The organism is Mammaliicoccus sp. G-M28 (assembly GCF_022386595.1).
GTDB classification, from domain to species: Bacteria; Bacillota; Bacilli; order Staphylococcales; family Staphylococcaceae; genus Mammaliicoccus; species Mammaliicoccus fleurettii.
This window is the reverse complement of the sequence record NZ_JAJNIF010000002.1, coordinates 230685-288355: the sequence shown is the minus strand read 5'-3', so window position 1 is coordinate 288355 and position 57671 is coordinate 230685. Positions and strand designations below refer to the sequence as shown.

The 57671-nt window shown below is 31.8% G+C and carries 56 protein-coding genes and 1 other RNA gene; 51 read left to right on the top strand and 6 right to left on the bottom strand.

What is annotated here, in order from left to right; all coding sequences use genetic code 11:
• Window positions 1-221: 221 nt before the first annotated feature.
• On the top strand, window positions 222-1277 hold the full coding sequence (locus tag LQ609_RS03280; protein WP_078357384.1) for a glycosyltransferase family 4 protein: 1056 nt from the start codon (window positions 222-224) through the stop codon (window positions 1275-1277).
• 113 nt (window positions 1278-1390) lie between these two features.
• On the opposite strand, the gene LQ609_RS03275 is transcribed toward LQ609_RS03280, so the two are convergent.
• Complete coding sequence (locus LQ609_RS03275; protein ID WP_078357385.1) at window positions 1391-2041, bottom strand: YigZ family protein; 651 nt, start codon at window positions 2039-2041, stop codon at window positions 1391-1393.
• A gap of 81 nt (window positions 2042-2122) precedes the next feature.
• Here LQ609_RS03275 and LQ609_RS03270 point away from each other — a divergent pair, with 81 nt between their 5' ends.
• From LQ609_RS03270 to whiA, 24 genes are all read left to right on the top strand, one after another.
• Window positions 2123-2638 carry a hypothetical protein gene (locus tag LQ609_RS03270; protein ID WP_078357386.1) on the top strand — a complete coding sequence of 172 codons (516 nt, stop codon included), beginning with the start codon at window positions 2123-2125 and terminating at the stop codon, window positions 2636-2638.
• Between the two features lie 73 nt (window positions 2639-2711).
• Entirely contained in the window at window positions 2712-3578 is an 867-nt protein-coding gene (fakB1, locus tag LQ609_RS03265) for a fatty acid kinase binding subunit FakB1 (RefSeq protein WP_078357387.1), read from the top strand.
• A gap of 55 nt (window positions 3579-3633) precedes the next feature.
• A complete protein-coding gene (locus LQ609_RS03260; protein ID WP_239734312.1) occupies window positions 3634-4920 on the top strand; it encodes a DEAD/DEAH box helicase family protein in 1287 nt (428 codons plus the stop codon).
• A gap of 143 nt (window positions 4921-5063) precedes the next feature.
• The gene (locus tag LQ609_RS03255) at window positions 5064-5600 is read left to right on the top strand and encodes a ComF family protein (protein ID WP_142918477.1); all 537 of its coding nucleotides are present in this window, start codon (window positions 5064-5066) and stop codon (window positions 5598-5600) included.
• A gap of 48 nt (window positions 5601-5648) precedes the next feature.
• A complete protein-coding gene (hpf, locus tag LQ609_RS03250; RefSeq protein ID WP_107508983.1) occupies window positions 5649-6221 on the top strand; it encodes a ribosome hibernation-promoting factor, HPF/YfiA family in 573 nt (190 codons plus the stop codon).
• A 166-nt stretch (window positions 6222-6387) separates the two neighbouring features.
• Entirely contained in the window at window positions 6388-8919 is a 2532-nt protein-coding gene (gene secA, locus LQ609_RS03245; protein ID WP_078357390.1) for a preprotein translocase subunit SecA, read from the top strand.
• A 12-nt stretch (window positions 8920-8931) separates the two neighbouring features.
• Window positions 8932-10042 (top strand): peptide chain release factor 2 gene (gene prfB / locus LQ609_RS03240; protein ID WP_107508982.1). Its coding sequence is split into 2 segments (ribosomal slippage): window positions 8932-9003 and window positions 9005-10042, totalling 1110 coding nucleotides; the frame shifts between segments, so codons are not numbered across the junction.
• Between the two features lie 193 nt (window positions 10043-10235).
• Window positions 10236-10556: a cytochrome c551 gene (cccB, locus tag LQ609_RS03235; RefSeq protein ID WP_078357392.1), complete on the top strand. Its 321-nt coding sequence runs from the start codon at window positions 10236-10238 to the stop codon at window positions 10554-10556.
• Window positions 10557-10903: 347 nt separating this feature from the next.
• Window positions 10904-11842 (top strand): LysM peptidoglycan-binding domain-containing protein, encoded by a 939-nt coding sequence (locus LQ609_RS03230; RefSeq protein WP_239734311.1) that lies wholly within the window; start codon window positions 10904-10906, stop codon window positions 11840-11842.
• 124 nt (window positions 11843-11966) lie between these two features.
• Window positions 11967-12542, top strand: a complete 576-nt coding sequence (locus LQ609_RS03225; protein WP_078357394.1) for a TlpA family protein disulfide reductase — start codon at window positions 11967-11969, stop codon at window positions 12540-12542.
• Window positions 12542-13192, top strand: coding sequence for an HD domain-containing protein (locus LQ609_RS03220; protein ID WP_016912676.1), 651 nt, complete (start codon window positions 12542-12544; stop codon window positions 13190-13192). The genes LQ609_RS03225 and LQ609_RS03220 overlap by 1 nt, the downstream gene beginning before the upstream one ends.
• Window positions 13193-13200: 8 nt before the next feature.
• Window positions 13201-13431 carry a DUF2198 family protein gene (locus tag LQ609_RS03215; protein ID WP_078357395.1) on the top strand — a complete coding sequence of 77 codons (231 nt, stop codon included), beginning with the start codon at window positions 13201-13203 and terminating at the stop codon, window positions 13429-13431.
• A gap of 132 nt (window positions 13432-13563) precedes the next feature.
• Window positions 13564-15546, top strand: coding sequence for an excinuclease ABC subunit UvrB (uvrB, locus tag LQ609_RS03210; protein WP_107508979.1), 1983 nt, complete (start codon window positions 13564-13566; stop codon window positions 15544-15546).
• A gap of 5 nt (window positions 15547-15551) precedes the next feature.
• Window positions 15552-18386 carry an excinuclease ABC subunit UvrA gene (gene uvrA, locus LQ609_RS03205; protein ID WP_078357397.1) on the top strand — a complete coding sequence of 945 codons (2835 nt, stop codon included), beginning with the start codon at window positions 15552-15554 and terminating at the stop codon, window positions 18384-18386.
• Between the two features lie 16 nt (window positions 18387-18402).
• Window positions 18403-18729, top strand: a complete 327-nt coding sequence (locus LQ609_RS03200) for an SHOCT-like domain-containing protein (RefSeq protein WP_107508977.1) — start codon at window positions 18403-18405, stop codon at window positions 18727-18729.
• 473 nt (window positions 18730-19202) lie between these two features.
• A complete protein-coding gene (hprK, locus tag LQ609_RS03195; protein WP_078357399.1) occupies window positions 19203-20135 on the top strand; it encodes an HPr(Ser) kinase/phosphatase in 933 nt (310 codons plus the stop codon).
• Window positions 20135-20953, top strand: coding sequence for a prolipoprotein diacylglyceryl transferase (lgt, locus tag LQ609_RS03190; protein ID WP_078357400.1), 819 nt, complete (start codon window positions 20135-20137; stop codon window positions 20951-20953). The genes hprK and lgt overlap by 1 nt, the downstream gene beginning before the upstream one ends.
• Window positions 20954-20971: 18 nt before the next feature.
• Window positions 20972-21454 (top strand): acyltransferase, encoded by a 483-nt coding sequence (locus tag LQ609_RS03185; RefSeq protein ID WP_107508976.1) that lies wholly within the window; start codon window positions 20972-20974, stop codon window positions 21452-21454.
• Window positions 21455-21525: 71 nt separating this feature from the next.
• On the top strand, window positions 21526-22899 hold the full coding sequence (locus LQ609_RS03180; RefSeq protein WP_239719922.1) for a tetratricopeptide repeat protein: 1374 nt from the start codon (window positions 21526-21528) through the stop codon (window positions 22897-22899).
• 63 nt (window positions 22900-22962) lie between these two features.
• Window positions 22963-23910 carry a thioredoxin-disulfide reductase gene (gene trxB / locus LQ609_RS03175; protein WP_078357403.1) on the top strand — a complete coding sequence of 316 codons (948 nt, stop codon included), beginning with the start codon at window positions 22963-22965 and terminating at the stop codon, window positions 23908-23910.
• 684 nt (window positions 23911-24594) lie between these two features.
• On the top strand, window positions 24595-25500 hold the full coding sequence (gene rapZ / locus LQ609_RS03170) for an RNase adapter RapZ (protein ID WP_078357404.1): 906 nt from the start codon (window positions 24595-24597) through the stop codon (window positions 25498-25500).
• Window positions 25497-26483, top strand: a complete 987-nt coding sequence (locus LQ609_RS03165; RefSeq protein ID WP_078357405.1) for a gluconeogenesis factor YvcK family protein — start codon at window positions 25497-25499, stop codon at window positions 26481-26483. Before rapZ ends, LQ609_RS03165 begins: the two co-directional genes overlap by 4 nt.
• Before the next feature lie 127 nt (window positions 26484-26610).
• Window positions 26611-26760 (top strand): hypothetical protein, encoded by a 150-nt coding sequence (locus tag LQ609_RS03160; RefSeq protein ID WP_170167672.1) that lies wholly within the window; start codon window positions 26611-26613, stop codon window positions 26758-26760.
• Window positions 26761-26893: 133 nt separating this feature from the next.
• Entirely contained in the window at window positions 26894-27835 is a 942-nt protein-coding gene (gene whiA / locus LQ609_RS03155; protein ID WP_078357406.1) for a DNA-binding protein WhiA, read from the top strand.
• Between the two features lie 187 nt (window positions 27836-28022).
• Here the strand turns inward: whiA and clpP are convergent, their stop codons facing one another.
• Complete coding sequence (gene clpP, locus LQ609_RS03150) at window positions 28023-28613, bottom strand: ATP-dependent Clp endopeptidase proteolytic subunit ClpP (RefSeq protein ID WP_078357407.1); 591 nt, start codon at window positions 28611-28613, stop codon at window positions 28023-28025.
• 442 nt (window positions 28614-29055) lie between these two features.
• On the opposite strand from clpP, the gene LQ609_RS03145 reads away from it, so the two are divergent.
• The 16 genes from LQ609_RS03145 to fosB all read left to right on the top strand — a co-directional run bounded on the left by LQ609_RS03145 (window position 29056) and on the right by fosB (window position 44205).
• Complete coding sequence (locus tag LQ609_RS03145) at window positions 29056-29301, top strand: glutaredoxin family protein (protein WP_078357408.1); 246 nt, start codon at window positions 29056-29058, stop codon at window positions 29299-29301.
• 150 nt (window positions 29302-29451) lie between these two features.
• Entirely contained in the window at window positions 29452-30468 is a 1017-nt protein-coding gene (locus LQ609_RS03140; protein WP_078357409.1) for a sugar-binding transcriptional regulator, read from the top strand.
• Window positions 30469-30518: 50 nt separating this feature from the next.
• Window positions 30519-31529 (top strand): type I glyceraldehyde-3-phosphate dehydrogenase, encoded by a 1011-nt coding sequence (gene gap, locus LQ609_RS03135; RefSeq protein WP_078357410.1) that lies wholly within the window; start codon window positions 30519-30521, stop codon window positions 31527-31529.
• A 114-nt stretch (window positions 31530-31643) separates the two neighbouring features.
• Complete coding sequence (locus tag LQ609_RS03130; RefSeq protein WP_107508974.1) at window positions 31644-32834, top strand: phosphoglycerate kinase; 1191 nt, start codon at window positions 31644-31646, stop codon at window positions 32832-32834.
• Between the two features lie 22 nt (window positions 32835-32856).
• Window positions 32857-33618 (top strand): triose-phosphate isomerase, encoded by a 762-nt coding sequence (tpiA, locus tag LQ609_RS03125; protein ID WP_208144071.1) that lies wholly within the window; start codon window positions 32857-32859, stop codon window positions 33616-33618.
• Window positions 33618-35150 (top strand): 2,3-bisphosphoglycerate-independent phosphoglycerate mutase, encoded by a 1533-nt coding sequence (gene gpmI / locus LQ609_RS03120; protein WP_078357413.1) that lies wholly within the window; start codon window positions 33618-33620, stop codon window positions 35148-35150. The genes tpiA and gpmI overlap by 1 nt, the downstream gene beginning before the upstream one ends.
• A 32-nt stretch (window positions 35151-35182) precedes the next feature.
• Window positions 35183-36487 carry a phosphopyruvate hydratase gene (gene eno, locus LQ609_RS03115; RefSeq protein ID WP_078357414.1) on the top strand — a complete coding sequence of 435 codons (1305 nt, stop codon included), beginning with the start codon at window positions 35183-35185 and terminating at the stop codon, window positions 36485-36487.
• Window positions 36488-36955: 468 nt separating this feature from the next.
• On the top strand, window positions 36956-38299 hold the full coding sequence (aroA, locus tag LQ609_RS03110) for a 3-phosphoshikimate 1-carboxyvinyltransferase (protein WP_239734310.1): 1344 nt from the start codon (window positions 36956-36958) through the stop codon (window positions 38297-38299).
• A gap of 69 nt (window positions 38300-38368) precedes the next feature.
• Complete coding sequence (secG, locus tag LQ609_RS03105; RefSeq protein WP_078357416.1) at window positions 38369-38602, top strand: preprotein translocase subunit SecG; 234 nt, start codon at window positions 38369-38371, stop codon at window positions 38600-38602.
• Between the two features lie 89 nt (window positions 38603-38691).
• The gene (locus tag LQ609_RS03100; protein WP_078357417.1) at window positions 38692-39432 is read left to right on the top strand and encodes an alpha/beta hydrolase; all 741 of its coding nucleotides are present in this window, start codon (window positions 38692-38694) and stop codon (window positions 39430-39432) included.
• A 34-nt stretch (window positions 39433-39466) separates the two neighbouring features.
• On the top strand, window positions 39467-41806 hold the full coding sequence (gene rnr / locus LQ609_RS03095; RefSeq protein WP_119634271.1) for a ribonuclease R: 2340 nt from the start codon (window positions 39467-39469) through the stop codon (window positions 41804-41806).
• 10 nt (window positions 41807-41816) lie between these two features.
• Complete coding sequence (gene smpB / locus LQ609_RS03090) at window positions 41817-42284, top strand: SsrA-binding protein SmpB (RefSeq protein ID WP_078358599.1); 468 nt, start codon at window positions 41817-41819, stop codon at window positions 42282-42284.
• A gap of 78 nt (window positions 42285-42362) precedes the next feature.
• Window positions 42363-42720, top strand: a transfer-messenger RNA (tmRNA) gene (ssrA, locus tag LQ609_RS03085).
• Between the two features lie 247 nt (window positions 42721-42967).
• The gene (locus LQ609_RS03080) at window positions 42968-43261 is read left to right on the top strand and encodes an antibiotic biosynthesis monooxygenase family protein (protein WP_239734309.1); all 294 of its coding nucleotides are present in this window, start codon (window positions 42968-42970) and stop codon (window positions 43259-43261) included.
• Between the two features lie 121 nt (window positions 43262-43382).
• Window positions 43383-43778: a VOC family protein gene (locus tag LQ609_RS03075; protein ID WP_239734308.1), complete on the top strand. Its 396-nt coding sequence runs from the start codon at window positions 43383-43385 to the stop codon at window positions 43776-43778.
• 7 nt (window positions 43779-43785) lie between these two features.
• A complete protein-coding gene (fosB, locus tag LQ609_RS03070; protein ID WP_239734307.1) occupies window positions 43786-44205 on the top strand; it encodes a FosB/FosD family fosfomycin resistance bacillithiol transferase in 420 nt (139 codons plus the stop codon).
• Window positions 44206-44210: 5 nt separating this feature from the next.
• Here the strand turns inward: fosB and LQ609_RS03065 are convergent, their stop codons facing one another.
• Complete coding sequence (locus LQ609_RS03065; RefSeq protein ID WP_239734306.1) at window positions 44211-44741, bottom strand: GrpB family protein; 531 nt, start codon at window positions 44739-44741, stop codon at window positions 44211-44213.
• Between the two features lie 455 nt (window positions 44742-45196).
• Here LQ609_RS03065 and LQ609_RS03060 point away from each other — a divergent pair, with 455 nt between their 5' ends.
• Window positions 45197-46312 (top strand): DUF4352 domain-containing protein, encoded by a 1116-nt coding sequence (locus LQ609_RS03060; RefSeq protein WP_239734305.1) that lies wholly within the window; start codon window positions 45197-45199, stop codon window positions 46310-46312.
• 191 nt (window positions 46313-46503) lie between these two features.
• Here the strand turns inward: LQ609_RS03060 and LQ609_RS03055 are convergent, their stop codons facing one another.
• A complete protein-coding gene (locus tag LQ609_RS03055; RefSeq protein ID WP_338125662.1) occupies window positions 46504-46926 on the bottom strand; it encodes a GNAT family N-acetyltransferase in 423 nt (140 codons plus the stop codon).
• 1374 nt (window positions 46927-48300) lie between these two features.
• Here LQ609_RS03055 and LQ609_RS03050 point away from each other — a divergent pair.
• Window positions 48301-48951, top strand: a complete 651-nt coding sequence (locus tag LQ609_RS03050) for a hypothetical protein (RefSeq protein WP_239734303.1) — start codon at window positions 48301-48303, stop codon at window positions 48949-48951.
• A 197-nt stretch (window positions 48952-49148) separates the two neighbouring features.
• A complete protein-coding gene (locus LQ609_RS03045) occupies window positions 49149-49829 on the top strand; it encodes a hypothetical protein (protein ID WP_239734302.1) in 681 nt (226 codons plus the stop codon).
• A 74-nt stretch (window positions 49830-49903) separates the two neighbouring features.
• Here the strand turns inward: LQ609_RS03045 and LQ609_RS03040 are convergent, their stop codons facing one another.
• Window positions 49904-51208, bottom strand: a complete 1305-nt coding sequence (locus LQ609_RS03040; protein ID WP_239734301.1) for a TrkH family potassium uptake protein — start codon at window positions 51206-51208, stop codon at window positions 49904-49906.
• 491 nt (window positions 51209-51699) lie between these two features.
• On the opposite strand from LQ609_RS03040, the gene LQ609_RS03035 reads away from it, so the two are divergent.
• The 7 genes from LQ609_RS03035 to LQ609_RS03005 all read left to right on the top strand — a co-directional run bounded on the left by LQ609_RS03035 (window position 51700) and on the right by LQ609_RS03005 (window position 55635).
• Window positions 51700-51954, top strand: coding sequence for an autorepressor SdpR family transcription factor (locus LQ609_RS03035; RefSeq protein ID WP_239734300.1), 255 nt, complete (start codon window positions 51700-51702; stop codon window positions 51952-51954).
• A 17-nt stretch (window positions 51955-51971) separates the two neighbouring features.
• Window positions 51972-52619 (top strand): SdpI family protein, encoded by a 648-nt coding sequence (locus LQ609_RS03030; RefSeq protein WP_239734299.1) that lies wholly within the window; start codon window positions 51972-51974, stop codon window positions 52617-52619.
• An 87-nt stretch (window positions 52620-52706) separates the two neighbouring features.
• Entirely contained in the window at window positions 52707-53099 is a 393-nt protein-coding gene (locus tag LQ609_RS03025) for a hypothetical protein (RefSeq protein ID WP_239734298.1), read from the top strand.
• 15 nt (window positions 53100-53114) lie between these two features.
• On the top strand, window positions 53115-53273 hold the full coding sequence (locus tag LQ609_RS03020) for a hypothetical protein (RefSeq protein ID WP_157946484.1): 159 nt from the start codon (window positions 53115-53117) through the stop codon (window positions 53271-53273).
• A 152-nt stretch (window positions 53274-53425) separates the two neighbouring features.
• The gene (locus tag LQ609_RS03015) at window positions 53426-54397 is read left to right on the top strand and encodes a thermonuclease family protein (protein ID WP_238418528.1); all 972 of its coding nucleotides are present in this window, start codon (window positions 53426-53428) and stop codon (window positions 54395-54397) included.
• A 164-nt stretch (window positions 54398-54561) separates the two neighbouring features.
• Window positions 54562-55155, top strand: coding sequence for a histidine phosphatase family protein (locus tag LQ609_RS03010; protein ID WP_078357741.1), 594 nt, complete (start codon window positions 54562-54564; stop codon window positions 55153-55155).
• Between the two features lie 12 nt (window positions 55156-55167).
• Window positions 55168-55635: a GNAT family N-acetyltransferase gene (locus tag LQ609_RS03005; protein ID WP_078357740.1), complete on the top strand. Its 468-nt coding sequence runs from the start codon at window positions 55168-55170 to the stop codon at window positions 55633-55635.
• Window positions 55636-55726: 91 nt separating this feature from the next.
• Here the strand turns inward: LQ609_RS03005 and LQ609_RS03000 are convergent, their stop codons facing one another.
• Complete coding sequence (locus LQ609_RS03000; protein WP_078357739.1) at window positions 55727-56707, bottom strand: ketoacyl-ACP synthase III; 981 nt, start codon at window positions 56705-56707, stop codon at window positions 55727-55729.
• Window positions 56708-57671 lie beyond the last annotated feature (964 nt).

The window sequence follows — 57671 nt, the reverse complement described above, 5'->3', positions numbered from 1 at the left end:
GTAATCTATTAGGTGGCTTTTGTCACGATATAATAGGATATTTTGTTAAAAAAGTTTCTTTTTTCACATGAACGATATAATGTTCTGTTATGCTTTAAAATTCTTCCTACTAAAAAATGTGGTATACTATTGTTTTTATAGCATGTAGAATAAAACTTTGATATTCTAAAAGTAATATATAAATTAAAATAATGCTTCAATTTAAAAATGAAGGTGAATCCATGTTTACTTTGCAACTAATATTACTAACCATGATTGTAAGTTTAATACTAACACCTTTAGTCATTGTTCTTTCAAAAAAAATTGGTGCAGTTGATATGCCAAATGTTAGAAAAGTTCATACTAAACCAGTATCTGTATTAGGCGGATCAGTCATTTTATTATCTTTTCTTATCGGATTATGGTGGGGAAAACCTGTTGAACATGAAACAATTCCTATTATATTAGGTGCAATTGTTATATATTTAATTGGTTTAGTTGATGATCTTTATGATATGAAACCACTTGTTAAACTTGCTGGACAGATTGCAGTTTCTTTAATTGTAGTCTTAAACCATGTAACGCTTGATTTTATTACACTACCTTTTGGTATAGTAATAGAATTTGGTATATTCAGTATTCCAATGACAATATTTTGGGTAGTTGCAGTTATGAATGCAATTAACTTAATTGATGGGTTAGACGGATTAGCGTCAGGAATATCTTGTATAGCTTTAATAACGATAGGATTTATCGCAATACTACAACAAAATATATTTATAATGATGATATGTGGTGTATTAATAGGTTCTTTATTAGGATTCCTAGTATTTAATTCACACCCTGCAAAAATATTCTTAGGAGATAGTGGGGCATTACTTCTAGGGTATATCATTGGTGTCTTATCGTTATTAGGTTTTAAAAATATTACATTAATATCGTTATTCTTCCCAATGGTTATTCTTGCAGTTCCATTTATTGATATGTTATTCGCTGTGATTCGTAGATTACATAATCGACAATCCATCGTACAAGCAGATAAATCACATTTACATCATAAGTTATTAGATTTAGGTTATACACATAGACAAACTGTCGTCTTAATATATATGATAGCTATTCTATTTAGTATATCGAGTGTGATACTTTATTTATCACCACCATATGGCGTCTTAATGATGTTTATTATGATTTTAATTACAATAGAGTTAATCGTAGAATTCACAGGTCTCATAAATGCAAATTACAGACCAATTCTTAACTTTTTAACAAGAACAAAATATAAAAAAGAACGCTAATAGAAATTAGCGTTCTTTTTTATGCGCATGCTTTTCGCGGGAAAAATAAGTATATAGGTTTTTAACGGCAAGTTTTGTGAGTATTGCTTGTTAGACTATATAAACAACCTTGATTAGCGTTCTTCTTCTTTATTATATGGAAATGGTAAGGCAATCATATCTTGTTTCGTTAAGTCATATTTTCCTTGATTAACTTCATTTAAGAAAGAGATGAAGTTGTCTTCTTCTGATGCGATGACGTTAATTGTATATGTTACTTTGTCTGTATATGATGTGTCGACTAATTGATAATCTGTTTGTTGTAATTCGTGTTCGAAGCGTCCTGTTTGATCGTAATCGAGTGTGATTTCAAATGGAATAGCGTCTAATAATATGATGCGTCCTATTTCTTTAATGACTTGGCTAACTGCGCTACCATATGCTCTAATAAGTCCGCCGGCACCTAATTTAATGCCACCAAAATATCTTGTAACGACGACTACGACATTGTGGAGTTGCTGCTTTTTTAATACTTCTAACATTGGTACACCAGCAGTTCCTGATGGTTCTCCGTCATCATTGGCTTTTTGTATAAGCATGGTTGGACCTATAATATAACTTGAACAATTGTGAGTGGCATCATGATGTTCTTTTTTCTTGCTTTGTATAAACGCTTTAGCTTCTTCTTCTGTTTCTGCAGGATATATACTTGCAATAAACCTTGATTTATTGATAACAATCTCAGTTTCATGTGCTGATTTAATTGTAATTAGTCCTTCTGCCATGTTTATACTTCTCCCTTTACATCTTAATCTGTTACGATATATTATATACTATTAAAAATGGACGGGAAAGGATTGTATGAATTGAAGAATAAATTATTACTTTTATGTATAGTGTTATCGTTAGTGTTAGTGGCTTGTGGTTCAAAAGAAGAGGAGAAACCAACGACTGATGAAGCAGGAGATAAACATGGTATAAAAATAGATGAAAAAGGAAATCCTAAAGAAACAATTCAAGTGAATGATAAGACTGAAAAGGCAGTAAAAGAAGTGATAGAACAAAATAGAAAGTCTTTAAATGAAGGGAATGTCGATGAATATATAAAAACAATAGATTCAAATTCTAAACAACTTGATGTTAAAGAAGAAGAAAAAGTATTAAAAGATACACTTAAAAATTATAAGTTTGATAAAAAGATATCCAATATTAAATTCTTAGAGGATAAAAAAGACCAAGTTGTTGTATTTTATAGTACAGAAACAACAGCACATCCAAAAGATGGTAGTAAAGAAGAGAAGAAATCCTTTAAAGAAGCTGTAACACTAATTAAAAAGGGCGATACTTACAAAATTAGTCATGTAGAACCGTATGCAATTTAGTCAATAAACTCCTTTTCAAATAAGTGAGAATTAGATATGATTGATATGGAAGAGAATCAAGGAGGATAACTTTATGAAAATTGCTGTTCTAACAGATTCAACAGCATATTTAGATCAAGCTTATTTAGATAAATATCAAATTAAAACAGTCGCGCTAAACGTTATTTTTAATGATGAAACATATAAAGAATTATCGGAACTGAAGACAGATGATTTTTATAAAAGAATGAGAAATGAAACGCAATTGCCGACAACTTCTCAACCTGCTATGGGTGAATATGTCGAGTTGCTCGAAAGCTTAAAAGAAGATGGCTATACAGATGTAATAGCCGTTCACTTATCAAGTGGTATAAGTGGTACTTTCCAAAGTGCAGTAACAGCAAATGCTATGGTTGATGGAATTCAAGTTCATCCATTCGATTCTGAAATTTCTTGTGCTGTTCAAGGGTTCTATGCTTTAAAAGCTGCTCAGCTTGTAGAACAAGGCATGACAGTTGTAGATAATATACTTGAACAATTAGAAAGCATGAAAGAAACGACAAACGCTTATTTCATAGTTGATGATTTAAACAACTTGAAAAAAGGCGGACGTTTAAACAGTGCACAGGCTTTAGTAGGTACAATGTTACAAGTTAAGCCTTTGTTACACTTTGAGGACACTAAAATTGTTCCATATGACAAAGTGAGAACTAAGAAAAGAGCTATAAAACGTATCGAAGAACAAATTGCTACAGAAGTGGAAGGTTACAAAAACTTATCTATTGTTATTATTCATGCTAATGACAAAGAAAGTGCAGTTTCTTGGAAAGCACAAATAGAAGAGAAGTTTCCTGAAGCGAATGTTATATTGAGTTATTTCGGACCAGTAATTGGCACACACTTAGGTGAAGGTGCATTAGGATTAGGATTTACAACGACAGAATTAGATTTATCTATATAAAATAACTACAGCACAAAAAGCTTAAGCTTTTTGTGCTTTTTTATTGGAGGTTACGATGAAATTATATGGACGAATATGTCATGATTTAAACAATTTAACAACGGAAACAGTAAAAGTCAGTAAACCTGGTGTTTCAAAGGTACATGAAAAATATATTTGTAACCAATGTGGTAACACTGATCAAACGTTATTCTTTAATTATTATTGTCATCATTGTAATGCAACAACAACTTATTGCAGATACTGTATAAACCTAGGCAAAGTTCAAAGTTGCAAAGCTATTTATATCATTGAAAGTGAGAGACAGAAATCATTATGTAAATATCGATTGAATTTTGAGCTTAGTGAACAGCAAAGACATGCATCAGACAAAATTAAACAAGCGGTATTAAACAGTGAACATTTATTACTTCATGCGGTGACTGGTGCAGGCAAAACAGAAATGATATTTGAAGGTATTTCAGTAGCTAGACAAAATGGAGATAACGTTGCTGTAGTTTCTCCAAGAGTCGATGTTGTTAAAGAAGTATATTTAAGATTAGCAGAGGCTTTTAAAGATGAGCAAATCGATTTAATGTATGAAGGCAATTTTGGTCAATATAATAGTACTTTTGTTGTAGCAACTGTACATCAATTAATGCGTTATGATAGTCATTTTGATGTTGTTATTGTCGATGAAGTTGATGCATTTCCTTTAGATATGGATAATCAACTTATGCATACGATTCATAAAGCATCTACACTTCACGCAAGTCACATTTATTTAACTGCAACTCCAAATCAACAACTCCAAGCGAAATTTACGGATTCTCAAATAATTAAACTTCCAGCAAGATATCACGGTCATTCTTTACCCCTTCCTGAATTTCAATTCAATGCGATAAAAGAAACAAAATTAAATCAAAAATTGCTAAAACTATTAAAGAAACAAATAGAAGATAAAAGGAAAACTTTTGTGTTTTTCCATGATATAAGTTACATGAAAAAAGTATTTAATATGTATGAACACTACTTTTCAAAAATTGAGTATGTTTCAAGTGTTGATTCAGAGCGGCATGAAAAAGTTAGCCTATTAAGAAATGATGAGATCGACATCATGTTTACGACGACGATTTTAGAGAGAGGTGTCACGCTTGAATACTTAGACGTCGTTATCGTGCATACTGAAAAATTTACAAGCAGTGCAATTATTCAAATAGCTGGTCGGGTGGGGCGTAAATTATCATGTCCTACTGGAAAAGTTGTTTGCTACCACGAAGGTATTACGAAAAATATGTTACATGCAAAAAATGAAATCTTAAAAATGAATAGTCTTGCACGTAAGAAAGGATGGATAACATGAAGAAATGTGTTATATGTCAAAATTCAATAAATGAAGAGATAAATTTATTGAATCTTTTTTCGTCCACATCTACTATATGTAAAAATTGTGAGCCACAACTTACCTTTAATCTCAATGATAGACGTTGTAAACGTTGTTTAAAAGTGCTTTCTTCAGAGGAAAATGAATGTCTAGATTGTCTTTGGTTATCCAATAGGTATCAATTAATCAATCAACTTTATACGATATATGATTACCAAGGACTTATAAAAGAATTAATGCATCAATACAAATTTATGGGAGACGTTGCAATTGCTCAAATATTTCAGTTACCTAAAAATATTTTGAAACAGTATGACTACATAATTCCTGCACCAATTCATCCAAATAAACTCGCAACTAGAACATTTGATCATGTTACTTTCGTATTAGATATTCAAAATGTAAATTATATACAAATATTTGAGACTGAACTCAGACAAAAACAATCTGATTTAACAAAAAAACAAAGGTCTTTACAACTCAACCCATTTAGAATAAATCAAGAAATAGAATTAGAAAATAAATGTATTTTACTCGTAGATGATATTTATACAACAGGGCTGACAATTCACCAATTAGCTGAACTTTTATTTATTAGAAAAATCAGAAAAATAGATACCTTAACATTTGCAAGAGGGGGAAATAATGGTAAAATATAAGTAGGAAGAAACACAAGAGAAATAGAGCGTTAAAGGAGTCGGTGCTTTATGATCAGATTTGAAATTCATGGTGAAAACATCACAGTGACTGATCCGATAAGAAATTATATTGAGGACAAAGTAAGTAAACTTGAAAGATACTTTACTAATGTCCCAGAGGCAATAGCTCATGTTAAAATTAAAACTTATCAGGATTCTCGCAGTAAAGTTGAAGTAACTATTCCGTTGAAAGATGTTACTTTAAGAGCTGAGGAAAGACATGAAGATTTATATGCTGGAATCGACTTGATAACAAACAAACTTGAAAGACAAGTGCGTAAGTACAAAACAAAGGTCAACAGAAAGTATCGCGATAAAGGGCGAGATAAAGATGTATTTGCAACAAGTGTAGATGCATCATCACCAGAAGAAAGTGAAGATAACGATAGTGATAATGAAATTGAAATTATCCGTTCTAAACAATTTGCGTTAAAACCTATGGATTCTGAAGAAGCAGTATTACAAATGAATTTATTAGGACATGATTTTTACATTTTCACAGATGCAGAAACAGATGAAACAAGTATTGTTTATAAACGTAAAGATGGAAAATATGGATTAATTGAAACTTCTATACAATAAAGTAAGAACACAAGGACTGGTGCAGAATTTCTGCATCAGTTTCTTTGTCTATTAATAGCTTTTCATTTACAGAGGTGGTAATCTTAAATAGTATAAAAAGTGATATAAAAGTGTTATGATATATTGTTGTAAGATTACTAGTTTCCTAGTTGAAGGAGAGAACAAAATGGGTTTTTTATCAAAAATAGCTGATGGTAATAAACGAGTAGTAAAATCACTCGAGAAGTTAGCAAATCAAGTCATTAATTTTGAAGATGAAATTGCTAAGTTAACAGATGAGCAATTAAGAGAAAAGACAGAACAATTTAAAAAAGAATTAGCTGAAATAGAAGATTATAAAAAGCAAGAAAAGTATTTAGAAAAATTACTACCAGAAGCATATGCAATTGTTAGAGAAGCGTCTACAAGAGTATTCAAAATGACACCATTTAAAGTGCAAATTATGGGTGGTATTGCGATTCATCGTGGCGATATTTCTGAAATGAAAACTGGTGAAGGTAAGACATTAACAGCAACTATGCCTGTTTATTTAAATGCATTAACAGGTAGAGGTGTTCATGTTGTTACTGTCAATGAATATTTATCAAGTTCACAAAGTGAAGAAATGGCACAACTATACAATTTCTTAGGACTATCTGTAGGTCTGAATTTAAATTCAATGAATACAGATCAAAAGCGTGAAGCATACGCATCAGATATTACGTATAGTACAAATAATGAGCTTGGGTTCGATTATTTAAGAGACAACATGGTTACTTATAAAAAAGACCGCGTTATGAGACCATTAAACTTTGCAATCATTGATGAGGTCGATTCAATTTTAATCGATGAAGCGAGAACGCCACTTATCATTTCTGGTGAAGCTGAAAAATCAACAACTTTATATACTCAAACAAACGTGTTTGTAAAAATGCTTAAAGATGATGATGACTTTACTTATGATGAAAAGACTAAAGCAATCACATTAACTGAGCAAGGTATTGATAAAGCAGAACGCATGTTTAAAATAGATAATTTATTCGACGTTAAAAATGTGAACTTAATGCATCATATTAATATAGCTTTAAAAGCAAACAGAACGATGTTTAAAGATAAAGATTATGTTGTTGAAGATGGCGAAATTATGATTGTTGACCAATTTACTGGTCGTACAATGCCTGGACGTCGATTCTCAGACGGTTTACACCAAGCAATTGAAGCTAAAGAAGGTTTAGAAATTCAAAATGAATCTAAAACAATGGCTTCTATTACATTCCAAAACTTCTTTAGAATGTACAATAAGTTGTCTGGTATGACTGGTACAGCTAAGACGGAAGAAGAAGAATTTAGAAATATTTATAATATGACAGTTACACAAATACCTACAAATAGACCGATCCAACGTCTAGATGAAGCGGATTTAATTTTTTCATCTCAAAAAGGTAAATTCGATGCTGTTGTTAATGATGTTATTGAATTTTACAAAAAAGGACAGCCTGTATTATTAGGTACTGTGGCTGTAGAAACAAGTGAGTATATTTCACAACTATTGAAGAAAAAAGGCGTTAGGCATAATGTATTGAATGCTAAAAACCATGAACGTGAAGCAGACATCATTTTAAATGCTGGTCAAAAAGGTGCAGTTACAATCGCAACAAACATGGCTGGTCGTGGTACAGACATCAAACTTGGAGACGGTGTTGTTGAATTAGGTGGACTAGCAGTAATCGGTACAGAACGACATGAATCAAGACGTATCGATGATCAGCTAAGAGGTCGTTCTGGTCGTCAAGGTGACGTTGGGCGAAGTAGATTCTACCTATCACTACAAGATGAATTAATGGTCAGATTCGGTTCTGAACGTATGCAATCACTAATGGGTAAATTAGGAATGAATGATGATACACCTATCGAATCTAAAATGGTTTCTAGAGCAGTTGAATCAGCTCAAAAACGTGTTGAAGGTAATAACTTTGATGCTCGTAAACGACTATTAGAATATGATGATGTATTAAGAAAACAACGTGAAATCATTTATGGTGAACGTAACGATATAATTGAAAAAGAAGACGTACAAGATATTGTGAAAGATATGATTAAATCATCTCTAGAACGTGGCGTTAATTATCATTTATCAAATAATGAAGAAGAAATTGATTATGATGCACTCGTACAATTTATCGATGATTCTTATTTACAACAAGATTCAATTAAAGCAGATGATATTCGTGGTAGAGATTATGAAGATATCATTGAAATTGTTCTTGAAAAAATTAAGGCTCAATATGATGCACAACAAGAAGACTTTGGTGACCAAATGTCTGAATTTGAACGCATGATTGTTTTAAGAACAATTGACCGTAAATGGACAGACCATATCGATACGATGGACCAATTACGTACAGGTATTCATTTAAGATCTTATGGCCAAATCAATCCACTTCGTGAATATCAAAACGAAGGATTAGATTTATTTGAAACGATGTTGAACGAAATTGAAGATGAAGTAAGTAAATATATTCTTAAGTCAACAATTGATCGCGGAGAACAAGTTGAACGTGAACAAGTTGAAATAGGCGAAGCTAAACACGTAGGTGCCAATGATGGTAAAGAAAAAGTCAAACCTAAACCTATCGTTAAAGATGAACAAGTAGGTCGTAATGATCCGTGTCCATGTGGAAGCGGAAAAAAATATAAAAACTGTCACGGCCAAGCATAAAGGAGTAAACTTATGGAATTAACGGAAATTAGACAAACTTTAAATAAAAACAATGAAAAATTAATGAATATCAGGGGGTCTCTTTGACTTAGAAAATAAAGAGACGAACATTCAAGAATATGAAGAGATGATGGTTGATCCGAGCTTTTGGGACGATCAAAATAAGGCGCAAGATATTATTAATAAAAATAATGCTTTAAAATCAGTAGTAGGAGATTATCATAAATTAGAACAACAAACGGATGATTTATTAACTACTGTTGAACTTCTTCAAGAAGAATATGACGAAGATATGCATGAAATTTTAGAGCAAGATTTAAAAACATTAAAATCAGACATCGATCAATTTGAATTAAAATTATTGCTTAATGGAGAACATGATGAAAATAATGCGATTTTAGAGCTACATCCTGGAGCTGGTGGAACTGAATCACAAGATTGGGGATCCATGTTACTTCGGATGTATCAACGATTTGCTGAACAAAAAGGATTCAAAGTTGAAACATTAGACTACCAATCAGGCGATGAAGCTGGAATTAAGAGTGTTACAATTCTAATTAAAGGACATAACGCATATGGCTACTTAAAAGCTGAAAAAGGTGTTCATAGATTAGTGAGAATTTCTCCATTTGATTCATCTGGAAGAAGACATACATCTTTCGTTTCATGTGATGTTACACCTGAATTTAATAATGAAAAAATTGAAATTGAAGTTAATTCTGAAGATATTACAGTTGATACGTATAGAGCATCAGGAGCAGGTGGACAGCACGTAAACACTACTGACTCTGCAGTACGTATCACACACCAACCAACAGGAATAGTCGTAACTTGTCAAAACGAAAGATCTCAAATTAAAAATAGAGAACAAGCGATGAAAATGTTGAAAGCTAAACTTTACCAAAAAGAACTTGAAGAACAAGCTGCAGCCCTTGATGAAATTAGAGGGGAGCAAAAAGAAATTGGATGGGGCAGTCAAATACGTTCATACGTATTCCACCCATACGCTATGGTTAAAGATCATAGAACTAATGAAGAAACTGGTAACACTAATGCAGTGATGGATGGAGATATAGAACCTTTCATTGATGCATATTTAAGAAGTCAAATTGATGAAAAGTAATATTGAGTTGAATGAGGCTGGGACAATTTAATTGTCTCAGCCTCTACTCATTGTATTGGCAGTAGCTGACTGGATTGAGCGGTGTGTCGTATATATGCATGATTTTGATTGTGAATTCTTGCACAAAAGGATACCTAATTACTAAATTTCATGATAAAATATATTTGATAATATATTGAATGGAGTGTTATACATGAAAATCAAAATGGGCATGATTTCTGTATTGGCATTATCATCGTTAATCTTTGCTGGTTGTGGTCAATCAAACGATGATAGTAAGACGGAGGAATATAGTTCAAAAGGGGAAAAGATTTTTAAAAATAATTCTTGTGTTGGATGTCATGGTAAAGATCTTGATGGTGCTTCTGGTCCTTCATTAAAAAAAGTTGGGGCTAAAATGTCAGAAGCAGATATCGAAAAGATAATTAATGAAGGTAAAGGTAGTATGCCGAGCAAAGTTGTAGATGAGAAAGAAGCTAAAGAAGTAGCAAAATGGTTGGCAGAACAAAAATAATACAACTCATTTAAACCTTATAAATAATATATTAGATGTGTTATTTATATGAAATGGAAAATTTTCAGATAAATATCATCACCTTTTCAAATGTATAAATAGAGTAAAAAAGCGCACCATTAATTGTATTTTTACAATTAATGGTGCGCTTTTAAATACTTTCATGACAGTCTTTAGTAACAATTTTTTCTGAAAAATTATCAGACAGTAACGTTTATATTACGAATTTGTAACAAAGAAAAATGAGGTTCGATTATATGATATATTATTTCCAGTATTAGTTGGGGGTAACCCTATAAAATAAAAATATAAATTAAATCATATAAAACTCGGGAGGATATGTCATCATGAAGAAGACATTCATTACTTTAGCGTCAGTCACAGCTTTAACTACATTATCAAATACTACTGCATTTGCATCGGATATTAAAGTTAAAGATGGAGAAACTTTAGAAACAATTGCACAGGAATACGGGACTTCAATTTCAGAACTTAAATCATTAAACAATATCACAGGCGATGTTACAGTCGGACAAAACTTAAAAGTGTTAGAAGATAATATATATACAATTCAAGAAGGCGATACACTTAATACAATAGCTGAGAAATTTGATGTATCTGTTACAGAATTAAAAGAATGGAACAATTTGACTTCTGATTTGATTATTGTTGGAGAGAAATTATCAGTAGCTCAAGAAGGTTCAGAAGCGATAGCTCAACCTACTAGTTTAACAATTCATGCACCAGAGGCATCATCACAAGAAGAAACTGTCTTGAGAAATGTATCTGAACAAACTTCAAATGAAAATGTATTTAATAGTGAAGATGCACATGCTTATGAAGTACCAACGTTTAATTCAAATAACTCAACTCAAACTGCACAACAAACACAACATGCTCAAGCAACACAAGATGCACAACCAGCACAACAAACACAACAAGTATCATACAGCAGACCATCTTCAGGTGGAGGTAATAACTTGTATACTTCAGGTCAATGTACTTATTATGCATTTAGTAAACGTCCTGATATTGGAAACACTTGGGGAAATGCAAATAACTGGGCGAATGCAGCAGCTCAATCAGGTTATACTGTAAATAATAACCCATCTGCAGGGGCTATATTACAGTCAACTGCTGGAGGATATGGTCACGTTGCATATGTTGACAAAGTGAATTCTGATGGATCTATCCAAGTTTCTGAAATGAATTATCAAGGTGTTGGTATTGTGTCTTCACGTACAATTTCAGCATCAGCAGCAGGAGCTTATAACTATATTCATTAGGTTTTAAAATTAGATCATATTTCAAGCAAGTAGTTAATTCTATGTAAGAATTTTAACTATTTGCTTTTTTTTATAACTATAGTTGATATAATAAACGTAAATAAGTGTATTGAGGTTTGAAAACATGAAAAAATGGTTAAAAATCATACTAGTATTATTTTTAATAAGCTTAATCGGTATTAGTGTATATAAAGTACTTGATATTAATAAGTTTCAAACTAAAGAACAGTTTAAAGAACAACAAGGGAAGAAGTCATTTCAAAACAGTCATCCTGCAACAGGTTTAAATGTAAATGATGAAACAGTTAAGAAATTTACAACGCAAAAGGCTACAAATTTAAAAGAAGTTACTTCTAAAAATGATATAACTATTATTAATTTGTTTGCTTCTTGGTGTGATCCTTGTAAAAGAGAAATGCCTGAACTTGTTAAATATGCAAAAAATAAAGAAAATGGTGTCGAGCTGATTGGTTTAAACGTAAAAGATAAACGTAAATCAGCTGAACAATTAATTAATGATGTAAATGTAAACTATAATGTTTATATTGCAGAAGATGATTTTCTTAAGAAATTTAAATCATATAATATCCCTACGACATTATTCGTAGATAAAAATGGCAAAATAAAAAAAGTGTATTTAGGTGAATTATCTGAGAAGACACTGAACAACTTAGTTACACAAGTTAAGGAGGAAAATTAATGGGGGTACATCAATATTTTAAAAGTTTATCTGACTTGGAAAAATTAGTGAGATGTCCAGGTAAATTTAAATATCAAGACCATAACGTTGCAGCTCACTCGTTTAAAGTAACAAAAATCGCCCAATATTTGGCGACAGTTGAAGAACAAAATGGTCAAGAAATAGACTGGAAGCTTGTATACGAAAAAGCATTGAACCATGACTATCCTGAAATATTTACTGGTGATATCAAAACGCCTGTTAAATATGCCTCTTATGAAATTAAAAAATTATTTTCTCAAGTTGAGGAAGAAATGATAGATAAATTTATAACTGAAGAATTTCCAGAGCAGTATCAAGATATATATAGACATAGATTGCAAGAAGGCAAGGATGATAGTATAGAAGGGCAAATACTTAGTGTTGCAGATAAAATCGACTTATTATATGAATCTTTTGGTGAGATACAAAAAAGAAACCCAGAACCATTATTCTTTGAAATATATGAAAGTTCATTAGAAACGATTATGCAATTTGATCATTTGTCATCTGTACAAGATTTTATACAGCATATTATACCTGATATGCTACAAGAAAAATTTATTCCACGTTCGGAATTAAGAGAAATAACAATGACAATTCTTGAAAAACGTGAAACAAAAAGGAGTTAGTGAGTTGAATGATTTGGCCGATTCTAGCTTTGTTTCTCCCTTGTTTAATGGTTATTATTTTTACACAAATTGCTCAAAATAAATGGATTGGATTACTCGTATCCAGTATAATAATTGGTGTTTCTGTTTATAAAGGCTTCTTTAATGATGAAGTGATTATCCTATTAGATGTTGTAAGTTTAGTAATAGGTTTTTATATAGTGGATTCACTCGAAATCGATAAAATTGAATCAAGATAGAAAAGAGGATTAATCAATATGATTTTTCCTCTTATTTGTATTTAATAAACAATTAAACGAACAAATGTTTGGTCATTTTTACAAATTTTTGATAAAATATATTTATATATTACAAAATTTAAGGAGGTTACTATGCAGCATTATCCTTTTAAAATACATTCAGATTATTCACCTCAAGGAGATCAACCTGAAGCAATAAAATCACTCGTTAAAGGTATAAAAGATGGAAAAAGACATCAAACATTATTAGGTGCAACAGGAACAGGTAAAACGTTCACTATGAGTAATGTTATTAAAGAAGTTGGAAAACCAACACTTATAATTGCACATAATAAAACATTGGCTGGCCAATTATATAGTGAGTTTAAAGAATTCTTTCCTGAAAATAGAGTTGAATACTTTGTAAGTTATTATGATTATTATCAACCAGAAGCATATGTACCTCAAACAGATACATTCATAGAAAAAGATGCATCAATTAATGATGAAATAGATAAATTACGACATTCTGCTACAAGTGCATTATTTGAACGAGATGATGTTATTGTTATAGCGAGTGTCAGCTGTATTTATGGTTTAGGTAACCCAGAAGAATATAAAGATTTAGTTGTAAGTACACGTGTAGGAATGGAAATGGAACGTAATGAATTATTAAGAAAGCTTGTCGATAACCAATATTCAAGAAATGATATCGATTTTAGACGCGGTACTTTTAGGGTAAGAGGAGATGTAGTTGAAATATTTCCTGCATCAAGAGATGAATTATGTGTGAGAGTTGAATTTTTTGGTGACGAAATTGACCGAATTAGAGAAGTGAACTATTTAACGGGTGAAGTTATTGCTGAAAGAGAGCATTTTTTATTTTATCCGGCATCTCACTTCGTAACTCGTGAAGAAAAGATGAAAGAAGCAATTGAACGTATTGAAAAAGAACTTAAAGAACGATTAGAGGATCTTAGAAAAGATAATAAATTATTAGAAGCACAACGTTTAGAGCAAAGAACGAATTATGATTTAGAAATGATGAGAGAAATGGGGTTTTGCTCAGGAATTGAGAACTACTCAGTTCATTTAACTTTAAGACCTAAAGGGTCAACACCGTACACTTTAATGGATTATTTTGGTGATGATTGGCTTGTTATGATTGATGAATCACATGTTACGATTCCTCAAATTAGAGGGATGTATAACGGAGACCAAGCTAGAAAAGGTGTTTTGGTTGAACATGGATTTAGACTACCAAGTGCGTTAGATAATAGACCACTTAAATTTGAAGAATTTGATCAAAAAACAAAACAACTCGTTTACGTTTCAGCAACTCCAGGTCCTTATGAAATTGAACATACTGATGAAATGGTTGAACAAATCATTCGTCCTACTGGATTGTTAGATCCGATAATAGAAGTTAGACCAAGTGAAAATCAAATTGATGATTTAATGGCTGAAATTAATGAACGTGTCGAAAGAAATGAACGCGTATTAATTACAACATTAACGAAAAAAATGAGTGAAGACTTAACGACTTATTTGAAAGAAGCGGGTGTCAAAGTAAATTACTTACACTCTGAAATTAAAACATTAGAACGAATAGAAATTATTCGAGACTTAAGATTGGGTGTTTATGATGTATTAGTCGGTATAAACTTGCTTCGTGAAGGTTTAGATATACCTGAAGTATCATTAGTAACTATTTTAGATGCCGATAAAGAAGGTTTCTTAAGATCAGAACGTTCACTTATACAAACAATTGGACGAGCAGCACGTAATGATAAAGGTAAAGTAATTATGTATGCAGACAAAATTACTGATTCAATGAGAACGGCATTAGATGAAACTAATAGAAGACGTGAAACACAACAAGCCTATAACGAAGAACATGGTATTACACCACAAACAATTAATAAAAAAATTCGCGATGTAATCTCAGCAACTGTAGATACAGATGAAGTAAACGAAAAAGATAAGAAAAAAGCACCGAAGAAACTTACGAAAAAAGAAAGAGAAAAGACAATCGAGCGCATAGAGAAAGAAATGAAAGATGCAGCGAAGGATTTAGACTTCGAGCGTGCATCTGAATTACGAGACATACTATTTGAATTAAAAGCAGAAAGGTGACTGAGATGAAAAACAAATCCATCATCGTAAAAGGTGCAAGAGCACATAATTTAAAAGATATAGATATTGAAATACCAAAAGATCAACTTATTGTTATGACTGGTTTATCAGGTTCAGGAAAGTCATCATTAGCGTTTGATACAATTTATGCTGAAGGTCAAAGAAGATATGTTGAATCTTTAAGTGCCTATGCTAGACAATTTTTAGGGCAAATGGATAAACCAGATGTAGATTTAATTGAAGGTCTATCTCCGGCAATATCAATAGATCAAAAGACTACAAGCAAAAACCCTAGGTCAACGGTAGCAACGGTAACAGAAATATACGATTATTTAAGATTGTTATATGCCAGAGTTGGTAGACCAATTTGTCCCAACCATGGTATTGAAATTAAATCACAAACTGTACAACAAATGGTCGATCAAGTTATGGAGTTAGAAGAAAGAACTAAAATACAAATTCTGTCTCCAATAGTTTCAGGCCGTAAAGGTACGCATAAAAAATTAATCGATGACATTGCTAAAAAAGGTTATGCAAGATTAAAAGTTGATGGTGATATTTTAGATGTAGACGATGTTCCAGAACTAAATAAAAATAAAAATCATTCAATTGATGTTGTAATAGATAGACTGGTTATTAAACCGGGGATAGAAGCGAGATTAGCTGATTCATTACAAACAGCATTAGAATTAGCTGAAGGAAATGCAATTGCAGATATTATTGATGGTGATGAAATTAAATTTTCTGAACATCATGCATGTCCTATTTGTGGATTTTCGGTAGATCAATTAGAACCTAGAATGTTCTCATTTAATAACCCATTTGGTGCTTGCCCATCTTGTGATGGATTAGGTAGTAAATTAACTGTAGATATAGATTTAGTTGTACCAGATAATACTTTAAGTTTGAATGAGGGAGCTTTATTACCTTGGCAACCAATTAGTTCGAATTATTATCCAACTTTATTAAAACAAGCATGTGAACATTTTAAAATTGATATGGATAAACCTTTTAATAAGCTAACTAAAAAAGAAAAGAACATCATCTTACGCGGACATGAAGATGAAATTGAATTTAAATTTAATCAAGATTATGGCGTTAAAACTAATCGAACGAGAACAATGGCTTTTGAAGGTGTGTTAAATAACATTGAAAGACGTTATCATGATTCACCATCAGAATACGTAAGAGAAGTAATGCAAAAATATATGGTCGAAAAAACATGTGAAACATGTGATGGCTATCGATTAAATGAAAAAGTTTTATCAGTTAAAATTGATGGACAACATATTGGTGAAGTTGTGAGATATTCAATTTATAATGCAATTGAACACTTTGATCATTTGAATTTAGATGAAAGAGAACAAAAAATTGCTAAACTGATTTTAAAAGAAATACATGAAAGATTATCATTCCTAAATAATGTTGGTTTAGAATACTTAACATTGAATCGTGCTTCAGGAACGCTATCAGGTGGTGAAGCGCAACGTATCAGATTAGCAACACAAATTGGATCAAGATTGTCTGGTGTATTATATGTGTTGGATGAGCCTTCAATTGGGCTTCATCAAAGAGACAATGATCGTTTAATAGATACATTGAAATCCATGAGAGATATGGGTAATACTTTAATCGTTGTTGAACATGATGAAGATACAATGAAAGCTGCAGATTATTTAGTCGATATTGGTCCGAAAGCTGGGGTCCAAGGTGGTCAAGTTGTTGCGAGTGGTACACCAGAAGAAGTAATGAACAATGAAAATTCATTAACTGGTCGATATTTAAGTGGTAAAGAAAAAGTATTTGTACCTTCAGAACGAAGAAAAATAACAAAACGAAAAATATCTGTTAAAGGTGCTTCAAGTAATAACTTGAAAAATATTGATGTGGATTTCCCATTGTCAGTATTGACATGTGTTACGGGTGTTTCAGGTTCAGGTAAAAGTTCATTAGTAAATGAAGTATTATATAAAGGGTTACAAAAACAATTGTATAATACTAAAACAAAACCTGGTGCTCACAAATCTATCAAAGGTGTTAAAGAAATAGAAAAAATTATAGACATCGACCAATCTCCAATTGGTAGAACACCACGTTCGAATCCAGCAACATATACAGGCGTGTTTGATGACATTAGAGATGTGTTTAGTCAAACTAATGAAGCAAAAGTTAGAGGCTATCAAAAAGGTAGATTTAGTTTTAATGTTAAAGGTGGCCGTTGTGAAGCTTGTAAAGGTGACGGAATTATTAAAATTGAAATGCATTTTCTACCAGATGTATACGTACCATGTGAAGTTTGTGATGGAAAAAGGTATAATAGAGAAACATTAGAAGTAACTTACAAAGGAAAAAGTATTTCTGATGTGTTAGAAATGACTGTAGAAGATGCTTATCACTTTTTTGAAAGTTTACCGAAGATAAATAGAAAGTTAAAAACTATCGTTGATGTTGGTCTAGGATATGTTAAATTAGGCCAACCAGCAACAACATTATCAGGCGGTGAAGCACAACGTGTTAAACTAGCATCAGAGCTTCATAGACGCTCAAACGGTAAGTCGTTATACATTCTTGATGAACCAACAACTGGTTTGCATGTAGATGATATTAAACGCTTGTTAAGTGTATTGAATAGACTTGTTGAAAATGGTGACTCTGTCATAATTATAGAACATAATTTAGATGTCATTAAAACAGCTGACTATATCATTGACTTAGGTCCTGAAGGTGGAGATGGTGGTGGTGAAATTATCGCAACTGGAACACCAGAAGATATAGTGAAAGTAGACGCATCTTATACTGGTAAATATTTAAAACCGATCCTAGAGAGAGATCGAACATAAACCGGGAGGGAATTATATGAACGAAGTACAATTAAAGATATTAGACCTTATTGAAAGTGGTAAAGTAACAGTAGATGAAGCGGTGAAATTACTTGAAGCAACTTCAAATAATCAAAAGAATGCTTCAGCTTTCACGAGTAAATCTAAAGAAAATGTAGAAAATTTATTTGAAGATTTGTTGAGTAAAGTTAAAACAACTGCTAAATCAGGTAAAACTGAATTTGATAAACAGTTTAACGATAGAGAAACAACTGACCAAGACCCAATACAGCAACTAGACGAATCTTTAAAAAATATTATAAGATCATTCAATAAAAATAATGATCAAAATACTGGTATTTAATCAATAATCAAAGGGACACTGGTCCTTTTCACAAGTAAATTCTCCCAGTCTGTTATATATTTAATGGACTGGGAGAATTTTTGTGTATTGAATACTAAATAATGCTCCTTAGATAGTTCTAACTGACAAAATTCTGAATAGTGCTCCTTAAAAAGTTCTAACTGGCAAAATTTTGAATAATGCTCCTTAGAAAGCTCTAACTGGCATAATTCTGAATAGTGCTCCTTAAAAAGTTCTAACTAGCAGAATTCCGAATAATGCTCCTTAGAAAGTTCTAACTGGCAAAATTCTGAATAGTGCTCCTTAAAAAGTTCTAACTGGCAAAATTCTGAATAGTGCTCCTTAAACAGCACCTCATACGGACATTACTCAGAATTATGTTCTATTAAAGATACTGTCCTAATATTTATAATGATTGCAGTTATTGTTAAAGTTCATTAGAATTAATATATATTAACCTAGAGGTGAACCCTATGATATCAAGTAGTAAATTAATAGAACAATTTAATATGGAAGTCCTTGCAGGTAAAGTAGGACTACATCGTAAAATAACTGAGACTGATTTATCACGCCCAGGCTTAGAGATGGCGGGGTATTTTTCGCATTACTCATCTGACCGAATTCAAGTATTAGGTACAACTGAATTATCTTTTTATAATTTATTACCAGATGAAGAAAAACAAGGTAGAATGGCTAAATTATGTCGTCCTGAAACACCAGCAATTATTATTACGCGTGGATTAGATGCTCCAGAAGAATTAATCCAAAGTTGTAATGAGACCAATACACCGCTTCTAAAAAGTGAATCTTCAACGACGAAATTAATGGGGCAAGTAACAGGATATTTAGAAAGAGAATTAGCTCCTGAAACTTCTTTACATGGTGTATTAGTTGATGTGTATGGTGTTGGTGTTCTTATTACAGGAGATAGTGGTGTTGGTAAAAGTGAAACTGCACTAGAACTTGTAAAACGTGGTCACAGACTTGTAGCAGATGATAATGTCGAAATTAAAGAAATTAATAAGAATGAACTAATTGGGAAAGCACCAAAAATAATTGAACATCTGCTTGAAATAAGAGGCCTTGGCATTATTAATGTTATGACTTTATTTGGAGCTGGATCTATATTAATGGAGAAAAGAATTAAGCTGAATATTAATCTTGAAACTTGGAATAAAGAAAAGATTTATGACCGAGTTGGATTAAATGAAGAAACTTTAAAAATATTAGATTCTAAGATTACTAAGAAAACCATTCCTGTTAGACCGGGTAGAAACTTAGCTGTTATTATCGAAGTTGCTGCAATGAATTATCGATTAAACAACATGGGTATTAATACGGCAGAGGAATTTAATAATCGACTTAATGCAGAAATTTTGAAAAATGCACGTAAGGAGAATGAATAATGGGTGTGTTAGGTATTGACCCAGTAGCGGTACAATTAGGACCTCTAGCAATAAGATGGTATGGCATCATTATTGCTTCAGGTATCTTAATCGGCTATCTATTAGCTCAAAGAACGGCGAAAAAAGTTGGAATAAAGGAAGAAACATTAATTGATTTAATTATTTGGTGCGTTGTTATGGCAATAATATGCGCAAGGATTTATTATGTAGCATTTGAGTGGGGTTATTATAGTCAGCATTTAGTAGAGATACCACTTATTATGAACGGCGGAATTGCAATTCATGGTGGGTTAATTGGAGCGTTTATAACTGGATTCATAATATGTAGAATGAAAAATTTATCATTTTTCCAAATGGTTGATATTGTGGCACCAAGTATTATATTGGCACAAGCTATTGGTAGATGGGGAAATTTCATGAATCAAGAAGCACATGGTGGTCCTGTATCACGTAGTTTCCTTGAAGATTTACATATACCAGAATTTATAATTAACCATATGCAAATAGATGGTATTTATTATCATCCAACATTCTTATACGAATCTGTCTGGAATATAGTTGGTTTTATTTTATTATTATTAATACGTCCACAATTGAAAATTGGTGAGACTTTCTTTGCTTATTTAATTTATTATTCAATTGGTAGGTTCTTTATTGAAGGTTTAAGAACGGATAGTTTAATGCTTACAGAAAGCTTGAGAATCGCTCAAGTGATTTCGATTGTTATCATTGTAGTTTCAATAGCATGTATTATTTATAGAAGAATACGTTATAATCCGAAAAAATTCAGAGATGTTAAAGGTTATTATCATAACTAAACTGAAAGAAGTGTTTATGTGAGAGCATTAAAAACTAAAAAAGTATCTGGGGCAAACCCATTATGGAAAATGTACGAAACAATACGTTTTATAAAAGTTTTGAAAAATGTTATTATCATTGAACTTAGTAGATATATGCCGAGTGTTAAATGGAAGCATTTTATATACAGAAAAGGGTTGAATATGAAAATTGGTCAAGAGACAGCTTTTGCATTTAAAGCTACACCTGACATCATGTATCCAGAGTTAATCACAATCGGTGAAAATTGTATTATAGGTTACAACGCTACCATTCTATGTCATGAATATTTAGTAGAAGAATATAGAATTGGGAATGTGAATATAGGGAACAATGTATTAATCGGAGCAAATGCAACGGTACTAGCAGGTGTTAATATAGGGAATAATGCGGCTATTGCTAGTGGGACAATCGTTACGAAAGACGTTCCCGATGGCATGATGGCATATGGTAATCCTATGCAACTTAAACAGAGGTGGTGAGTTAATCGTTGGGAGACAATTCAAATATAATACATGTAAAGTTTGATAAAGACTTTTACTATCATAAGGCAATGGAAAAAATGAGAGAACAAGAATATGTATATGCTGAGTCTTTATTTAAAAAAGCACTTGAACAATCACCTGATGATTTTGTAATTATACCACCTTATACTGAGTGTCTAGTGGAACTTAACCAAACTACAAGAGCAGAAGAAATGATGTATGATCAAATAGCAAAAGATAATTATGTTACAGATTATTATTTTTATTTGAGTCAAATGTTTATAAAGACGAACGAACCTAATAAAGCATTTTTATTTGGGCTTCGCTATGTAACAGAAGAAGATGATCAAGATTATTTTGAAGAAATGATTCAAATGTTCGAAGTGAAGTATGATAATCAAACGGTCGTTGAAGAAGAGGCTGAAAGATTTGTAATTCAACATATTTTTCAATATTTATTTGCAAATGGTAGGCTACAAGAAGCAAATGATTATATAGAAAGACAACGTGCAACAATTCAAGAAGACAAACATATCATGAATTTAAAAGCGATGTCGATGCTTTATAATAATCAATATGAAGAGGCTGAAGCGTTACTTCAAACGATATTGGAAGATAATCCGTCAGATATATATGCTTTATGTCATATGACTTTATTGTTATACAATACGGAACAGTTAGAACGCTTTCAACAATATTTAAAGCAATTAAGTAAATTACATCCAATTAACGATGAGGAATCCTTCAAGTTAGGTGTTGTTCTAAGCTATTTAGGAAGACACAAGCCTTCAAATGAGTTGCTCGTTCCACTTTTGAAAAAAGCACAAGCTTCAATGCCACAACTTCATCATGCATTAAGTTATAACTACTACCATTTAGGCTTTGAAGAAGAAGCAAAAAGACATTGGCAAAAATTTGAAGATAGTGTACAATATCATAGTCAATTACCACCTTGGAAAATTGATGAACTTAAAGAAATGTTAGATAGCCATGTATTACCGTTATTAAAAGATGAAGACTACAGGTATAGATTGTATGGCATATTTTTAATAGGTCATATGAAGCACCGTGAACTTGTAATGTCACATGAATTATGGGAAGTCTTAGAAAGTCTACCTGACTATGAAAGGTTATATATAACGTATACTTTTCAAAATCTGCATCTTAATAAATTAGGTTTTATTGATAAAGGTATGAAACTCATTGAACAATCAGAATATCAACATTATGGGAAAGAATTATTTGTATCATGGATTGAGCATGCTGAGATGTTAATAGCAGATAATGAATCAATAGAACAAGTTGATCATTATGTAGCAGCCTCAGTTTATATTTATTTGAAAATGTTAAATATAAAAGTAACAAAAAAAGAAATTAAAAATTCATTCAATATAACGACGTATCGCTTAAATAAAGCAATCGATGCTATAGTGAGCATATAGTTATACTTAATAAAAATATTGATGTACAATTCTACTGAATTAATAAGAGGAGGCAGTTTATAGATGACTACACAAGTAGATTATGATGTAATTATAGTTGGAGCAGGCCCTGCAGGAATGACAGCTGCTGTTTATGCTTCAAGAGCAAATTTATCAACTGTAATGATAGAGCGCGGTATGCCAGGTGGACAAATGGCAAATACAGAAGATGTAGAAAACTTCCCAGGATTTGATTTAATTACAGGTCCAGATTTATCAACTAAAATGTTTACACATGCCCAAAAATTTGGTGCTAAATATGAATATGGGGACATAAAAAATATAGAAGATAAAGGTTCTTATAAAGTTGTTAATATGGGAGACAAATCATTAACAGCGCACGCTATCATTATTGCAACAGGTGCAGAATACAAAAAAATCGGCGTTCCAGGTGAACAAGAACTAGGTGGCCGTGGTGTAAGTTATTGTGCAGTATGTGACGGTGCATTCTTTAAAGGTAAGAACTTATATGTAATTGGTGGCGGAGACTCAGCAGTAGAAGAAGGCATATTCTTAACTAAATTCGCTGACAAAGTTACAATCGTTCATAGAAGAGATGAGTTAAGAGCTCAAAAAATCATTCAAGACCGTGCATTTAAAAATGAAAAAATTGATTTTATTTGGAACACAACATTAAAAACAATCAATGAAAAAGATGGTAAAGTAGGATCTGTTACTTTAGTTTCTACTGAAGATGGTACTGAAACAGAACATCAAGCTGATGGTGTGTTTATTTATATTGGTATGAAACCATTGACTAAACCATTTGAATCATTAGGTATATTGAATGAGAACGGTTATATTGAAACAAATGACGAAATGGAAACTAACGTACCTGGTGTATATGCAGCAGGCGATGTTCGTGAAAAAACATTACGTCAAATCGTTACAGCAACTGGTGATGGTAGTATTGCAGCACAAAATGCACAAGCATATATTGAATCACTTGAAGACGAAGAACAATTAATATAATTTATAAAGAGCAGGAATTCATTATTAAAATTGAATTCCTGCTTTTATTTTTTATGAAAATCATTGTGGCAACTATAGACTTTGTTGGCATTTTTTATGCGCATGCTTACACTTCTTTCGACTTGTGTGAATACAGATATCCATGTTTACACTTTTCTCAACTTATGTGACTACAGACACTTAAGATTAATTGCCTTTGACATAAATATCCTAGTATTTTAATGATAATCATTTAGCTAACTCTTAGAGACACCTGTTTTCTATATAAAAATAAATATTTCCAACGATTTTGTAAGTGCTGACGCCTGAGGGAAAAGTATGCGTGAGAGACTACAGGCTCGAGCCATACCCCTAGGCAAGCATGCACGAACAAAATCGTAAGATTTTATAAAAAATAGATATTTACAACGATTTTGTAGTGCGGACGCCTGAGGGAATAGTATGAGTGAGAGACTACAGGCTCGAGCCATACCCCTAGGCAAGCATGCACGTACAAAATCGTAAGATATGCTTATTTATTTTGAGTTAGGATTTAAATCCCAAGCACTTTTTATGTATGATTTTTCCTTTACTTGATATAGTTTAAAAAGGCGGGTATACATTTAAATAGACCATTTATTTAATGTTTTTTATAGCATTATCATGTAAGATTAAGATACATATGATAGTTAAAGGAGAAGTGCTATGCAACTTACCGACAAAAGTAATGTAAAAAATGAATTGCTTGTAGTTACTGGTATGTCTGGTGCGGGGAAATCTGTCGCATTACAAGCATTAGAAGATTTAGGATATTTTTGCGTTGATAATTTACCTCCAATTTTATTACAAAAGTTTGTTGATTTAATGGATCAAGGTAACCCTTCTTTATCAAAAGTGGCAATTGGAATTGATTTAAGAGGTAAAGATTTCTTTGGTGACTTAAGAAAAGAATTGGATTTTATACAAAGTGAAAAAAGAGTTATCGTAGATATTATATTTTTAGAAGCAAGTGATAAAAAATTAATTTCAAGATATAAAGAAACGAGAAGAACCCATCCTTTAAGTGAAAAGGGTAGCTTATTATCTGCTATTGAAGAAGAAAGAGATCTCTTGAATGATATTAAAGGTATAAGCAATTTCGTAATAGATACGACTGAAATGAAACCGAAAGCTTTGAAAGAAGAGTTGAATGCAACATTTGAAAAAGATCCTTCTACAACATTCCAAGTAAGGGTGTTAAGTTTCGGTTTCAAACACGGAATGCCGATTGATGCGGATATCGTATTTGATGTAAGATTTCTACCTAACCCATATTATGTACAAGAATTAAGACCGTTGACTGGATTAGATGACGAAGTTTATCAGTACGTTATGAAATGGAAAGAAACAAATACATTTTATAAAAAGTTTAGTGACCTATTAATGTTTATGTTGCCAGGCTACAAAAAAGAAGGTAAATCTCAATTAACAATTGCAATTGGTTGTACAGGTGGTCAACATAGATCTGTCGCACTTGCAAAACGTTTAGGAGAAGATATTAAAGAAAACTTTGACTATGCTGTGTATACGTCACATCGCGATGCACATATTGAAAGTAAAAAGAAAAAATGAAAAAATTAAAAGTTGTATTAATTGGAGGCGGAACAGGTCTTTCTGTTTTAGCGAGAGGACTGAAACAGTTTCCAATAGATATTACAGCCATCGTAACGGTTGCAGATGATGGTGGTAGTACAGGTAGAATTCGTGATGTGATGGATATACCTGCTCCTGGAGATATAAGAAATGTGCTGGCAGCTCTAAGTGACACTGAACCTATGTTAGAAGAACTTTTTCAACATCGTTTTGAAGAAGAAAAATTTGGTGGACATTCAATAGGAAATTTATTATTAGCAGCAATGACAAATATTACGGATGATTTTGGTCATGCAGTTAAAGAGTTAAGCAAAATATTAAATATTAAAGGCCAAGTCATTCCATCAACAACTAAAAGTGTTGTATTAAATGCAGTAATGTCTGATGGTGAAATTATAGTAGGGGAATCTAATATCCCTAAAACATCTAAAAAAATTGAAAAAGTCTTTTTAACACCTGAAGATATCGAACCAATGAAAGAAGCCATTGATGCAATAGAAGAAGCGGATTTAATCGTTATGGGACCAGGATCACTATATACAAGTATAATACCTAATTTGATTTTAGATAAAGTTAAAGACGCTATTATACATACTGATGCTGAAAGGTTATATGTATGTAATCTTATGACTCAAAAAGGTGAAACAACTGGATATTCAGTTAGTGACCACGTGAAAGCTATTCATGATCATGTTGGCCAAGAATTTATCGATTTTGTAATCTGTCAAAATGAACGCTTTAATAAAGATATTTTAATGAGATATGAAGAAGAAGATGCAAAGCAAGTTCATTTTGATGGAGATAAATTAAAAGAGATGGGTGTACAATGCATACACGACAATAATTTAGTGAGCATTACGCCTCATCAATATATTAGACATAATAATAAAGTGCTTGCTCAACTTATATACGAAATAGCTTTACGAGAAATTAGTACAATACAATATAAGATAGACAAATAAATTTGAAATATAGAGGGTAGGATAATGACATCTTTTTTTAGAATGAGATTTCTGTCCCGCGCTCTATATTTTTATATAGAAATAAAGTAGAATCAATGTAAGAGCTTTCAAAAAGAGGTGATCATTGATGAAGAATGTTCAAATCATGATGGTATTAATAGGTTGTATATTTCTGCTTATTGGTTTAATTGCAAATCAACAAATAGGTATAAGTTTCTTAATAATTGGTTTAATAATGTTGTTATTTGGTGTAATCAAAGAGGCTACAAAAAAATAATCAATTGTATAAGTTGAAAAACTTGATACGCCCGGCTATTCCATGTAAGATAAAATAGATACAAAACGTATGATATGTCTTTCGGCATATCATTATTTTTATGTACATATAAATTAAGAAAGGATGATCTGCTGTGAGCTTTGCTTCAGAAATGAAAAATGAATTAACAAGAATTGAAGTAGATGACTGTTGCGCAAAAGCAGAACTTTCAGCTTTGATTAGAATGAATGGGAATTTGAGTATTTCTAATCAACAATTTGTCATAAATGTACAAACTGAAAATGCAGCGATAGCACGCCGTATATTTTCGCTCATAAAAAAATGCTTCGGAGTGGAAGTAGAATTATTAGTAAGAAAGAAAATGAAACTTAAAAAAAATAATATATATATCAGTAGAATAAAAGTAAAAGCTAAAGAAATATTAGATGAGTTAGGTATACTACAAGAAGGTATGTTTAAACAAGAAATAGATAAAGATATTTTACAAAAAGATTGTTGTAAAAGAAGTTACTTAAGAGGTGCGTTTTTAGCAGGAGGATCGGTGAATAATCCAGAAACATCTTCTTATCACCTTGAAATTTTTTCATTATATGAAGAACATTCAGCGGATTTAACAGCATTAATGAATCAATATGGTTTAAACGCTAAACAGTTAGAACGTAAAAAAGGTTATATCAGTTATTTAAAAGAAGCAGAAAAAATAGCTGACTTTTTAAGCTTAATTGGCGGATATCAAGCATTACTTAAATTTGAAGATGTTAGAATTATTCGTGACATGAGAAATTCTGTAAATAGATTAGTTAATTGCGAAACAGCTAATTTAAATAAAACAGTAAGTGCTGCAATGAAACAAGTAGAAAGCATTAAACTTATAGATAAAGAAATTGGAATCGATAATTTACCGGATCGGTTACGAGAAGTAGCGAAATTAAGAATAGATAACCAAGATGTATCTATCAAAGAATTAGGAGAAATGGTGAGTACAGGAAAAATATCTAAATCAGGTATAAACCATAGACTACGTAAACTCAATGAAATGGCAGATAAAATTAGAAGCGGCGAAACAATAAAATAAGCTAATAAGAAAAAAGCCCAGACATAGTCGATTGCCTGGACTTTTTAATATAGAATTAATGACCTTAGCAAGATGTTAGTTAATCAGAATTTGCAAATTTTAAAAAGAGTCAAGACGTAGATTAATTTCGCTAAACTACAAAAAAACACCCAAAACTTAAGTTTCGGGTGTTTTTTGTATATTAAATTTATTTCATATCTTCTGGATGCATTACATCATCGATTAAACCGTATTCTTTAGCTTCATCAGCTGTTAAGAAGTTATCACGATCTGTGTCTTTTTCAATTTTTTCAATTGGTTGTCCAGTTCTTTCAGATAAAATTTTGTTTAATTTTTCACGAGTACGTAAAATGTGACGAGCTGCGATTTCAATTTCTGTAGCTTGTCCTTGTGCGCCACCTAATGGTTGGTGAATCATCACTTCACTGTTAGGTAATGCGAAACGTTTACCTTTTGCACCAGCTGATAATAGGAATGAACCCATTGATGCTGCCATACCGATACAAATTGTTTGTACATCTGGTTTAATATGTTGAATTGTATCATAAATAGCAAAACCAGCTGTTACACTTCCGCCTGGTGAGTTAATATATAAATAAATGTCTTTCTCAGAATCTTGTGCTTGTAAAAATAACAATTGTGATACGATTGAGTTCGCTACATTGTCATCAATAGCTGATCCTAACATAATAATGCGGTCTTTCAATAAACGTGAGTAAATATCATAAGCGCGTTCCCCACGATTTGTTGTTTCTATAACTGTTGGTATTAAATTCATCAGTTAAATCCTCCTTTGAATATCTTAATGACCATATCATACACTATAAAGTCAAACATGGTCAAAATATATGACCTACTGATGAATATTATAACTTAAATAGCTGATTTATACACAGGAAATTTGCGACAAATGTTGTCAATGTTTGCATAAATGATATAATAGTTTCCGTAATCAACAAGCTGAGTGCAGTGAATTTGAGTGACTTGCATATTAAAATGTTCACATCTTTTTCGAATGATGTTTTCTGCTTGATTAGTGGTCATAATTCTTCACTCCTTATAGTTGATACTACTATTATATTCGTAAGATGTTAAGTGATTATAAATTAATAATTAAGATTTATCTCTCCGTAGTGTAAAGGATAACACGCAAGATTCCGGTTCTTGAAATGGGCGTTCGATTCGTCTCGGGGAGGCTTATTATAACGAAGGATGATTTTATGGATATCAAATTTTATATTGGTTCAAATTGCGGTTTATGTGACGATGCAAAAATACAATTAGATTTTTTCAGAGATGAATATGATCATGAAATTAAAATTGTTACTATTAATATAGAAGAAGATGATACATTACATGAAAAATATATGCTTAGAGTACCAGTAGTTGAGTATAACGGTGTTGTCTTACAAGAAGGAAACGTGGATTTTGTTACATTGATTGAGGCGTATGATGAATTGAAATAAAGAGTAACGCATTTATCTTGCAATCTTATAGTCATGGGTGTATTATAAAACTGTAAACAGATATTATTTTTTTGACCCGCATGGGACGAAAAACGTCTAACCTAGGTTAGATTATGCCCATCTGTTAATCTTAGAGGAGGCGACTTGTTTATGGAAGATTTATTAAAGGTACAACATAGACTCGTTCCTGACTTGATTGACAAGATGTATCGACGCTTTAATATCTTATCGACGATTGAGAAGAAACAACCTATTGGTCGAAGATCGTTAAGTGATGTTATGAATATTACTGAACGGGTATTGAGAACTGAAATTGAAATGTTAAAACAACAAGATTTACTCAGCGTTCAATCAACAGGCATGAAATTGACCGAAACAGGTGAACAAATTCTTTCTTCGTTATCACATTATTTAACACTTTATTCTAGCTTTAATCATATTGAGGATGAAATATTTAATCGATATGGTGTGAAAGCACATATAGTGAGAGGTAATTCGGATTCAGATGAGATGGTTAAAGCAGAAATGGGTAATGTTACAGCAGAACTACTAGAACAGTCATTGTATGATCGAGCTTCAGTTTCAGTAACGGGTGGTTCAACAATGGCTAGAGTTAGTGAGTCATTACATCCATTGAATAAAGACATTTTGTTCACGCCAGCGCGTGGTGGTTTGGGAGAAAACGTAGTATTCCAGGCTAATACAATTTGTGCAAGTATGGCAAATCGAACAGGTGGGTCGTATAAGGTCTTGTATGTTCCTGACCAAGTAAGTGAAAGTTCGTATGAAACGTTGTTGACAGAACCTGCAGTAATAGAGGTGCTTGATGCAATACGTCATTCAGATTTTATAATTCACGGTATTGGTGATGCGCTGAAGATGGCACAAAGAAGAAAAACATCAGAAGAAGTATTAAGCCAATTGAAACATCATCATGCAGTCGGAGAAGCTTTTGGATATTATTTTAATTCCAAAGGTGAAGTCGTACATCGCGTTAAAACAATCGGTTTGCAACTAGAAGATTTAGCAACTAAGACAAATATTTTTGCAGTAGCAGGGGGTGCTTCTAAAGCAGAAGCTATTAAGGCTTATCTTGAGATAGCACCTAAGAATACTATCCTTATAACAGATGAAGGTGCTGCAAAAGCAATGATTAACTTGGAATAAAAGGTTTAATCGCCTTTTTGAAATAACAAATATAAAGGAGGCCATCAATAATGGCAACTAAAGTAGCAATTAATGGATTTGGCAGAATAGGTCGTTTAGCATTTAGAAGATTACAAGAAGTAGAAAACATCGAAGTAGTAGCAATCAACGATTTAACAGATGACGCAATGTTAGCTCATTTATTAAAATATGATTCTACACAAGGCCGTTTCAAAGACGAAGTAGAAGTTATCGAAGGCGGATTCCGCGTAAACGGTAAAGAAATCAAAACTTTCGAAAATCCTAACCCTAAAGAATTACCATGGGGCGATTTAGATATCGACGTAGTATTAGAATGTACTGGTTTCTTCGCTGACAAAGAAAAAGCTTCAGCTCACATCGATGCAGGTGCTAAAAAAGTATTAATTTCAGCTCCAGCTTCAGGCGATTTAAAAACTATCGTTTATAACGTTAACCATGACGAATTAGATGGTTCAGAAGAAATCGTTTCTGGTGCATCTTGTACAACTAACTGTTTAGCTCCAATGGCTAAAGTATTAAATGATCAATACGGTATCGTAGAAGGTTTAATGATGACTATCCACGCATACACTGGTGACCAAAATACTTTAGACGCTCCACATTCTAAAGGTGACTTCCGTCGTGCTCGTGCTGCGGCTCAAAACATCGTACCTAACTCAACTGGTGCTGCTAAAGCTATCGGCTTAGTAATTCCAGAATTAAAAGGTAAATTAGATGGATCAGCTCAACGTGTACCAGTAGCAACTGGTTCAGTAACTGAATTAACTGCAGTATTAGACAAAGAAGTTTCAGTAGAAGAAATCAATGCAGCAATGAAAAATGCTACAAATGATTCATTCGGTTACACTGAAGATGAAATCGTATCTTCTGATATCATTGGTATCACTTACGGTTCATTATTCGATGCAACTCAAACTCGTGTAATGACTGTTGGAGATCGTCAATTAGTTAAAACTGTATCTTGGTATGACAATGAAATGTCTTACACTTCACAATTAGTTCGTACTTTAGAATATTTAGCAGCTCAAGCTAACAAATAATTTAAATAAATGAACTAAATAGGTTATGCTTATAAGTAAGCGGGGAGCACATCGCTTCTCCGCTTATTTTTAATCATGTTGTATTTTCTATTATCTAGAGGAGGAAGACAAATCATGTCAAAGAAGAATGTTAAAGACGTAGATTTAAAAGGTAAAAAAGTACTTGTAAGAGCAGATTTTAATGTACCAATGAAAGATGGTGCAATTACAAACGACAACAGAATCGTTCAAGCGCTTCCTACAATAAAATACATTATCGAGCAAGGCGGTAAAGTAATTTTATTCTCACATTTAGGTAAAGTGAAAACTGAAGAAGACAAAAAAGAATTATCACTTAAACCAGTAGCAGAACGCTTAAGTGAACTATTAAATAAAGAAGTAACATTTGTACCAGAAACACGTGGAGAAAAATTAGAAAATGCTATCGATACATTAGCTGAAGGCGATGTATTAGTATTTGAAAATACACGTTTCGAAGATGTTGATGGTAAAAAAGAATCTAAAAATGATTCTGAGTTAGGTAAATATTGGGCTTCATTAGGTGACGTGTTCATTAATGATGCATTCGGTACAGCTCACCGTGAACATGCTTCAAATGTTGGTATCGCATCTAACATTGAAACAGCATCTGGTTTCTTAATGGATAAAGAAATCAAATTTATCGGTGGCGTTGTAAGTGAACCAGAACGTCCTTTAGTAGCAATTTTAGGTGGAGCGAAAGTTTCAGATAAAATTGGTGTAATTGAAAACTTATTAACTATTGCAGATAAAGTTATTATCGGTGGCGGAATGGCTTATACATTCTTCAAAGCTCAAGGTAAAGAAATAGGATTATCACTTTTAGAAGAAGATAAAGTTGATTTTGCTAAAGAATTACTTGAACGTGCTGGCGACAAAATTATCTTACCAATAGATTGTAAAGTAGCGAAAGAATTTTCAAATGACGCTGAAATTACGGTCGTTTCTGCTGATGAAATTCCAGCTGATCAAGAATCAATGGATATCGGTCCTAAATCAGTTGAATTGTTTAGTGAAGCATTAGAAGGTGCAAACACAGTAGTATGGAACGGACCTATGGGTGTGTTTGAATTAAGTAACTTTGCTAAAGGTACAATTGGTGTATGTAAAGCAATTGCTAGCTTAGAAAATGCAACAACAATTATCGGTGGTGGAGATTCTGCAGCAGCTGCTATGGACTTAGGATTTGCTGATGACTTTTCACACATTTCAACAGGTGGCGGAGCTTCTCTAGAATACTTAGAAGGTAAAGAACTACCTGGCATCGTAGCTATTTCTGAAAAATAATCATAAAAGGAGTTTTTATATCATGAGAAAACCAATTATCGCAGGTAACTGGAAAATGAATAAAACAGTTCAAGAAGCAAAAGATTTTGTTAATGAACTACCAGCATTACCAGATACTAACGAGGTAGATTCAGTAATTTGTGCACCAACTTTACAATTAGATGCACTTGTTAATTTAACTAAAGAAGGCGTAGCACAAGGCTTACAAATTGGTGCTCAAAATGCATACTTTGAAGATAATGGTGCATTCACTGGTGAAACTTCTCCAGCAGCACTTGAAGATTTAGGCGTTAAATATGTAGTATTAGGACATTCTGAACGTCGTGAATACTTCGGTGAAACTGACGAAGATGTTAATAAAAAAGCATTAGCAGTATTTTCTCATAATATGACACCAATCATTTGTGTTGGTGAAACATTAGAAGAAAGAGAAGCTGGTAAAGCTGAATCAGTAGTAGGCGGTCAAGTAGAAGCGGCACTTAAAGGATTTTCTAAAGATCAAGTAAAATCTACAGTAATCGCTTATGAACCTATTTGGGCAATTGGTACTGGTAAATCTTCTACTTCAGAAGATGCAAACCAAATGTGTGCACACGTACGTAACGTTGTAGCAGGAGCTTTCTCTCCAGAAGAAGCAGATGCTTTACGTGTTCAATACGGCGGTAGTGTTAAACCAGAAAATATTAAAGAATATATGGCTCAATCAGATATCGATGGCGCATTAGTTGGCGGCGCTTCATTAAAAGTTGATTCATTCGTTGCATTATTAGAGGGTGCTAAATAATGGCTAAACAACCAACAGCGCTTATCATTCTTGACGGTTTTGCTAATCGTGAAGAAGAGCATGGTAATGCGGTAAAACAAGCCAACAAACCAAATTTTGATAGATATTACAACAAATATCCACATAATGAATTATCTGCATGTGGCTTAGATGTTGGTCTACCAGAAGGACAAATGGGTAATTCTGAAGTAGGTCATTTAAATATTGGTGCTGGTAGAGTCGTATACCAAAGTTTAACAAGAATAAATAAATCGATTGAAGATGGCGATTTCTTTGAAATTGAAGAATTAAAAGCAGCGATGAACCATGTCGTTAAAAATGATTCTACATTACATTTAATGGGTCTATTATCTGATGGCGGTGTACACAGCCACTATAAACATTTATTTGCACTTTTAGAATTAGCGAAAAAACAAGGCGTTAAAAAATTATATGTACACGGTTTTCTTGATGGACGTGACGTTGATCAAAAATCTGCTCTTAAATTTATTGAAGAAACAGAAGATAAATTTAAAGAAATAGGTATCGGTCAATTCGCTTCAATTTCTGGTCGTTATTATGCAATGGACAGAGATAATCGTTGGGATCGTGAAGAAAAAGCTTATGATGCTATGTCTAATGGTGAAGGTCCTGTCTTCAAAACTGCCATTGAAGGTGTAGAATCAAATTATAAAGAAGGTTTAACAGATGAATTCGTCGTGCCATTTATCGTTAAAGACGAAGAAAAAAATGTTGAAAACACTGGTGTTAACAGCCATGATTCAATGATATTCTTTAACTTCCGTCCTGATAGAGCGGCTCAACTTAGTCAAGTTTATACAAATGAGAAATTCGAAGGTTTCGAACTTAAACGTAAACTAGAAGATTTATACTTTGTAACATTCACAAACTACAGTGACGATGTATTCGCTGAAGTTGCATTTAAACCAGTTGATATTAAAAATACTATCGGTGAAGTTGCTGAAAAGCATAACTTAAACCAACTTAGAATTGCAGAAACTGAAAAATTCCCTCATGTAACATACTTTATGAGTGGTGGTAATCATTCAGAGTTTAAAGGTGAACGTCGCGTTCTTATCGACTCACCAAAAGTTGCAACTTATGACTTGAAACCTGAAATGAGTGCTTACGAAGTTAAAGATGCATTAATTGGTGAATTAGATAAAGGTGATTTAGATTTAATTATCTTAAACTTTGCTAATCCTGATATGGTAGGACATAGTGGTATGCTTGAACCTACTATCAAAGCAATTGAAGCAGTCGATGAATGTTTAGGTGAAGTAGTAGATAAGATTTTATCAATGAATGGTACAGCTATCATTACAGCAGACCATGGTAACTCTGATGAAGTGTTAACAGATAGTGAATCACCTATGACAACTCATACAACAAACCCTGTTCCTGTTATAGTTACAAAAGAAGGGGTAGAAGTTAGAAGTGGTGGTCGTCTTGCTGACTTAGCACCAACACTACTAGACTTACTTGGAGTAGAACAACCAGAAGATATGACTGGAAAAACATTAATTAAATAATAATCAATTAACATTATAAAGGAGTTTTAATTATGCCAATTATTACAGATATTTATGCACGCGAAGTTTTAGATTCACGTGGTAATCCAACAGTAGAAGTAGAAGTATTAACTGAAAGTGGGGCTTTTGGTAGAGCATTAGTACCATCAGGAGCTTCAACAGGTGAATACGAAGCAGTAGAATTACGTGACGGAGACAAAGAACGTTATTTAGGTAAAGGTGTTCTTAAAGCTGTAGAAAACGTTAACGAAATCATTGCACCAGAAATTATTGAAGGTGAATTCTCAGTATTAGAACAAGTTTCTATCGATAAATTAATGATCGCTTTAGATGGTACACCTAACAAAGCTAAATTTGGTGCTAATGCTATCCTTGGTGTTTCTATGGCTGTAGCTCGTGCTGCATCTGATTTCTTAGGACAACCTTTATATAAATATCTTGGTGGATTCAATGGTGTTCAATTACCAGTTCCAATGATGAACATTGTAAACGGTGGTTCTCACTCAGACGCACCAATCGCATTCCAAGAATTCATGATTTTACCAGTTGGAGCTCCAACATTTAAAGAAGCTTTACGTTGGGGAGCAGAAATCTTCCATAACTTAGCTAAAATCTTAAAATCTCGTGGATTAGTAACTGCAGTAGGTGACGAAGGTGGTTTCGCTCCTAAATTTGAAGGTACTGAAGATGGCGTTGAAACAATATTAGAAGCTATTAAAGCTGTTGGTTTAGAGCCAGGTAAAGATGTATTCTTAGGATTTGACTGTGCAGCTTCAGAATTCTTCGAAAATGGCGTTTATGACTACGCTAAATTTGAAGGTGAAAACGGTGCTAAACGTTCTTCAGAAGAACAAGTAGACTTCTTAGAAGAATTAGTTAACAAATACCCAATTATCACTATTGAAGATGGTATGGACGAAAACGATTGGGACGGATGGAAAATCCTTACTGAACGTATCGGCGACCGTGTACAATTAGTAGGTGACGACTTATTCGTTACTAACACTGAAAAATTATCTGAAGGTATCGAAAAAGGTATCGGTAACTCAATCTTAATTAAAGTTAACCAAATCGGTACATTAACAGAAACATTCGAAGCAATCGAAATGGCTCAAAAAGCTGGTTACACTGCAGTAATCTCACACCGTTCAGGTGAAACAGAAGATACTACAATTTCTGATATCGCAGTAGCAACAAACGCTGGTCAAATCAAAACAGGTTCTTTATCAAGAACTGACCGTATTGCTAAATACAACCAATTATTACGTATCGAAGACGAATTATTTGAAACAGGTAAATTTGAAGGAATCAAAGCTTTCTATAACTTATCAAAATAATTGAGCATATAAAATGATTTATAAAGAGCACAAAAGGTGTAGACTCACCTTTTGTGCTTTTTTATTTTGAATAAATAAAGTGAGGTCGCCCGTGAACTTATCAAGACATGGCAAACATGATAAATAGAGAGGCTGAATATTGCAAGACATGGCAAACATGATAAATAGAGAGGCTGAATATTGCAAGACGAGGCAAACATGATAAATAGAAGGCGTGAATATTGCAAGACATGGCAAACATGATAAATAGAGAGGCTGAATATTGCAAGACATGGCAAACATGATAAATAGAGCGCCCAAATTTATCAAGACTCGCACAACATGATAAATTCATCCTTACTTCACTACACAAAAATACATTAACTCACGACAAATTCTTTAACGCTTTAAACCAGCAACATTTTGTCGTTTCATTCCATATCAAAATGTTCTATAATAGAGACAATGAATTTTTTAGGAGGATCATAGATGACTATTAATTTAAAAAGTGCTAAATCACCATGGTCTAGTTTAGATGGAGTAGAAGCATTAACACTTCATCCTATCAACCAATCTTTTAATAAAGAAGTAATTATTCCAGGAAGTAAAAGTGTAACTAATCGTGCTTTTATATTAGCAGGATTTAGTAATGGCACTTCAAAATTATCTGGATACTTAAAAAGTGATGATACGTATTGGTGTATGGAATCATTGAAAAAATTAGGTGCTACTTTCGAATTTATCGAAGATGAGATTCATATAACAGGAATTAATCATGCAGAATTGCCAGATAAGCAGCAAATATTTATTGGTTCTGCTGGTACTACTGCGAGATTCTTACCAGGTATATTAGGTACACAAGAAAAAAGTGAAATTACAGTTACTTCAACTGAACAATTAGCAGTAAGACCTCATCAAACACTTCATGAAGCATTACAACAACTTGGAGTAGAGGTTAAATATCTTGAAGAAGAAGGTCAATTACCTATTACTATAAAAGGTACAGCACAAACAGGTGGAAAAGTTTCAATTGCTGGTAACCAATCGAGTCAATTTATTAGTGGATTATTAATGGCTGCTCCTTTATTTAATCGTCCAACTGAAATAGAATTAACTACTAATATTGTTCAAAGTGCTTACGTTGATATAACAATTGAGATGATGCACCAATTTGGAATTAATGTTGATGTCTCAGATGACTATAAACATATGAAAGTTGAACAAGGTCAATATCAACCAGCTACATTACCTTTAGAAGCTGATTTATCAACTGCTTGCTATTTTATGGCGTTGGCTGCATTAAATAAATCAACAATTAAAATTAATCATTTAAACATGGAAAGTCATCAACCTGATTTAGAAGTTGTAGATATTCTTGAGAGAATGGGCGCAACTGTTGAAAAAGGTTCTGACTACGTCGTGATTTCTGGTCCTGAACAATTAAAAGGTCATTTAACGATAGATATGAATGCATGTTCTGACCAAGCTTTAACCATTGGTACGTTAGCTGCTTTTGCTGATGGTCCAATTACGATTACAGGAGTTGAGCATATTCGTCATCATGAATGTAATCGTGTTTCAGCATTAACTGAAAGTCTTTCTAAATTAGGTATCGATGTAGTTGAACATCAAGATGGATGGACTATCACGCCAGGTCAAATTGAAGCAGCGACTTTAGACACATTTGACGATCATCGAGTAGCTATGTCACTAAGTTTAGTTGGTACTAAAATTGATGGAGTTAAGTTGCTAGACCCATCATGTGTTTCTAAGACTTGTCCTACTTATTTTGAAATGTTAAAATCATTAGGTATTTCAGTTGAGTATAATTAACGAAAACTTGAGTGAATAATGTAAATATGCTATAATTCTACTGTTATAATAGACAGGAGGACCGAGTCCATGCATACATTTTTAATCGTCTTATTAATCATCGTTTGTATTGCATTGATTACCGTCGTGTTACTTCAAGAAGGTAAGAGTACTGGATTATCTGGTGCAATTAGTGGCGGAGCAGAACAATTATTTGGAAAACAAAAACAACGTGGAGTAGATTTATTTTTACACAGAGTTACAATTATTTTATCAATTTTATTTTTCTTATTAATGTTAGCAATAACTTACTTTAAAATGTAGTGGTCCGACTGTCTTGTCGGACTTTTTTGTTTGTTTACAAGTAAAAAAACGATACAATAGAACTAGATTATGTTAAAGGAAGGTCGATCATGAGAATTCAATTACCTAAACCTTTCTTCTTTGAAGAAGGAAAGAGAGCAGTTCTACTTTTACATGGATTCACAGGTAATTCATCAGATGTTAGACAACTAGGACGATACTTACAGAAAAAAGGATATACATCATATGCACCACACTATGAAGGTCATGGTAGACCTCCCGAAGAGATACTAGAATCAAGCCCATATGTATGGTTTAAAGATTGTCTAGATGCCTATGATTTCTTGGAAGAAAAAGGTTATACTGAAATAGCAGTAGCCGGACTTTCACTAGGTGGCGTTTTTAGTTTAAAATTAAGTTTAAAAAGAGATGTAAAAGGTATTATAACAATGTGTTCCCCTATGTTTATAAAAACAGAAGGCACAATGTTTGAAGGTGTATTAGAATACGCTAGAGAATTTAAGAAGTATGAAGGAAAAACACCTGAACAAATTGAACAGGAAATGAAACATTTTCATCCAACAAATACTTTGACTGAATTGCAAGATACAATTCAAGGTGTAAGAGATCAAGTTGATGAAGTGTTTGATCCTTTATTTGTCGTTCAAGGTAGACAAGATGAAATGATTAATCCTGATTCAGCTAATATTATTTACAATGAATCATCATCAGATGATAAAAATATTAAATGGTATGAAGAATCTGGTCATGTTATAACAATCGGACAAGAAAAAGAAAAAGTATTCGAAGACGTGTATCAGTTCTTAGAATCATTAGATTGGTCCGAATAAGACATCATAATATAAACGAGAAAGGAGGCCCACTATGAATCTAAGAGAAGAAGTTGAAGAAATCATCAATGATAAAGAATACAGTCCAATGACAGTAAGTGAATTTCAAGACGTAATGGGACTCAATAATGCTGATTCATTTAAAGAATTAATTAAAGTTCTAGTTGATTTAGAACAAACGGGTCAACTAGAAAGAACAAAGACGGATAGATATAAGAAGACAAGAGATAAATCAGATCTTGTTAAAGGTACATTGAGTCAACATAAGAAAGGTTTTGCATTTTTAAGACCTGAAGATGATACAATCGAGGATATTTTCATACCACCTAACCAAATTAATAAAGCAATGGATGGTGATGAAGTATTAGTAGAAGTTGTGCCATCTCGTGGTGACCATAAAGGTAAAATAGAAGGAAGAGTTAAAGCAATTACAACTCGTAATATTACGCAAGTAGTAGGTACATATACTGAAGCTAAGCATTTTGGCTTCGTATTACCAGATGATAAGCGTATAACTCAAGATATCTTTATTCCTAAAGGTAAAAATCTTGGTGCGATTGAAGGTCATAAAGTATTAGTAGAAATAACTGAATATGCTGATGGTTCACATAATCCTGAAGGGCATGTGAAGGCGATTCTTGGTCATAAAAATGATCCAGGTGTTGATATATTATCTATAATTTATCAACATGGTATCAATATTGAGTTTCCTGATAGTGTTATTGCAGAAGCTAAAAATGTACCCGATCAAATTAAACCTGATGAAATAAAAGATAGACGTGATTTAAGAGACGAACTGACAATCACAATTGATGGTGCAGATGCTAAAGACTTAGATGATGCTGTATCTATTAAAGCGCTTGATAATGGTTTAACAGAGCTTACGGTTAGTATTGCTGACGTCAGTTATTATGTGACTGAAAATAGTGAATTAGATAATGAAGCTTACGATAGAGCAACAAGTGTTTATCTTGTAGATAGAGTTATTCCAATGATTCCACATAGATTGAGTAATGGTATATGTTCATTAAACCCTAATGAAGATAGACTAACTTTAAGCTGTAGAATGGAAATTAACCAACAAGGTGAAGTGGTAAGTCATGATATTTTTGAAAGTGTGATCCACTCTGATTATAGAATGACTTATACGGATGTAAATTCTATTATTGAAAATGAAGATCAAGATATCCGAAATCAATATGCTGAAATTACACCAATGCTTGATTTAGCTCAACAATTATCACAACAATTAATCGCTAAACGTAAAAGACGTGGTGAAATTGATTTTGATATTAAAGAAGCACAAGTATTAGTAGATGAAGATGGTATACCAACTGACATTAAAGTAAGAGAAAGAAATGATGCTGAAAGATTAATCGAAAGCTTTATGTTATCTGCTAACGAAACAATCGCTGAGCATTTTAGTAAACTTGAAGTACCATTTATCTATCGTGTCCATGAAAATCCTAAAGCAGAAAGATTAAATAAGTTCTTTGAATTTATTGCTAATTTTGGTCTTGCTGTTAAAGGATCAAGTGAAGATATTCATCCATCAACATTACAAAAAATTGTTCAAGAAGTTGCTGGCCAAAAAGAAGAAATGGTTATTTCTACATTAATGTTAAGAAGTATGCAACAAGCTAGATACAGTGAAGATAATTTAGGACACTTTGGTTTGTCAGCTGATTATTATACACATTTCACATCACCAATTAGAAGATATCCTGACTTAATCGTCCATAGATTAATACGTAAATATTTAATCGATAAGTCTATGAATAGTAAAAATATTAGACATTGGGAAGAAGTGTTACCTAATATAGCTGAACATACATCTAAACGTGAAAGAAGAGCAATTGATGCAGAACGCGATACAGACGACTTGAAGAAATCAGAATACATGATACAACATGTAGGAGAAGTATTCACAGGTATTATAAGTTCTGTTGCTAACTTTGGTATGTTCGTTGAATTAGAGAACACAATAGAAGGTATGGTACACATCTCTAACTTAACAGATGACTATTATAATTTTGATGAGAAGAACATGGCTATTATAGGTGAACGCCAAGCTAAAGTATTTAGAATTGGTGACAAAGTGGAAGTTAAAGTAATTAACGTTAACGTTGATGAAAGAATGATAGATTTCCAAGTTGTAGGTATGCCAATAGCTGAAAAAAATAGAGAACGATTGGCGAGAGAAAAAACAATCAAAGCCAAAAAACGTACTACATCTAAAGAAGGTGACAAGCCTAATCATCATAAAAAAGGCAGAGCAAAAGGTAAACAAGGCGGTAGACAAGATAACAAAGACAAAAAGCCTTATTACAAAGCTAAAAATGTAAAAAATAAAGCAAGAGGCAAGAAAAAATAGAAAGTAGGTGATGGATGTGCCAAAAGTTCAAAGCAAACCATTAGCGCAAAATCGTAAAGCAAGCCATGATTATACAATAGAAGATACGGTTGAAGCGGGAATTGTCCTTCAAGGTACTGAAATCAAATCCATTCGCCGAGGTAGTGCAAACTTAAAAGATTCATACGCACGTGTTTACAACGGAGAAATGTACGTATACAACATGCATATTGCACCGTACGAAGAAGGAAATAGATTTAACCATGATCCATTGAGAAATCGTAAATTACTTTTAAAAAGAAAAGAAATCGATAAACTCTTTGGTATTACAAGAGAAAAAGGGTATGCATTAATACCACTTAAGCTCTACATTAAACACGGTTACTGTAAAGTGCTTTTAGGAGTAGCAAAAGGTAAGCGTGACTATGATAAACGACATGCTTTGAAAGAAAAAGAAGCAAAACGTGACGTTGAAAGAGCAATGAAACAAAGATATTAAATAATTTTATTGATAAATCAATAAAAAATTGTTAAGATTAAATATACTTCTGCTAAAAAGAAGTATATTTCTTATTGAGGGGACGTTACGGATTCGACAGGGGTCCCCGAGCTTATGAAGCGTGTCGGAGGGTTGTCTTCGTCATCAACACAACAGTTATAATAACTGGCAAACAACAAAACTTAGCAGTAGCTGCGTAATAGCACTCTGCATCACCTAACAGCATCGCCTATGTGCTGTTAACGTGATTCAACTTTAAGTAGGATACGCTCGTCACTGCCGTTTGAAGTCTGACGAGAAGAGATTAATCAAACTAGCGTTGTAATAGGGTGTCAGCCCCCTGATACAACGCGAAACAATAAAGACTTGACTACACACGTAGAAACATTTGTATCAGGATCTCTGGACGCGGGTTCAACTCCCGCCGTCTCCATATCAAAATGCTTAGCCACAACGGCTAAGCATTTTTTGTTTTAAATTGATACCTATTTCAAATATCAATGCTGTACATAATCGATATTGTTTATTTGGATTTTTATTAGACTATTTTCGTATTATCATAAAACGAACTTTAAATCAGTAGTATGAATTTTTGATGAACTAATTATAGTTTTTATTTCATAGAAATATTACAGCTTTTTTATGTTAAAATTAAAAAATATAATTTGAGAGGAGAGTTTGTATTGATACTTGAAGGAGCGATGTTACAAGTTAAAAAGAATATGGAACCTGAGTTCGAAGAATCTTTCAGAGAGGCATCTAGTATTATTAGTTCCATGAAAGGCTATAGAAATCATTCGTTAAATAAGTGTTTTGAAGAAGAAAATAAGTATTTGTTATTGGTAGAATGGGAAACATTAGAAGATCATACAATAGGCTTTCGTGATTCTGAGGAATATAAAAAGTGGAAGTCTTTATTGCATCATTATTATGAACCTTTTCCAATAGTTGAACATTTTTACAAAATAGAAATTTAAGAGATTTAATAGATTATTTGTACTAAAAATTTTTATGGTTTTGGAACTAGTATAAATTAAATTATACGAATATTCAGTAAATCAAACTAAGATAAATTTTTTAAAATAGTGGGTGGTTGTAATGAATGGTGCTATGCATCATATAGAAATATATGTAGAAGATATAAATAAAACTCGAAATTTTTATGAATGGTTATTACCTGAGTTAGGTTATAAGCTATACCAAGATTGGGAAAATGGTTTTAGTTTTAAATTAGATAAAACTTATATTGTTTTTGTAGAAGCCGAAGAAGAGTATAAAAAATATGGTTACCATAGAAAAAGAATAGGATTAAATCACATAGCTTTCAGTGTTTCAAATAGAAATAAAGTAGATTATATAAGTAATATTTTATTAGAGAACGGCATGAATATTTTGTATGAAGATAAACACCCATATGCTGGCGGTAAAAATCATTATGCTGTTTACTTCGAAGACCCAAATAGAATTAAGCTAGAAATCGTTAGTGAGGAGTGAATATTTCATGATTCAATCTATAAATCACGTTACCTATTCTGTATCAGATATTAATCAATCTATTGTTTTTTATAAAGATATTTTGAAAGCTAAAATTTTAGTAGAGAGTGATAAAACAGCTTATTTCACTATAGGTGGCCTGTGGTTAGCGCTTAATGAAGAAAAAGATATACCTAGAAATGAAATTCAATACTCATATACACATATGGCATTTACAATTGGTGAAAGTGAATTTGATGAATGGTATCAGTGGTTAAAATATAACAACGTTAATATATTAGAAGGACATAATAGAGATGTAAGAGATAAACAATCAATATACTTCACTGATCCAGACGGTCACAAATTAGAATTACATACAGGTACATTAAAAGATAGGTTAGACTATTATAAAGAAGAAAAGCCACATATGAAATTTTATATGTAAGGAGGTTATATTATGACAATTGAAGCAAGGTTATTTGAAGAAAATGATTTAAATAAGATAAATGAATCTTTACCGTTTATGTAGTTTTCTTTATCACCATTAAATTTAACAAATAATGCTTCTTTTAAATTGGAATATTGTTTTGCGACATCTGGATGTTCAATTAAGTATGCTTTGAATGCGAGATGTCTATTTATATCGAACTGATTATAAATATCGAATGTATGAACATGAAAAAGCCTTTCTTTTGTAACTTTATCACTTTTTGTAAAGTATCTTCTGTTTTTAATACCAAATTCACCAAGCACTTCATAATCAATGTTCTCAAAGTATGAATTATACTGGTCAACTTTGTTTATATCTTTAACAACAGGCAAAATATCGATAATAGGTTTAGCCTTTATACCCGGAATAGCTGTGCTACCAATATGGTAAATATCAACTAAGTCTTTGCCAAAAATTTGGCTAATCTTGTTAGCTTCTTTAGCGTAAATGTTAGCCAAATTTGAATTATGTGGTTCAATCGTGATTTTCATAGATTGTTCAACTCCTCAATATATTTAATTATAGTACCATTACACTAAATAAATATTCTAGTTTATAGTTTAAATAAGCTGTAGATTATTTATCAAAAAGTAATAAAATTACTTTTATAAGATTATTAGGAATAATTTAAATGAATGATGAATGTCTAAGACACATATAAAAAGAGATTTTTAGAATGAAGAAGTAATAACTGAAGAGCGAACTATACAACAGCCAACATTAGAACAACCTAAAGTCGGTAATGATAGCCAGCAAAATCAATTCAAACAACGTGACCTACAACATCTTCACAACAAAAGTAATGAAAGAGAGGGTGATTACAGCACTCTCTTTTTTTAAAATATAAAATAACTAGTAAAAAGTTAAGAGCAATTTAATTTTGTACTATCATTTTACTACTTTTGTGATATGATATGTTTAATTATCATAAATGGAGGATAGAAAATTGAAAAAAATTATGTTGTTAATAATGGTGGCGGGATTATTTTTAGTAGGTTGCAATAGTTCGAACATTGAAAGAAAAGCTGAGTCGAATGATAACAAAAAGCATAAATCAACACACAGTAAACGTAAGGCAAATGAGCAAATGAAGACATTTAAAGTGGGAGAAGTTGTTGATGCAGACGGTGTTGATATAATAGTAACCAAAGTTGAATTTAATAATGATTATGATGAATATAGTGCTCCTGAAAATGGACAAGCGCTTAAAGTTTCATTTAAATTTAAAAATCATAATGATGACCAAGTTCTAGTTGATAATTCTGCATTTACGATGAAATCGAAACAAGAAAACTTTCAAGAGTGGTTTGGAACAGATGATAATCATGCAGGATTCTCTCATTTATTAAATAAAGGGAATATAGGTACAGGGTATATATATTATGATGTTCCAGATTCTCAAAGATATACGCTAGAGATGGATTTTGTGCCTTTATTCGATACGGTACGTGGTAAATGGGAAATTAGGAAATCTGATATTAAAGGGAATAGTAATACAAATTCAAGTACAAGTACAAATGAAACAACAAATGAAATGAAGGAAACAGAAGATGATAGTGAGGATTATCCTTATACTGCTGAGGAGTACAATTATTTAGTCGATGAATATAATTCTTTAACAGAAGGAGAAAAAATGAATCGTGTAAGTCGTGGTGTTACAAATAAAGAGTATAATGACTTATTAGAGAGAATTGAGAAAGAATATGACCGATTAGGCGATGAAGCAGATAAAGAATATGAGGATTTTTTGAAAGAACAAGAAAAAATAGACGCTGAGTATGAAGAAGAAATGCGTAAAGAAGAAGAACGTCAAGCAAAAGAAGACGCAGCATATGAAAAAGAACAAGCAGAAGAAGATGCAGCATATGAAGAAGAAATGCGTAAAGAAGAAGAACGCCAATCGATAGAAGATGCAGCATATGAAGAAGAAATGCGTAAAGAAGAAGAACGCCAATCGATAGAAGATGCAGCATATGAAGAAGAAATGCGTAAAGAAGAAGAGCGCCAAGCAAAAGAAGATGCAGAATTCGAAGAAAAAATGAAGGCTTTAGATGAAGAATAGTTACATATTAATATTATAATTAAAAAGGTTTATAAATATAAAAATAAGACACCTTCCAAACTCTTTATAATCTGGATGGGTGTCTTATTTATTTTTGCTTAAATATCAATATTCACTACATAATTGGTGGGCTGTTTTTTTGTTATGATACAAGTGATTAAATTTTAAACTCAAAGATAATATCAATTTTTTTACAAATCAAGTTCCATCATAAAACCATCATTTGTTATTTCAAACTTATTTTTAGCATAAAATTTAGATGCTGATTCTCCACCAGTAATAAGAAAAATTTTATTTATTTTTTCTTGCTTCATCTCATCTATAATAAAATTCATGAGTTGTTTTCCGATGCCAAATCCTTGTTGATTAGGTATAACATTAAATTCATCAATAAAAAATTGATTAAAGTTATTAAAATAATAGTCAATACGACCTATACACATTGCTATTATTGTATCCTCGTTTTCGATAACATATCCTCTTGAATTAAAACCACTCATTGTCGCTTCAATTCTAAGTAATGCTTCTTGATCAGTCCATTTATTATGCCAAGGTGGACCTGCATATGCTGAAACTAAATTTTTAGCACAATCATTATAATCTTCAGTATTTATTTTTCTAAAGTGTATAATTAACCTCCTTTATTAAAAACCTATATTTAGTTTAGCTTATTTTATAACTACAATACAATCCATGTTTATTTCACAAAAAATATAAAAACGAATAAGCTGTTGGGATATAGTGTAAAAAGGATATTAAAAATGACCATAAAAAATTACCATAATTCATAGATGTTGTCTATTGAGATAATTGTGACGATATATGCAGTTAACTATAACTTTTATAATGAATATCTAATCAGTTGTTATAAAAATTGAAAATATGCATAGAATCAAGTGAATATTTAAGCTTTCGCTAATAGACAAAAATTGGTTATGTAGATAAAATATTAAAGTGAGCAAGTTGGATAAATGGTGGCTAATCTCATGACAATGGGGTGATGCTTATGAAATATGGTTGAGCTCCAAGAAAGGTGCAACATTGACTGATTATGAGATATTAATGATTGTCATTTCAATCATTGGTATAGTGCTAATTAGTAAAAATGACCATAAAAAATAACCATCTCTAACTTTGACAGAGTTCGATGGTTATTTAATAACTATTCAATAAAGTCACCGTCTTTTTAACGGGCTCGTGAGGGCGAGGCATGTAAGTGCATCGCCCTTTTATATTATAAAATTACCATAATTCATAGATGTTGTCTATTGAGATAATTGTGACGATAAATGCATTTAACTATAACTTTTATAAAGAATATCTAATCAGTTGTTATAAAAATTGAAAATATGCATAGAATCAAGTGAATATTTAAGCTTTTCGCTATTAGACAAAAATTGGTAATGTAGATAAAATATTAAAGTGAGCAAGTTGGATAAATGGTGGCTAATCTCATGACAATGGGGTGATGCTTATGAAATATGGTTGAGCTCCAAGAAAGGTGCAACATTGACTGATTATGAGATATTAATGGTTGTCATTTCAATCATTGGTATAGTGCTAATTAGTAAAAATGACCATAAAAAATAACCATCTCTAACTTTAGCAGGTTTTGATGGTTATTTTTTATAATTCTATCAACAAAGCTACCGTCTTTTTAACGGGCTCGTGAGGGCGATGCATGTAAGTGCATCGTCCTTTTATACTATAAAATTACCATAATTTATATTCGTTGTCTAATCATAATAAATTTCATTGATTTACCTTTGATTTGGCTATTATGTATATAAAGTTGGAGTGAAAGACTATGGAGAGAAATATATTCAAATGACAGTGCTGAAAGTAGGTGAATTTAAGTTGAAAATCTTATTAACTTAATAAACCAAATGTTATAATATATTAGAAATAGATGTAACTATAGGTAACTAATTGTTGCATTTGGTAGTATATCTTAGTAAATAAGATATGTTATTGAGGAGGGAATCACTATGGATGTTATTTGGTCGAAGGACAATAAATTAGAAAAAATAAAATGGTTAGAAGACGAAAATAGTATAAACGATATGTCCTCACTGCAAATCCAGAAATTTTTATTTTTTTCTGAAATGTTTAATAGAGAAACCAACCAAAATTATGATTTATATAAGTTAAAAGCTTATAAAAAAGGTCCAGTTTTTAGTGATGTGTATGGTGACTACACATACAGAAAAGATAAACTATTAGAAGAGGTAAGTAAAAAAGATATTAGTTTTTCTGAACAAGAAATCGAAAATATGAGAAGAGCCAAAATCTTAACATTAATTCATAATAATCAAGACTTATCTAATTTAACTCATAAATTCGATTTATGGAAATCAAAAGAAGAACGACTTCATTCTGGAGAAAGAGAAATAAAAATTCAGGAAAATGATATTACATTACATGATTCAAAGCTGTTTAATCAATTATATAATTATGTAGATACTTTAAAAGAATATAAAATAGTCAAAGTTAATGATAAAGTGTTTTTATTTAAAGAAAACGAAAAGGATTTATTAGAAGATCATATGTTAGAAACGCTAGAAAAAATTAGTGAAGATTCATCGTTAATAAATCCAGTGTATGTAGACATTGAGGATGGTGTATTGGTAGTTGATTAATGCAAGAAAGGTGAATTGTTATATAGCTCTCAATCCTTGTGGTTGAGGGCTTTTTATTTTTTGCCCCAGTATTGCCTCATCAGAGAAACAAGTCATTATCAAACTATAGTGTATAATGTAAATTAATGTGTACTTATAGAGTTCGATTAGTTTATAATCAAATTAATCATGTTAAATACATTTAAGGGAGAAAATGAATGAAAAAATTAATTGTTTTATTCTTTTCATCAATGTTAGTGCTAGCGGCATGTGGTCAGAAAGAAGATAGTTCATCTAATGATAATAATGAAGAGAATAAGCAAGATAACAAGCAAAAGGAAGATTATAAAAAAGAAAATGCTAATAAGTCGGCATCTAATACTGAAGAACAATCAACAGAAGAAGTTACGACTGATGAACAACAGTCGTCAGAAGAAGAAAATAAAAATTTGAATTATAAAAATGTTACTGATAGAGATACGTTAGTTAAAATATTATATGGTGACTACACTGAAGAACAAAAAGTTATTGCATACAATAGCGCAGTGAGTAATGATGTTATACCACAAGGAAATGTATTAGAGGGACCTGCAAGTGCTGCATATGAAAGTTCGTTAAGAGTGGAAAGTGGTGAAGAAAAATCTATTTACGATGAATTACCTGATGATAATCAACCTTCTGATGAAATAGTTGATAGATCGAATGTTATGGATTTTGTTGAGGATTACGAAGGTGAAACTTTGGATACTGATTCTTACACATTTAAAGAACCTGAGCATAGAGATGATGGTAGTTGGGGATTTGCTTACTATACTAAAGATGGTGAACTTGCGGGTTCTTACATTGTGAACGAGTATGGTATGGTTAGTAAATTTGATGAAGATGGAATTGAAGAATAAAAAAACCTCACTTAGCGTGAGGTTTTTTGACTATATTGGTGAATATATAGTAATCGCATTTTCAACTAATTATTCTACAAATGAACCTTCTCTGTTGAATAATAATATCTTTCTTTTTTGGGATGGATAAATATAGCCATAATGATCAGAATACCTATTTTACCTATTATCATTAAAAGGATTAGTACGATTTTAGATATTGTTGTTAAATCTGCTGTAATGCCTGTTGATAGTCCGACTGTACCGAATGCTGATATTGTTTCAAATAATATTTGTGACATGCTGAATTTTGGGTTTTGAATCGATATGATAAATGTTGTGATTAATACTAAAATACTTGATAAAAAGCCAATTGTGATTGCTTTATTAATTTGTTCGTTGATAATACTTTTCTTAAATATATGAGGATGTTTTTGGCTTTTTAATTGTGAGTATATATATACTAATATGATTGTAAAGGTCGTGACTTTTATTCCGCCACCTGTACTCATGGGACCTGCACCTATGAACATCAACATATCGAATATTAAAAGGGTGGAATCATGTAATTGTCCAATATCTACAGTATTAAAACCAGCTGTTCGTGTTGAAACGGATTGAAATACTGATTTATATATTTGTACAATCCAGTTATCGTTTTTTAATGTATTATTTAATTCTAATAACCAAAATGATAGGGACCCGATAATAATTAATATTCCTGTAGTAGTTAGCACGATTTTTGAATGTAATTTTAATTTAGTTATTCTTTTTGATTGCCATAAATCTAATATAACGATATATCCAATACCTCCTATGATGATTAACAATGGAACGATAACGTTTACTATTAAATTATCGCTATATGGAATCAGACTTTTAGAAAATAGTGAGAATCCTGCATTATTAAATGATGAAATTGATGTGAATATGCTAATGAATCCACCTTTTGCTATGCCGTGGTCAGGGATAAATACTGCGGATAATATGATTGCACCAATTAATTCTACTATTAAACTAAAAATGACTAATCGCATCGTTATTTTTAAGAGACCAGAATCATTATCCTCGCTCCATGTATATAATAATAATTCTCTGTTTTTAAAAGAGATATTTTTTCTTGTTAAAATCAATATAAAAATGGTTAATGTAACAATACCTAAGCCGCCTATTTGTATTAATAATAAGATAACTAGATAACCTAAATCATTGAATTGGCTAGGTATATCCACTGTTGAAAGGCCGGTTACTGTAAAAGCACTTGTAGCAACAAAGAAAGCATCTATAAAGTGGATAGATTTTCTTCCTGTTATCGGTAAATAAAGCAATATGGAGCCAACAATTGTTGTAGTCAAAAAGAGTGTAAGATAAAGTATCGTTAATTTAGATATAGTGTTCATGTTATATCACCTTTTATATGAGATAAATTGATATTAATCCTATATAACAAGAAAGGCAATTATAAAGTTGAAATTATTAATTCGATCAAACAAAAAATCTCTCAATCATTACGGTTGAGAGATTTTCTTACTTATTATATTTGTTGAAAACTTATATTTTTTCATCTGAAAAACAGTTCACTTAAAAATTTTAATATAGCAAATAGGGTTAATAGTACACCAAACGAAAATAGAAAAATGTTAAAAATACTTTTTCCTTCCCATATTATTACTAGCAATCCTACTATGGTTATTATAATGCCACATAATAAGTACATATTTCCTCCGATTGTTTCTTCTAAATATTTCAAATTTATTTATTATTAATATTTTATCATAAGTATTATAAGCATAACGATTACAAACCATTATTGACAGTGTTATTTTTTTATTATATCATTTAAGTAATTACTTAAATGATTAAATGATTTCACAAGAAAAAGGTGTGGTTTATGAAAGATATTTTTAAAGCTTTGTCGGATGAAACTAGAAGAGAAATATTGGAGATGTTAAAGGATACTAAAATGACTGCAAGTGATATTTCAAGTCATTTTGATATGAGTCAACCGAGCGTATCTCAGCATCTAAAAATACTTAGACTGAATGACTTAATTTATTCTGAAAGACAAGGAAAGTACATTTATTATCATTTGAATTTATCTGTTTTTGATGAAGTAATTAAATGGGTGATTCAGTTTAAAAAGTAAAAGAGAGGAATTTTGGAATGAAAGAGATATTAAAACAAACGAAATTCAATTTATACATCATTGGTCTTACGATAATTACTTGGATAATTGCATTGCCATTTTTACCAACTTCTATACCTATGCAATATAGTGCAAATGGTGAGGTGAATTGGTCTGCTAATCGATTTGTTGCATGTATCGTGATGATTACTATTATGATTTTTTGTTATGTTGTAACGAATTTAAAAATATTTAAAGATAAAGAACAAAATAAATTCTCAAATATGGCTTCTTTGAATGATCTGCTGAATACTAGTGCACAAGGTATTATGTATGTGATTTCATTAATTATTATTTTTAATGGTTTAGGTTACAATATTTCTGCTAATTTTGTGGTACCTGTACTTATAGGACTGCTATTAATTATTATTGGTAACTATTTACCTAAAATACCTAAAAACAATACTCTAGGTATAAAAAACAAGTGGACTAAGGCAAGTGAATTTGTGTGGAAGAAAACACATCGTTTTACTGCTATCGTTTATATAGTAGTAGGTTTACTTATGTTTATATTTGGTCTACTCAATATTATCACCTCAGCTATTACAATTACTTTAGTAGTTATACTTATTCTTGTACCATTTCTCTATTCATGGTACACATATCAAAATACTGTAAAGAATTAACAATCAATTACATAGTGGGTGGATATAAGGGCAACTTGCTACAGCAGGTTGCCCTTATTGCACAATTATAATACTATTGTTTTATAATTGTTATTACATAAATTTGATAATATAAAGGGTGATCGAATGGTTCGTGTATTTATTGGGATTGTTGTTATATTTAATGCTTTGTTAGTAATACTTGGTGTTAGTTTTGATATATATACTTCAAATTTAGGGGTTAGAGATGTTTTTTATGATTCTTTAATGGGTAAATTTAGACATCAGAATAAAGCAGGTACCACAATTGGTCTTGGCATGTCCTATTTATCACTGATATCTTTATTTCTTATTGCTTCAATCAAAAATTGGAATAAAGGGATGAAAGTGGGTATACCTTCATTAATTTTCTTTTTAGTTACGATGATAATTGTTTTTGTTCAAGTGTTAAGAGGGCTGAAATTTGTAATTGAATTTATTTTTACTAGAATGATTATCTAATCTGTGGAGGTATTTATGAGAAAAAAATATAAGAAGAATAAAGAGAACAATTTTAGTTTTTGGGATTTTTTTGAAGGATTCTTTATAATTTGGGATTTGATTAAAGGTGCAGTTTTTATTATTCCAAGGATGTTTGGATGGGCTATAAAATTACTTTTTAAAATATTTGATTAAAAACATCGTAAAGGTGTTTTTATTTTTTTGCACATAGATTGTAAATATAATCCTTTTTTTATTAAATTAAGCGATATTTTAAAATATTAATATTAATTTCTGGAAAATTTGGTATTATTAAAATAATGATGACTTAATTAGGAGAGAAAATAATGAAAAAGGGTTTGTTATGGTTTGTAAGTATTATTATCGTGATGATTATCATAGGTGGTTGCAGTGAAGATAATACGGAAAATGACCAAGTTAGTAAAGAAAATGAAAAGTTAAAAAGTGAACAGAAAAAATTAGAAGAAACAAATAAACGTCTTGAAGATAAAGTGAAAAAATCTGAAGAGAAAAATGAATCAGATAAGAAAGAACAAGTTAAAGAAGAGGAAACAGTAGAAAGTTCAGAAGAGAAAGTTGAAGTAGAACAAACTGAAAGTACTTCTACTGATATAAAGAAAGAAGAACAAAAGTCATATACGCCAGGTACAACTGATAGAATACCAGTTGAGCTTGCATCAACAGTTGATGGGGATACGGCTAAGTTTATTTATAATGGCAGCAAAGAATCATTTAGATTTTTGTTAATTGATACACCTGAAACGAAGCATCCTCGAATCGGGAAACAACCTTTTGGGCAAGAAGCTTCAGATAGAACGAAAGAATTACTCACTAATGCAAATAAAATTGAAGTCGAATTTGATGTAGGTGGCGAGCAAGATAAGTATCAACGATATTTAGCATACATATATGTTGATGGCGAAATGGTTAATGAAATATTAGTTAAAGAAGGTTTAGCAAAAGTAGCATATGTTTATCCACCTAGTACACGTTATTTAAATCAGTTAGAAAGTGCACAAGAAATAGCTAAAGAACAAAAATTAGGTGTTTGGAGTCTTGGAAGTGCGTTTGAAGAAGATCATTCTTCTGAACAATCAACATCAAGTACATCAGATGTTCAAAGCGAACCTGAGACAACGACGGAAACACCAAGTGTAGAAAGTAATAGTGGTAGTGAATCTTATCCAAACTGTACAGCACTTAGAAAAGTATATCCAAACGGCGTACCAAGCACACATCCAGCATACGACTCGAAACATGATAGAGACAGCGATAACTTTGCATGTGAAGCAAGTTAATAAATAAACACCCTCAAGAGTCTGAGATAAATTTATTATCTCAGGCTCTTATCATTGTATTGGTATTATATGTATTAACTATTTTGAGTTCATGTTATTTCGTGAACTGTCATTTTATAAATGGTACAATTGATTTTAAATCATTTTATAGAGAGGTCATGATTATGACAAATTTATATTTTTTAAGACACGGTGAAACGGACTGGAATGTAATGGGGAGGATTCAAGGTAGGACTGATATTCCGCTTAATTCTAATGGTGTTCGTCAAGCTAAAGAGAGTAGTGAATTTTTAACGAATTTAAATATAGATTACATTGTAACGAGTCCATTAAAAAGGGCGCAAGATACAGCGAAAATTGTTCAAGAGAAGGTTAATGTAGATTTAATTGTAATGGAAGAGTTTATAGAATTATCTTTCGGTGATGCTGAAGGTATGACGTTAGACGAACGTTTAAAATTATATCCTGATCGCGTTTATCCAAATCAAGAAGAAGAATATAGTTTTAAAACACGATTCTCTAAAGGGTTAGATATAGTACAAAATAAATATAGAAATAAAAACGTACTTATTGTATCTCATGGAGCGCTTATTAATGCGATCTTGTATCATTATTCTCATGGAGAAATTGGTACAGGGAAGATTAAACTTACAAATGGTGGGATTACATCACTTGAAATGACTGATGAGAAAGTAGAGATTCTTGAATATAATAAAATAAATCATTTATCTCAATATAATCGAATAGGTGAAATCTAGGAGTGTGACATCATGAAAATCAGAATGTTTGAAACAAAAGATGCCGAAGAAGTATGTGACTTGATCATACATACGTTGAGAACGACAAATATCAAAGATGAATCTATTGAAGAAATAGAGAAGGTAGTTAGGACGATTACACCTGAATCTATAATAGAAAGAGCGAGCTTCACGAATTTTTATTTATTTGAAGATAATTTTAAAATTATAGCAACTGGAGCTATTGGTCCGTATTGGGGTAGTGAAACTGAAAGTAGTTTATTTACGATTTTTGTTTCTCCAGAATATCAAGGTAGAGGTATTGGCAAATTAATTATTGAAACACTAGAAAATGATTATTACTTTAAAAGTGCAAAGCGTATTGAAATACCCGCTTCTGTAACTGCAGTTCAGTTTTACAGAAAGTATGGATATGATTTCAAAGATGGTATTAAAGAAAAAGACGACGAAGGTATCCATAGAATGGAGAAGTTTAGGTAATATTGTTTGTTAAGATATATTTACTTAATGAATAAATCACAAAATAAATAATACCCGCTCTTTTAATAATTAAGAGTGGGTATTATTTTTATTATATTGACCATTTAATTAAAACAGATGAATAAGTTAATCCTCCACCAAATCCTACTAGCATTAGAAGATCATCTTTTTTAATCTTGTTTTCTGAAATTGCTAGGTTAATGGATAATGGTATTGTTGCTGAAGAAGTATTTCCATAGTGTGCAAGACTCATTAAAGTTTGGTCTTTTTGAATTTTAGACTTTTCACAAATAGATTCAATCATTCTAGCATTTGCGCTATGAGGTACAAACCAATCTAAATCATCTATTGTATAACTAGATTTATCGAGTGTATTACTTACAATTTTAGGGACCGTACTAACAGCCCATTTATAAACGCCTCTTCCGTTCTGAACAACGAAACCGGGATTTTCCAATTCTTCGTTAAACATTTCTTTAGATAATTCTGAGCAATATAAATTACCACCTTTATTACCATCAGAACCAAAACTACTCGTAATAAAACTTGGATCATCTTCGGAATATTCAACTAAAAATGCACCAGCGCCATCGCCAAATAATATGCATGTGTTTCTATCCGTATAATCAGTTATTTTTGATAATGTTTCAGAACCTATGACTAAAATCTTTTTATTTTGACCTGAAGTTATAAGTCCATTTGCTATATTTAAACCATATGTAAAACCTGCACAAGCAGCATTAATATCTATTGCACCAGTATTCTCAAGTCCTAATTTAGCTTGAATATATGACGCAACACTTGGTGTTTTGTAATCAGGTGTTAATGTTGCGTTGATAATCATATCCACATCACTTAAATCAATATTATAATTTTGTTGTAAATCTAGTACTGCTTTATAACTTAAATCACTGGTATATTCATTATCTTTGGCAATTCGACGTTCTATAATTCCTGTTCTTTGTTGTATCCATTCATCTGATGTGTCTACAATTTTTTCGAAATCTTGATTGTTCATTGCTTTTTCAGGAACATAAGCACCTTGAGCTGTTATTTTTGCGTAAGAAATCACTTTTATCACCTTATTTATCTCTATATTTAGTACCTAGTACTATTATTACATACTTATACTAAGTATTAAATACGTGAATATATTTAATTATAAGTTTTATGTGTATAATAATCTGTTCTCGGGTAATAGAAGTAAAGTAGGTTAATAACCAAATAAAAGCTATGTATGAGGAGTTGATATAGATGGGTAATGTGGTAAAACGTATTCTAAGATATGTAGGTACAGCGCTTATATTTAGATTTATTCGTAAATTATTTAACAAAGGTACGAATAAAGGCTAATTAATGGTAAAAATTATTAAACTTTTTTGAAAGTATTGTAAATTCAATGTTTACTTATACAATACGCTGGGTATTTAATGAGTACAAAGCTATTTACCTAGAGTGGTTTTGAAAATATTTATTCGTATATATGTAAATTAATAAACACATCATAGTTTTACTGTGATGTGTTGGACTGTCAGCAGAGGGGACTTTGTTGACAGTTTTTTATATAGGATTTTTGATTTTAATATCTTATAAGTAGTGTTGTAAGGGACAAAATTCCGAGAAATGTCCGTAAGGGGTGTTGTTAGGGACATAATTCCGAGAAATGTCCGTAAGGGGTGTTGTTAGAGACATAATTCTGAGAAATGTCCGTAAGAAGTGCTGTAAGGGACATAATTCTGAGAAATGTCCGTAAGAGGTAGTGTAAGGGACAAAATTCCGAGAAATGTCCGTAAGAGGTAGTGTAAGGGACAAAATTCTGAGAAATGTCCGTAAGACTAATATCTAAGGAGCACAATTCATAATTCTGCCAGTAAGAACAGTCTAAGGAGCACAATTCAGAATTCTGCTAGTAAGAACAATCTAAGGAGCACAATTCAGAATTCTGCCAGTAAGAACAATCTAAGGAGCACAATTCGGAATTCTGCCAGTAAGAACAGTGTAAGGAGCACAATTCATAATTCTGCAAGTAAGCGCAG

Coding starts and splice junctions, on each gene's coding strand:
- LQ609_RS03020 (WP_157946484.1), top strand. CDS start 53,115: ATGAGAAAAAAATATAAGAAGAATAAAGAGAACAATTTTAGTTTTTGG.
- LQ609_RS03035 (WP_239734300.1), top strand. CDS start 51,700: ATGAAAGATATTTTTAAAGCTTTGTCGGATGAAACTAGAAGAGAAATA.
- aroA (WP_239734310.1), top strand. CDS start 36,956: ATGACTATTAATTTAAAAAGTGCTAAATCACCATGGTCTAGTTTAGAT.
- LQ609_RS03010 (WP_078357741.1), top strand. CDS start 54,562: ATGACAAATTTATATTTTTTAAGACACGGTGAAACGGACTGGAATGTA.
- uvrA (WP_078357397.1), top strand. CDS start 15,552: ATGAAAAACAAATCCATCATCGTAAAAGGTGCAAGAGCACATAATTTA.
- trxB (WP_078357403.1), top strand. CDS start 22,963: ATGACTACACAAGTAGATTATGATGTAATTATAGTTGGAGCAGGCCCT.
- LQ609_RS03230 (WP_239734311.1), top strand. CDS start 10,904: ATGAAGAAGACATTCATTACTTTAGCGTCAGTCACAGCTTTAACTACA.
- LQ609_RS03180 (WP_239719922.1), top strand. CDS start 21,526: ATGGAAAAAATGAGAGAACAAGAATATGTATATGCTGAGTCTTTATTT.
- LQ609_RS03280 (WP_078357384.1), top strand. CDS start 222: ATGTTTACTTTGCAACTAATATTACTAACCATGATTGTAAGTTTAATA.
- clpP (WP_078357407.1), bottom strand. CDS start 28,613: ATGAATTTAATACCAACAGTTATAGAAACAACAAATCGTGGGGAACGC.
- LQ609_RS03140 (WP_078357409.1), top strand. CDS start 29,452: ATGGAAGATTTATTAAAGGTACAACATAGACTCGTTCCTGACTTGATT.
- fakB1 (WP_078357387.1), top strand. CDS start 2,712: ATGAAAATTGCTGTTCTAACAGATTCAACAGCATATTTAGATCAAGCT.
- secA (WP_078357390.1), top strand. CDS start 6,388: ATGGGTTTTTTATCAAAAATAGCTGATGGTAATAAACGAGTAGTAAAA.
- LQ609_RS03200 (WP_107508977.1), top strand. CDS start 18,403: ATGAACGAAGTACAATTAAAGATATTAGACCTTATTGAAAGTGGTAAA.
- hprK (WP_078357399.1), top strand. CDS start 19,203: ATGATATCAAGTAGTAAATTAATAGAACAATTTAATATGGAAGTCCTT.
- eno (WP_078357414.1), top strand. CDS start 35,183: ATGCCAATTATTACAGATATTTATGCACGCGAAGTTTTAGATTCACGT.
- LQ609_RS03130 (WP_107508974.1), top strand. CDS start 31,644: ATGTCAAAGAAGAATGTTAAAGACGTAGATTTAAAAGGTAAAAAAGTA.
- LQ609_RS03215 (WP_078357395.1), top strand. CDS start 13,201: ATGATTTGGCCGATTCTAGCTTTGTTTCTCCCTTGTTTAATGGTTATT.
- tpiA (WP_208144071.1), top strand. CDS start 32,857: ATGAGAAAACCAATTATCGCAGGTAACTGGAAAATGAATAAAACAGTT.
- LQ609_RS03225 (WP_078357394.1), top strand. CDS start 11,967: ATGAAAAAATGGTTAAAAATCATACTAGTATTATTTTTAATAAGCTTA.
- LQ609_RS03100 (WP_078357417.1), top strand. CDS start 38,692: ATGAGAATTCAATTACCTAAACCTTTCTTCTTTGAAGAAGGAAAGAGA.
- cccB (WP_078357392.1), top strand. CDS start 10,236: ATGAAAATCAAAATGGGCATGATTTCTGTATTGGCATTATCATCGTTA.
- LQ609_RS03220 (WP_016912676.1), top strand. CDS start 12,542: ATGGGGGTACATCAATATTTTAAAAGTTTATCTGACTTGGAAAAATTA.
- LQ609_RS03145 (WP_078357408.1), top strand. CDS start 29,056: ATGGATATCAAATTTTATATTGGTTCAAATTGCGGTTTATGTGACGAT.
- lgt (WP_078357400.1), top strand. CDS start 20,135: ATGGGTGTGTTAGGTATTGACCCAGTAGCGGTACAATTAGGACCTCTA.
- gap (WP_078357410.1), top strand. CDS start 30,519: ATGGCAACTAAAGTAGCAATTAATGGATTTGGCAGAATAGGTCGTTTA.
- LQ609_RS03045 (WP_239734302.1), top strand. CDS start 49,149: ATGAAAAAATTAATTGTTTTATTCTTTTCATCAATGTTAGTGCTAGCG.
- LQ609_RS03275 (WP_078357385.1), bottom strand. CDS start 2,041: ATGGCAGAAGGACTAATTACAATTAAATCAGCACATGAAACTGAGATT.
- hpf (WP_107508983.1), top strand. CDS start 5,649: ATGATCAGATTTGAAATTCATGGTGAAAACATCACAGTGACTGATCCG.
- LQ609_RS03015 (WP_238418528.1), top strand. CDS start 53,426: ATGAAAAAGGGTTTGTTATGGTTTGTAAGTATTATTATCGTGATGATT.
- LQ609_RS03165 (WP_078357405.1), top strand. CDS start 25,497: ATGAAAAAATTAAAAGTTGTATTAATTGGAGGCGGAACAGGTCTTTCT.
- LQ609_RS03050 (WP_239734303.1), top strand. CDS start 48,301: ATGGATGTTATTTGGTCGAAGGACAATAAATTAGAAAAAATAAAATGG.
- gpmI (WP_078357413.1), top strand. CDS start 33,618: ATGGCTAAACAACCAACAGCGCTTATCATTCTTGACGGTTTTGCTAAT.
- LQ609_RS03030 (WP_239734299.1), top strand. CDS start 51,972: ATGAAAGAGATATTAAAACAAACGAAATTCAATTTATACATCATTGGT.
- secG (WP_078357416.1), top strand. CDS start 38,369: ATGCATACATTTTTAATCGTCTTATTAATCATCGTTTGTATTGCATTG.
- rnr (WP_119634271.1), top strand. CDS start 39,467: ATGAATCTAAGAGAAGAAGTTGAAGAAATCATCAATGATAAAGAATAC.
- smpB (WP_078358599.1), top strand. CDS start 41,817: ATGGATGTGCCAAAAGTTCAAAGCAAACCATTAGCGCAAAATCGTAAA.
- LQ609_RS03065 (WP_239734306.1), bottom strand. CDS start 44,741: ATGAAAATCACGATTGAACCACATAATTCAAATTTGGCTAACATTTAC.
- LQ609_RS03160 (WP_170167672.1), top strand. CDS start 26,611: ATGAAGAATGTTCAAATCATGATGGTATTAATAGGTTGTATATTTCTG.
- rapZ (WP_078357404.1), top strand. CDS start 24,595: ATGCAACTTACCGACAAAAGTAATGTAAAAAATGAATTGCTTGTAGTT.
- LQ609_RS03075 (WP_239734308.1), top strand. CDS start 43,383: ATGAATGGTGCTATGCATCATATAGAAATATATGTAGAAGATATAAAT.
- LQ609_RS03005 (WP_078357740.1), top strand. CDS start 55,168: ATGAAAATCAGAATGTTTGAAACAAAAGATGCCGAAGAAGTATGTGAC.
- LQ609_RS03040 (WP_239734301.1), bottom strand. CDS start 51,208: ATGAACACTATATCTAAATTAACGATACTTTATCTTACACTCTTTTTG.
- fosB (WP_239734307.1), top strand. CDS start 43,786: ATGATTCAATCTATAAATCACGTTACCTATTCTGTATCAGATATTAAT.
- LQ609_RS03260 (WP_239734312.1), top strand. CDS start 3,634: ATGAAATTATATGGACGAATATGTCATGATTTAAACAATTTAACAACG.
- uvrB (WP_107508979.1), top strand. CDS start 13,564: ATGCAGCATTATCCTTTTAAAATACATTCAGATTATTCACCTCAAGGA.